The sequence below is a fragment of the Clostridia bacterium genome (genome assembly GCA_035628995.1).
Lineage (GTDB): Bacteria > Bacillota > Clostridia > Lutisporales > Lutisporaceae > BRH-c25.
On record DASPIR010000021.1, the window covers coordinates 57,672 to 115,010 of the forward strand.

At 40.2% G+C, this 57,339-nt stretch carries 64 protein-coding genes and 1 tRNA gene (2 of these 65 running past the window's edge); 52 read left to right on the forward strand and 13 right to left on the reverse strand.

The features are described 5' to 3' along the window. The 13 genes from VEB00_06110 to VEB00_06170 all read left to right on the forward strand — a co-directional run. Window positions 1–66: the 3' end of a TIGR03960 family B12-binding radical SAM protein gene (locus VEB00_06110; protein ID HYF82583.1), read on the forward strand. 1,791 nt of this gene lie to the left of the window's left edge; 66 of the gene's 1,857 nt are visible here — the last part of the coding sequence; the start codon falls outside the window, past its left edge; its stop codon occupies window positions 64–66. Then, window positions 66–767 (forward strand): TIGR03936 family radical SAM-associated protein, encoded by a 702-nt coding sequence (locus VEB00_06115; protein ID HYF82584.1) that lies wholly within the window; start codon window positions 66–68, stop codon window positions 765–767. The genes VEB00_06110 and VEB00_06115 overlap by 1 nt, the downstream gene beginning before the upstream one ends. A gap of 31 nt (window positions 768–798) precedes the next feature. Further along, complete coding sequence (locus tag VEB00_06120) at window positions 799–2,322, forward strand: Rne/Rng family ribonuclease (protein ID HYF82585.1); 1,524 nt, start codon at window positions 799–801, stop codon at window positions 2,320–2,322. Between the two features lie 193 nt (window positions 2,323–2,515). Further along, a complete protein-coding gene (rplU, locus tag VEB00_06125) occupies window positions 2,516–2,827 on the forward strand; it encodes a 50S ribosomal protein L21 (protein HYF82586.1) in 312 nt (103 codons plus the stop codon). An 11-nt stretch (window positions 2,828–2,838) separates the two neighbouring features. Then, the gene (locus VEB00_06130; protein HYF82587.1) at window positions 2,839–3,171 is read left to right on the forward strand and encodes a ribosomal-processing cysteine protease Prp; all 333 of its coding nucleotides are present in this window, start codon (window positions 2,839–2,841) and stop codon (window positions 3,169–3,171) included. 2 nt (window positions 3,172–3,173) lie between these two features. Beyond that, complete coding sequence (gene rpmA, locus VEB00_06135; protein HYF82588.1) at window positions 3,174–3,446, forward strand: 50S ribosomal protein L27; 273 nt, start codon at window positions 3,174–3,176, stop codon at window positions 3,444–3,446. 134 nt (window positions 3,447–3,580) lie between these two features. Further along, complete coding sequence (locus VEB00_06140; GenBank protein HYF82589.1) at window positions 3,581–4,294, forward strand: Spo0B domain-containing protein; 714 nt, start codon at window positions 3,581–3,583, stop codon at window positions 4,292–4,294. 29 nt (window positions 4,295–4,323) lie between these two features. Beyond that, complete coding sequence (obgE, locus tag VEB00_06145; protein ID HYF82590.1) at window positions 4,324–5,601, forward strand: GTPase ObgE; 1,278 nt, start codon at window positions 4,324–4,326, stop codon at window positions 5,599–5,601. 24 nt (window positions 5,602–5,625) lie between these two features. After that, window positions 5,626–5,811 carry a hypothetical protein gene (locus VEB00_06150; protein HYF82591.1) on the forward strand — a complete coding sequence of 62 codons (186 nt, stop codon included), beginning with the start codon at window positions 5,626–5,628 and terminating at the stop codon, window positions 5,809–5,811. 51 nt (window positions 5,812–5,862) lie between these two features. Further along, window positions 5,863–6,153: a ribosome assembly RNA-binding protein YhbY gene (gene yhbY / locus VEB00_06155; protein ID HYF82592.1), complete on the forward strand. Its 291-nt coding sequence runs from the start codon at window positions 5,863–5,865 to the stop codon at window positions 6,151–6,153. A 350-nt stretch (window positions 6,154–6,503) separates the two neighbouring features. Next, a complete protein-coding gene (locus tag VEB00_06160; GenBank protein ID HYF82593.1) occupies window positions 6,504–7,679 on the forward strand; it encodes a malic enzyme-like NAD(P)-binding protein in 1,176 nt (391 codons plus the stop codon). Between the two features lie 98 nt (window positions 7,680–7,777). Then, entirely contained in the window at window positions 7,778–8,602 is an 825-nt protein-coding gene (locus VEB00_06165; protein HYF82594.1) for a transketolase, read from the forward strand. Between the two features lie 13 nt (window positions 8,603–8,615). Further along, the gene (locus VEB00_06170) at window positions 8,616–9,557 is read left to right on the forward strand and encodes a transketolase C-terminal domain-containing protein (protein HYF82595.1); all 942 of its coding nucleotides are present in this window, start codon (window positions 8,616–8,618) and stop codon (window positions 9,555–9,557) included. Between the two features lie 168 nt (window positions 9,558–9,725). On the opposite strand, the gene VEB00_06175 is transcribed toward VEB00_06170, so the two are convergent. Then, the gene (locus VEB00_06175; protein HYF82596.1) at window positions 9,726–10,547 is read right to left on the reverse strand and encodes an MBL fold metallo-hydrolase; all 822 of its coding nucleotides are present in this window, start codon (window positions 10,545–10,547) and stop codon (window positions 9,726–9,728) included. A 302-nt stretch (window positions 10,548–10,849) separates the two neighbouring features. Between VEB00_06175 and VEB00_06180 the strand changes: the two genes are divergently transcribed. The 7 genes from VEB00_06180 to aroE all read left to right on the forward strand — a co-directional run bounded on the left by VEB00_06180 (window position 10,850) and on the right by aroE (window position 18,279). Beyond that, window positions 10,850–11,485, forward strand: a complete 636-nt coding sequence (locus VEB00_06180) for a chloramphenicol acetyltransferase (protein HYF82597.1) — start codon at window positions 10,850–10,852, stop codon at window positions 11,483–11,485. 441 nt (window positions 11,486–11,926) lie between these two features. Next, window positions 11,927–12,940 (forward strand): 3-deoxy-7-phosphoheptulonate synthase, encoded by a 1,014-nt coding sequence (gene aroF, locus VEB00_06185; protein ID HYF82598.1) that lies wholly within the window; start codon window positions 11,927–11,929, stop codon window positions 12,938–12,940. Between the two features lie 61 nt (window positions 12,941–13,001). After that, window positions 13,002–13,865, forward strand: a complete 864-nt coding sequence (locus VEB00_06190; protein HYF82599.1) for a prephenate dehydrogenase — start codon at window positions 13,002–13,004, stop codon at window positions 13,863–13,865. Between the two features lie 120 nt (window positions 13,866–13,985). After that, entirely contained in the window at window positions 13,986–15,263 is a 1,278-nt protein-coding gene (gene aroA / locus VEB00_06195; protein ID HYF82600.1) for a 3-phosphoshikimate 1-carboxyvinyltransferase, read from the forward strand. After that, window positions 15,244–16,332, forward strand: a complete 1,089-nt coding sequence (gene aroC / locus VEB00_06200; GenBank protein ID HYF82601.1) for a chorismate synthase — start codon at window positions 15,244–15,246, stop codon at window positions 16,330–16,332. Before aroA ends, aroC begins: the two co-directional genes overlap by 20 nt. Window positions 16,333–16,354: 22 nt before the next feature. Continuing rightward, window positions 16,355–17,491, forward strand: coding sequence for a prephenate dehydratase (gene pheA / locus VEB00_06205; GenBank protein HYF82602.1), 1,137 nt, complete (start codon window positions 16,355–16,357; stop codon window positions 17,489–17,491). Beyond that, on the forward strand, window positions 17,488–18,279 hold the full coding sequence (gene aroE / locus VEB00_06210; GenBank protein ID HYF82603.1) for a shikimate dehydrogenase: 792 nt from the start codon (window positions 17,488–17,490) through the stop codon (window positions 18,277–18,279). The genes pheA and aroE overlap by 4 nt, the downstream gene beginning before the upstream one ends. A 60-nt stretch (window positions 18,280–18,339) precedes the next feature. Here the strand turns inward: aroE and VEB00_06215 are convergent, their stop codons facing one another. After that, window positions 18,340–19,395, reverse strand: a complete 1,056-nt coding sequence (locus VEB00_06215; protein HYF82604.1) for a DUF5667 domain-containing protein — start codon at window positions 19,393–19,395, stop codon at window positions 18,340–18,342. 236 nt (window positions 19,396–19,631) lie between these two features. On the opposite strand from VEB00_06215, the gene nadD reads away from it, so the two are divergent. The 7 genes from nadD to VEB00_06250 all read left to right on the forward strand — a co-directional run bounded on the left by nadD (window position 19,632) and on the right by VEB00_06250 (window position 24,119). Then, window positions 19,632–20,267 carry a nicotinate-nucleotide adenylyltransferase gene (gene nadD / locus VEB00_06220; protein ID HYF82605.1) on the forward strand — a complete coding sequence of 212 codons (636 nt, stop codon included), beginning with the start codon at window positions 19,632–19,634 and terminating at the stop codon, window positions 20,265–20,267. A 5-nt stretch (window positions 20,268–20,272) separates the two neighbouring features. Next, on the forward strand, window positions 20,273–20,848 hold the full coding sequence (yqeK, locus tag VEB00_06225; GenBank protein ID HYF82606.1) for a bis(5'-nucleosyl)-tetraphosphatase (symmetrical) YqeK: 576 nt from the start codon (window positions 20,273–20,275) through the stop codon (window positions 20,846–20,848). 94 nt (window positions 20,849–20,942) lie between these two features. Then, window positions 20,943–22,202, forward strand: coding sequence for an LCP family protein (locus VEB00_06230; GenBank protein HYF82607.1), 1,260 nt, complete (start codon window positions 20,943–20,945; stop codon window positions 22,200–22,202). A 21-nt stretch (window positions 22,203–22,223) separates the two neighbouring features. After that, a complete protein-coding gene (rsfS, locus tag VEB00_06235) occupies window positions 22,224–22,556 on the forward strand; it encodes a ribosome silencing factor (GenBank protein HYF82608.1) in 333 nt (110 codons plus the stop codon). A gap of 31 nt (window positions 22,557–22,587) precedes the next feature. Continuing rightward, entirely contained in the window at window positions 22,588–23,241 is a 654-nt protein-coding gene (locus VEB00_06240) for a PAS domain-containing protein (GenBank protein ID HYF82609.1), read from the forward strand. A 165-nt stretch (window positions 23,242–23,406) separates the two neighbouring features. Further along, on the forward strand, window positions 23,407–23,652 hold the full coding sequence (locus VEB00_06245) for a hypothetical protein (protein HYF82610.1): 246 nt from the start codon (window positions 23,407–23,409) through the stop codon (window positions 23,650–23,652). An 83-nt stretch (window positions 23,653–23,735) separates the two neighbouring features. After that, window positions 23,736–24,119 carry a RidA family protein gene (locus tag VEB00_06250; protein HYF82611.1) on the forward strand — a complete coding sequence of 128 codons (384 nt, stop codon included), beginning with the start codon at window positions 23,736–23,738 and terminating at the stop codon, window positions 24,117–24,119. Window positions 24,120–24,149: 30 nt separating this feature from the next. On the opposite strand, the gene VEB00_06255 is transcribed toward VEB00_06250, so the two are convergent. After that, window positions 24,150–25,370, reverse strand: coding sequence for a D-alanyl-D-alanine carboxypeptidase family protein (locus VEB00_06255; GenBank protein ID HYF82612.1), 1,221 nt, complete (start codon window positions 25,368–25,370; stop codon window positions 24,150–24,152). Between the two features lie 229 nt (window positions 25,371–25,599). Between VEB00_06255 and VEB00_06260 the strand changes: the two genes are divergently transcribed. The 5 genes from VEB00_06260 to VEB00_06280 all read left to right on the forward strand — a co-directional run bounded on the left by VEB00_06260 (window position 25,600) and on the right by VEB00_06280 (window position 31,391). Beyond that, window positions 25,600–26,232, forward strand: coding sequence for a helix-hairpin-helix domain-containing protein (locus VEB00_06260; protein HYF82613.1), 633 nt, complete (start codon window positions 25,600–25,602; stop codon window positions 26,230–26,232). A gap of 166 nt (window positions 26,233–26,398) precedes the next feature. Further along, window positions 26,399–27,439: a selenide, water dikinase SelD gene (selD, locus tag VEB00_06265; GenBank protein ID HYF82614.1), complete on the forward strand. Its 1,041-nt coding sequence runs from the start codon at window positions 26,399–26,401 to the stop codon at window positions 27,437–27,439. A 128-nt stretch (window positions 27,440–27,567) separates the two neighbouring features. Then, complete coding sequence (gene selA / locus VEB00_06270; protein HYF82615.1) at window positions 27,568–29,016, forward strand: L-seryl-tRNA(Sec) selenium transferase; 1,449 nt, start codon at window positions 27,568–27,570, stop codon at window positions 29,014–29,016. Beyond that, the gene (gene selB / locus VEB00_06275; protein ID HYF82616.1) at window positions 29,013–30,923 is read left to right on the forward strand and encodes a selenocysteine-specific translation elongation factor; all 1,911 of its coding nucleotides are present in this window, start codon (window positions 29,013–29,015) and stop codon (window positions 30,921–30,923) included. The genes selA and selB overlap by 4 nt, the downstream gene beginning before the upstream one ends. Before the next feature lie 153 nt (window positions 30,924–31,076). Continuing rightward, window positions 31,077–31,391 carry a DUF5661 family protein gene (locus VEB00_06280; protein ID HYF82617.1) on the forward strand — a complete coding sequence of 105 codons (315 nt, stop codon included), beginning with the start codon at window positions 31,077–31,079 and terminating at the stop codon, window positions 31,389–31,391. On the opposite strand, the gene VEB00_06285 is transcribed toward VEB00_06280, so the two are convergent. Next, complete coding sequence (locus VEB00_06285; GenBank protein HYF82618.1) at window positions 31,370–32,410, reverse strand: serine hydrolase; 1,041 nt, start codon at window positions 32,408–32,410, stop codon at window positions 31,370–31,372. The two genes, VEB00_06280 and VEB00_06285, sit on opposite strands and share 22 nt — an antisense overlap. Window positions 32,411–32,688: 278 nt before the next feature. On the opposite strand from VEB00_06285, the gene VEB00_06290 reads away from it, so the two are divergent. Together VEB00_06290 and VEB00_06295 are read left to right on the forward strand one after the other, a co-directional pair. Further along, window positions 32,689–32,859: a zinc-ribbon domain-containing protein gene (locus VEB00_06290; protein HYF82619.1), complete on the forward strand. Its 171-nt coding sequence runs from the start codon at window positions 32,689–32,691 to the stop codon at window positions 32,857–32,859. Between the two features lie 738 nt (window positions 32,860–33,597). Continuing rightward, window positions 33,598–33,768: a zinc-ribbon domain-containing protein gene (locus VEB00_06295; protein HYF82620.1), complete on the forward strand. Its 171-nt coding sequence runs from the start codon at window positions 33,598–33,600 to the stop codon at window positions 33,766–33,768. Window positions 33,769–33,824: 56 nt separating this feature from the next. Here the strand turns inward: VEB00_06295 and VEB00_06300 are convergent, their stop codons facing one another. Further along, window positions 33,825–34,292, reverse strand: coding sequence for a hypothetical protein (locus VEB00_06300; protein ID HYF82621.1), 468 nt, complete (start codon window positions 34,290–34,292; stop codon window positions 33,825–33,827). 191 nt (window positions 34,293–34,483) lie between these two features. Between VEB00_06300 and VEB00_06305 the strand changes: the two genes are divergently transcribed. Next, window positions 34,484–35,431: an MBL fold metallo-hydrolase gene (locus VEB00_06305; protein HYF82622.1), complete on the forward strand. Its 948-nt coding sequence runs from the start codon at window positions 34,484–34,486 to the stop codon at window positions 35,429–35,431. A 101-nt stretch (window positions 35,432–35,532) separates the two neighbouring features. Here the strand turns inward: VEB00_06305 and VEB00_06310 are convergent, their stop codons facing one another. Beyond that, window positions 35,533–35,928, reverse strand: a complete 396-nt coding sequence (locus tag VEB00_06310) for a DUF1259 domain-containing protein (GenBank protein ID HYF82623.1) — start codon at window positions 35,926–35,928, stop codon at window positions 35,533–35,535. 147 nt (window positions 35,929–36,075) lie between these two features. Between VEB00_06310 and VEB00_06315 the strand changes: the two genes are divergently transcribed. From VEB00_06315 to VEB00_06350, 8 genes are all read left to right on the forward strand, one after another. Beyond that, window positions 36,076–36,993, forward strand: a complete 918-nt coding sequence (locus tag VEB00_06315) for a helix-turn-helix domain-containing GNAT family N-acetyltransferase (GenBank protein ID HYF82624.1) — start codon at window positions 36,076–36,078, stop codon at window positions 36,991–36,993. A gap of 100 nt (window positions 36,994–37,093) precedes the next feature. After that, a complete protein-coding gene (locus VEB00_06320; GenBank protein ID HYF82625.1) occupies window positions 37,094–37,876 on the forward strand; it encodes an IclR family transcriptional regulator in 783 nt (260 codons plus the stop codon). 201 nt (window positions 37,877–38,077) lie between these two features. Beyond that, complete coding sequence (locus VEB00_06325) at window positions 38,078–38,848, forward strand: 5-oxoprolinase subunit PxpA (protein ID HYF82626.1); 771 nt, start codon at window positions 38,078–38,080, stop codon at window positions 38,846–38,848. A gap of 15 nt (window positions 38,849–38,863) precedes the next feature. Continuing rightward, entirely contained in the window at window positions 38,864–40,078 is a 1,215-nt protein-coding gene (locus tag VEB00_06330; protein ID HYF82627.1) for an NRAMP family divalent metal transporter, read from the forward strand. Between the two features lie 68 nt (window positions 40,079–40,146). Then, complete coding sequence (gene pxpB / locus VEB00_06335; GenBank protein ID HYF82628.1) at window positions 40,147–40,872, forward strand: 5-oxoprolinase subunit PxpB; 726 nt, start codon at window positions 40,147–40,149, stop codon at window positions 40,870–40,872. A 126-nt stretch (window positions 40,873–40,998) separates the two neighbouring features. Next, a complete protein-coding gene (locus tag VEB00_06340) occupies window positions 40,999–42,036 on the forward strand; it encodes a biotin-dependent carboxyltransferase family protein (protein HYF82629.1) in 1,038 nt (345 codons plus the stop codon). Window positions 42,037–42,055: 19 nt separating this feature from the next. Then, window positions 42,056–42,211, forward strand: a complete 156-nt coding sequence (locus VEB00_06345; GenBank protein HYF82630.1) for a hypothetical protein — start codon at window positions 42,056–42,058, stop codon at window positions 42,209–42,211. 48 nt (window positions 42,212–42,259) lie between these two features. Then, complete coding sequence (locus VEB00_06350; protein ID HYF82631.1) at window positions 42,260–43,057, forward strand: putative hydro-lyase; 798 nt, start codon at window positions 42,260–42,262, stop codon at window positions 43,055–43,057. Between the two features lie 304 nt (window positions 43,058–43,361). On the opposite strand, the gene VEB00_06355 is transcribed toward VEB00_06350, so the two are convergent. Beyond that, window positions 43,362–44,444, reverse strand: coding sequence for a hypothetical protein (locus VEB00_06355; protein HYF82632.1), 1,083 nt, complete (start codon window positions 44,442–44,444; stop codon window positions 43,362–43,364). Between the two features lie 507 nt (window positions 44,445–44,951). Between VEB00_06355 and VEB00_06360 the strand changes: the two genes are divergently transcribed. Further along, complete coding sequence (locus tag VEB00_06360; protein HYF82633.1) at window positions 44,952–45,245, forward strand: tyrosine-type recombinase/integrase; 294 nt, start codon at window positions 44,952–44,954, stop codon at window positions 45,243–45,245. Between the two features lie 19 nt (window positions 45,246–45,264). Here the strand turns inward: VEB00_06360 and VEB00_06365 are convergent, their stop codons facing one another. The 4 genes from VEB00_06365 to VEB00_06380 all read right to left on the reverse strand — a co-directional run bounded on the left by VEB00_06365 (window position 45,265) and on the right by VEB00_06380 (window position 48,002). Continuing rightward, a complete protein-coding gene (locus VEB00_06365; protein HYF82634.1) occupies window positions 45,265–46,140 on the reverse strand; it encodes a hypothetical protein in 876 nt (291 codons plus the stop codon). A gap of 286 nt (window positions 46,141–46,426) precedes the next feature. Further along, window positions 46,427–46,523: transfer RNA gene (locus VEB00_06370), tRNA-Sec, on the reverse strand. A 194-nt stretch (window positions 46,524–46,717) separates the two neighbouring features. Continuing rightward, window positions 46,718–46,990 carry an alpha/beta-type small acid-soluble spore protein gene (locus VEB00_06375; GenBank protein HYF82635.1) on the reverse strand — a complete coding sequence of 91 codons (273 nt, stop codon included), beginning with the start codon at window positions 46,988–46,990 and terminating at the stop codon, window positions 46,718–46,720. Between the two features lie 88 nt (window positions 46,991–47,078). Continuing rightward, a complete protein-coding gene (locus VEB00_06380; protein HYF82636.1) occupies window positions 47,079–48,002 on the reverse strand; it encodes an AEC family transporter in 924 nt (307 codons plus the stop codon). 153 nt (window positions 48,003–48,155) lie between these two features. Here VEB00_06380 and VEB00_06385 point away from each other — a divergent pair, with 153 nt between their 5' ends. Then, window positions 48,156–48,506, forward strand: coding sequence for a hypothetical protein (locus VEB00_06385; GenBank protein ID HYF82637.1), 351 nt, complete (start codon window positions 48,156–48,158; stop codon window positions 48,504–48,506). Window positions 48,507–48,586: 80 nt separating this feature from the next. On the opposite strand, the gene VEB00_06390 is transcribed toward VEB00_06385, so the two are convergent. Then, entirely contained in the window at window positions 48,587–49,777 is a 1,191-nt protein-coding gene (locus VEB00_06390; protein ID HYF82638.1) for a DHHA1 domain-containing protein, read from the reverse strand. A 150-nt stretch (window positions 49,778–49,927) separates the two neighbouring features. Here VEB00_06390 and VEB00_06395 point away from each other — a divergent pair, with 150 nt between their 5' ends. The 7 genes from VEB00_06395 (at window position 49,928) to holA (ending at window position 57,033) form a co-directional block, all read left to right on the forward strand. After that, complete coding sequence (locus tag VEB00_06395) at window positions 49,928–50,191, forward strand: hypothetical protein (GenBank protein HYF82639.1); 264 nt, start codon at window positions 49,928–49,930, stop codon at window positions 50,189–50,191. Window positions 50,192–50,334: 143 nt separating this feature from the next. Further along, the gene (locus VEB00_06400; protein HYF82640.1) at window positions 50,335–50,994 is read left to right on the forward strand and encodes a TVP38/TMEM64 family protein; all 660 of its coding nucleotides are present in this window, start codon (window positions 50,335–50,337) and stop codon (window positions 50,992–50,994) included. A gap of 80 nt (window positions 50,995–51,074) precedes the next feature. After that, window positions 51,075–51,458, forward strand: a complete 384-nt coding sequence (locus VEB00_06405; protein ID HYF82641.1) for a phage holin family protein — start codon at window positions 51,075–51,077, stop codon at window positions 51,456–51,458. Between the two features lie 145 nt (window positions 51,459–51,603). Beyond that, window positions 51,604–52,341: an MBL fold metallo-hydrolase gene (locus VEB00_06410; protein ID HYF82642.1), complete on the forward strand. Its 738-nt coding sequence runs from the start codon at window positions 51,604–51,606 to the stop codon at window positions 52,339–52,341. 74 nt (window positions 52,342–52,415) lie between these two features. Continuing rightward, window positions 52,416–53,276, forward strand: coding sequence for an alpha/beta hydrolase (locus VEB00_06415; protein ID HYF82643.1), 861 nt, complete (start codon window positions 52,416–52,418; stop codon window positions 53,274–53,276). Between the two features lie 65 nt (window positions 53,277–53,341). Beyond that, window positions 53,342–55,702, forward strand: a complete 2,361-nt coding sequence (locus tag VEB00_06420; protein ID HYF82644.1) for a DNA internalization-related competence protein ComEC/Rec2 — start codon at window positions 53,342–53,344, stop codon at window positions 55,700–55,702. 287 nt (window positions 55,703–55,989) lie between these two features. Then, the gene (holA, locus tag VEB00_06425; GenBank protein ID HYF82645.1) at window positions 55,990–57,033 is read left to right on the forward strand and encodes a DNA polymerase III subunit delta; all 1,044 of its coding nucleotides are present in this window, start codon (window positions 55,990–55,992) and stop codon (window positions 57,031–57,033) included. 58 nt (window positions 57,034–57,091) lie between these two features. Here holA and rpsT read toward each other — a convergent pair whose 3' ends face one another. After that, window positions 57,092–57,339, reverse strand: the 3' portion of a protein-coding gene (gene rpsT, locus VEB00_06430) for a 30S ribosomal protein S20 (protein ID HYF82646.1). It continues 16 nt past the right edge of the window; the window shows 248 of its 264 coding nt (coding positions 17–264); the start codon falls outside the window, past its right edge; its stop codon occupies window positions 57,092–57,094.

Sequence of the window (57,339 nt, forward strand, 5' to 3'; positions counted from 1 at the left end):
GATTGCAGGACTGCCTGCACAGGCTGCGGTATAAATCTGCTTGAGGAAGGCGGTGTCTGCAAGTAATGAATATAAGATTGAAATTTACAAAAGGGAACGAAGTAAAATATATATCTCATCTGGATCTTATGAGAGTATTCCAGCGGGCTATAAGGCGCACAGGCATACCCATATCATACAGCATCGGCTTCAACCCGCATCAGGAGATATCTTTCGGTGCTCCTTTATCCCTTGGAGTTACAAGTAATGCGGAATATGTAGATTTTAAACTGTCTGGGACAATGGATGTCGAGGAGATAAAAGACCGATTGAATAGTTCTCTTCCTGAAGGAATAAAAATTCTTGGAGGCATGAAACTGCGGGAAAACTCTGAGAGTGCAATGTCTGTTGTCACCCATGCAAGATACAAGATTAGGATTAATATTGAAAATGTTGCTGCTGAAGCCCTGAATAAGAGCATTGAAGAGTTCATCGCACAGGACAGTATTAAAGTCATGAAGGAGCAGCCCAAGAAGGGCTTTGCGCTTAAAGAGGTTGATATAAGACCAATGATTGTAGGTATGAAGCTCTCTGAGGCAAGAGAGAATATGTATATTATAGACTGTCTTCTCTTGAGCGGCAGCAGGGGGAATCTCAAGCCGGAATTATTAATGATGGCTTTCAAGGAATTTACAGGTTATAATATTGTTGGAATTAGGATAAACAGGGAAGAAGTTTATGCTGAGAAGAATAATATACTTGTTGATTTGCTGGAATATGAAAGCTGATATCATTTGAAGGGCAAAGGAGTACATGTTGATGAAGGAAATAATCATTGATGTCGGTTCAAGGCAGACCAGGGTTGCTCTGCTGGAAAACAAGGAACTGACTGAAATATATATTGAAAGGCAGAGCAATGAAAGGATAACAGGCAATATATACAAGGGAAAGGTAGAAAATGTGCTGCCCGGGATGCAGGCAGCCTTTGTTGATATAGGCTTGGACAAGAATGCATTCTTATATGTGAAGGATGCACTGCCCAATACATATTCTGATGAAGATGATGAATGCATCGACCCCTCACAGTATAAGGATTATCAGATAGATGAGCTTCTGAAAGCAGGCCAGGAGATTATGGTGCAGGTTATGAAGGAGCCCATAGACACTAAAGGCGCAAGAGTAACCACTCACATCACGCTTCCCGGAAGGTTTGTAGTATTGATGCCAACAGTTGAATATATCGGGATATCCAGGCGTATAGAGAGCGATGCAGCTAGAGAAAAACTCAAAAAGACTGTTGAAGAATTGAAGCCAAAAGGAATGGGACTGATAGTCAGAACAGCTGCAGAAGACTGCACAGCTGAGGATATAGGCAATGATATAAATTTTTTACTGAAGCTTTGGGATAATATAAAACAAAAGCAAAAAACCGGAGTTACCCCGAGAATAGTGCATAAGGACATCAGCATCGTATACAGGACCATCAGGGACATGTTCACAAAGGGTATAGAACGGCTTGTGATTAACAACAAAGAGAACTACGAAAAGGTATGTGAACTTGTTGCGCTGATTTCATCCCATCTTAGAAGCAAGGTTGAATACTATAATAAAGGTTATGATATATTTGAGTTTTATCAGGTCGAACCTCAGATAAGCAAGATAATAAACCGGAAGGTATGGCTTAAATGCGGCGGCTATATAGTCATAGACCAGACTGAAGCACTTACCTCCATAGATGTGAATACCGGAAAATTCGTCGGCACGGTTGATTTAAAAGATACTGTACTGAAGACAAACACAGATGCTGCAAAAGAGATAGCGAAGCAGCTAAGACTAAGGGATATCGGGGGGATTATAATAATTGACTTTATAGATATGCCTGATATCGAACATGAAAGTGTAGTTCTTGAGGCTCTGAAGAATGCATTGAGAAAAGACAGAACGAGGACTAACGTACTTGGAATGACTCAGTTGGGTCTGGTAGAAATGACAAGGAAAAAGGTAAGACAGCGAATTGAGAATGTTCTGCTGGCGCCATGTCCATATTGCAAGGGAGAGGGAAGGATTCTCTCCAGTGAGACAATTGTCAAAAAAATAGAGAAGGAGGTAAACAGCCTGTTTTTTAATACCGGTGCCATGGCTGTTTATCTTGAGATACATCCCGACGTAGAGGAGCTTATAAACTATTACATAGCTGAAGATTTAATTGAACTTGGGAAAGACTATAAGAAACCTGTACTTATCAGGACTTCTGCTGAGCTTCATAGAGAGGGTTATTCCGTGAAGGGTATTGGTATGTCCGAGCTTACAGAGCTTCGCAAAGGTGGCTGCAGGGAGATATGAGCTCACTGGTTCGAGGTGCGGGAATCGTAGGGGCGAACAGTGTTCGCCAGTAATATGAAACAAAAGTTCAGGATAATTGACAAACAAGGTATGTTATGATAATATATATTGGCGTAGGCGTATCCGCTCGAATCGGGTTTTAAAAATTTTACCTAGTATTCGGCGAGACTTAATTATGAGGAGGTGTAGCCTAATGTATGCAATAATAAAGACTGGCGGCAAGCAGTATATGGTTAACGAAGGTGACGTGTTGATGGTAGAAAAGCTTGACGTAGAATCCGGTGCCAAGGTTGTGTTTGAAGAAGTACTTGCTGTAGGAAACAATGGTGAGCTGAACCTTGGTAGTCCTGTAGTTTCAGGTGCTAAAGTAGAAGCAACTGTAATTCAGAATGGCAAGGAAAAGAAGGTAATTGTTTTCAAATACAAGCCAAAGAAGGATTATAGAAAGAAACAAGGTCATAGACAGCCATTCACAAAGGTTAAAATCGAAAAAATAAACGCATAGAAGCGATTTTTATGATTAAGATTATAATCTATAAAGCCCGAGAGGGCGAAATAACAGGTTTCAAGGTAACAGGACATTCTGGCTATGCTGCGCATGGTAAGGATATCGTCTGCAGTGCAGTTTCAGCCCTTGCCCAAACGGCTCTGCTGGGACTTTTAAAGGTCGCAGAAGCAGACGTAGCTTATAAGATTGATGAGGGATACCTCACATGTAATCTTATGAACGCCGGCTCGGAAAGAAAGCGCATTATGTGTGAAGCAATACTTGGAACTATGTATGAAGGACTTAAGAATATTCAGGATAGCTATATAAAACACATTGATATAGTTGAAGAGGAGGTGTAGATATGTTCAAGATGAACCTTCAGTTATTTGCACATAAGAAAGGTGTAGGTAGCTCAAGAAACGGTAGAGACTCTCATTCACAGAGGCTTGGCACAAAGAGGGCTGACGGACAGCCAGTACTTGCTGGTAATATACTTGTAAGACAGAGAGGAACAAAGATCCATCCCGGCATAAACGTAGGGATAGGTAAAGACGATACTCTGTTTGCGCTTATAGAAGGTGTTGTAAAATTCGAGCGTAAAGGTAGAGACAAGAAGCAGGTAAGTGTATACTAGGCATAATAATAACGTAGAATCAATAAAGGTACGGCTAGACTGTACCTTTATTTTTAATCATTTTTATTAGAATAATTTTCCTTAATTGATAATGTATACATGGGTATATCCCGAAATACATGGGGGACTGATTAATGAAGAAAAATATAGAGGAATTCAAAACCGGCGTAATTACAAAAGGCAGAAGAGATGATGGAGTTGGAGGAGATTATGACATGCTTGAAGCTGAGAAGGAACGTTCTATAGAAAGCCTCAAAGCTCATTTGAGTGAGCAACGCCATGATTTTTTCAACCTATTGCAGGTGCTGTATGGTTACACACAGCTTAAAAAGCCGGACAAGGTGCTTTCGCACATAAAAGATTACTGCACACAAATGGAGAATATAGGAAGACTCTATAACTGCAAATGTATAAAATTGGCCGATTTACTTTACACTAAAGACAAAGAAGCAGGGAGTATTGATCTGAACTTGGAGGTCAATGTCGATGTAAGCTTTGAACCTGTTGTAAGAATGCTTGATGATGAAGCCGTTTTGCATGCTGTGGATCATGCTGTATCTATATTTTTGTATGTTCTTGATGATAAGGGCTTAAAAAATTCCCATATACAATTTGACTTGAGGGAAGGTGCAGATGACTTCCAAATGGAAATATACTGCAGGGAGCTTAGGGAAGGGCAACTCGAGCCTATAAGCTTTGTTATTCCTCTGCAGGAAATATATTGGAAAAAGATTGAAAGAAGTATAGTATGCATGGATAGAATTACAAAGCATTGCAATGACAAAGGCTTTGATGGAAGAATGCTTGAGGATGATTCAACTTTTGTATTAAGCATTCGCAAAAAATAAAATCGAACATAAAACGATGGGGTGTAAACATGTTTATTGATAAAGCTAAAATATTCATAAAATCAGGGGACGGCGGAGATGGCAGGGTGGCCTTCCGAAGAGAGAAATATGCTCCTAATGGCGGGCCTAATGGCGGAGACGGCGGAGACGGTGGAGACATTGTGTTCGTGGTTGATGAGAATATGAGGACGCTTATGGACTTCAGGTATAGGAGAAAACACGTTGCAGAAGATGGAGAAATGGGAGGCAACGTTAACTGCTCAGGCAGAAGTGCTGAGGATCTGCTTATTAAGGTACCTGCCGGTACATTGCTGAGAGATGTTGAGACTGGATCACTGATAGGGGATTTGAAGCACCCGGGAGATAGAGTTGTTGTTGCTCGCGGAGGTAAGGGCGGGAAAGGAAATCAGCATTTTGCCACTGCCACAAGACAGGCTCCCCATTTTGCACAGCCAGGGGAGAAGGGCATGGAAAGATGGATTGAAATGGAGCTTAAGCTTTTGGCTGATGTAGGACTGGTTGGTTTCCCCAATGTAGGGAAGTCCACCTTCTTATCCATTGTGACCTCTGCAACGCCTAAAATAGCAAATTACCACTTTACTACTCTTGTACCAAACTTGGGAGTAGTGGAGATGGAAGGTGGCAGAAGCTTTGTAATTGCAGATATACCGGGACTTATTGAAGGCGCATCAAGTGGTGTGGGACTTGGACATGATTTTTTACGGCATGTTGAAAGAACAAAAGTGCTGATTCATTTGTTAGATACCTCAGGACTTGAGGGAAGGGATCCCCTTGAAGATTTTTATAAAATAAATGATGAGCTTAAGATCTACAGCGAAAAGCTTGTGAACAAACCACAGGTGGTTGCCTGCAACAAAATGGACATTCCTGAATCTGAGGAGAATTACAGAATAGTAGCTGAGGAATTGGGCAAGAAGGGCTATGAGGTGTTTGCCATTTCAGCTGCGACTAGGGAAGGGATAGCGCCCCTGTTGGACAGAGTTTACAATCTGCTTGAAAAGGTAAAAGATGTTGAAGAACCAGTTGAAGAAATATTGGATTTAGTGTATCATAATAATACAAGTGATAAGCCATTTACTGTCAGAAAGGAAAATGGGGTATTTGTTGTTGAAGGAAGACTGGTTGAGCAGCTGCTTGCATCAGTTAACATGGAGGACAACGACTCTATAAAGTACTTTCAGAAGGTACTGAGAAAGAGGGGTATCGTTGATGAGTTGAGGCAGTTTGGTGTTAAAGACGGTGACACAGTAAAAATGCAAGAATTAGAATTCGAATATTTTGAATGATGAACTGGAGGTCAATTGTAGGAAATGAACTGCATGCATTGCGAAAATTGTAAACAGAACACCGCTACGTATTTCTGCTTGGCGAAGAACGAAATCATAATTAATGAGAATTTTGTGACCAATACTGAAAAAAGCAGAAGTGGATGGAAGAAGGGTGACCCTGGATACGAAACTCATCGACGCAAGCTCAAAAAAGAAGTAGAGGTATAAAACCTATGGCAGACGCGAGTCTGCCTTTTAAACATAACGGAGGAATATAATATGTTAACAAGCAAACAAAGAGCTTATTTAAGAGGACTTGCCAACACACTGGAACCTGCCTTCATTATAGGGAAGGGCGGCTTGAACGACAACATGATAGCAGATATTGACGCGGCTTTGGAGGCAAGAGAGCTTTTGAAGATAAAGGTATTGAACAACAGCATGGCAGAGCCCAAGGAAGCAAGCATAGAAATAGCCGATAGAATTGGTGCTGATGTGGTGCAGGTGATTGGCGGGAAATTTGTATTATACAAGCAGTCCAGGGAGAACCCGTCAATAGCATTACCATAATGTGCCCTGTAACAGAATTCGTTTTTAGAAGCAGGGCACAACATCAAGGAAGTGCGTTATTAACATTTTGAATGACTGGGAATCTGGGATGTTAATAAGCACTAGGGGGTGATTATGTGAAACGTAAAGCGGTCGCAGTAATCAGCATATTGATTATCATAGCCTTTATGCTGTCTATTATTGCTCCTATATTCCAGTAGCGGGTATTATGTGTAATATCATAAAACTGTAAAGAATGCCAATGACAGAGTTTTGAAGTGCCGTACTGGACAAGGGTTTAACCTCTTGGTTCAAGTACGGTTTTTTAATGTAGAGGACTATGCATCTGTAAATAAAAAGGAGGGCATTATATGTCAATATACGAGGATTCTGTTAACTTTCATGAGAAAGTGCGGGGTAAGATTGAAATAGTATCAAGGGTGGAGGTCAATACATCCAGGGATATGAGCCTTGCATATACTCCGGGAGTTGCGGAGCCTTGCCTAGAGATTCAGAAGGACCCTGACAAGGCATACATATATACAAGAAAATGGAATACAATAGCCGTAGTATCAGATGGAACAGCTGTATTGGGACTTGGAGATATCGGCCCATTGGCTTCGCTGCCGGTTATGGAAGGGAAGGCTGTGCTTTTTAAGAGCTTTGGAGATATCGACGCTTTTCCAATTATTATAGACACCAAGGATGTAGATGAAATAGTTGAAACGGTAGTAAGGATTTCCCCTTCCTTTGGCGGTATAAACCTTGAGGACATTTCTGCACCAAGGTGCTTTGAGGTTGAACGAAAGCTCAAGGAACGATGTGATATACCGGTATTTCATGATGATCAGCACGGGACTGCAATAGTAACCCTTGCAGGGCTGTTGAATGCTTTGAAGCTGGTGGGTAAAGAGCTTAAGGATATTAAGGTGGTTGTTAATGGAGCAGGTGCGGCAGGAAATTCAGTAACCAAGCTGCTCTTATCTTCAGGAGTGAGGAATATTATAATGTGCGACAGGACGGGAGCTCTATATGACGGTATGGATAGAGGGGATGCTGAGAAAAAGAAAATTGCAGCGTTAACCAATCCGAAGAAGCTTAAGGGGACACTAGCGGATGTAATAAAGGGAGCGGATGTATTCATAGGAGTATCCGCACCGGACGTATTGACGAGCGAAATGGCGGGCACAATGAATAAGGATTCCATTGTATTTGCAATGGCCAATCCCACGCCTGAGATATTTCCGGAGACCGCAAAAAAGGCAGGAGTACGTATAATCGGAACAGGAAGGTCTGACTATCCCAATCAGGTAAATAATGTTCTGGCTTTTCCGGGCATATTCAGAGGAGCCCTTGATGCAAGAGCCAGTGATATAAATGAGGATATGAAGGTCGCTGCTGCCTATGCAATTGCAAGCGCGATACCTGAAAATGAATTGAATGATGAGTATATAATCCCAAAGGCTTTCAACAGAGAGGTGCAGAGGAAGGTTGCTGAAGCTGTAAAGGAAGCGGCAATAAAAAGCGGAGTGGCAAGAGTAAAATAATGGTTAACTCAGATATGAATGTCTGATATAATATTCCTTAGACAAATTTATAGAAAACTATATAATATAAGGATTTATTAAAAGGAGGAGAACGAATAATGCAGGACAAGGACACAATATTTCTAAAAGACAAAAGCAGACATATACGACGTTTGATTGTTGATGAAATCGGAAGGCTTGGTGTAGGACATATTGGAGGATGCCTTTCTCCGGTTGAGGCGCTGGTTGTTTTATATTATAAACAGATGAATATTGACCCTTCCAATCCCAAAATGGAGGGCAGAGACAGGTTCATAATGTCCAAAGGGCATGCCGGACCGGCAGTTTACGCTGTGCTTGCCGACAAGGGATATTTTGATGTTTGTGAGCTGAATACGCTGAATAAACCCGAGACTAACCTTCCAAGCCATTGTGATATGCTGAAAACCAGAGGTATCGATATGACGGCAGGCTCCTTGGGGCAGGGGATATCCTGTGCGGTAGGTATGGCAAAGGCGTCTAAGATAATGAAGGATAGTGCATATATATATTGCATGGTTGGAGATGGTGAAAGCCAGGAGGGTGAAGTATGGGAGGCAGCCATGTGTGCTGCTCAGTTCAAACTGAATAACCTTATAGGCTTCACTGATTACAACAAGTATCAGATAGATGGATCAGTTCAGGAAATAATGAGCGTTGATCCTTTGGACAAAAAGTGGGATGCCTTTGGCTGGAATGTCATATATGTAGCCGATGGGCATGATGTTACTCAAATAGATGATGCTGTAGAAAAAGCAAAAAAATCAACTGATAAGCCTAGTATGATAATACTTAATACTGTAAAGGGCAAGGGAGTATCCTTTGTAGAAGCCATGGGAGTTAAGAACCACAACATGCCTGTTACAGAAGAGCAGAGGCTTCAGGCACTGAAGGAATTGGAATAAGGGAGGCAGAAAGATGTACGAGAAAATGGAAATGAGACAGGTATTGGCTGAAGTACTTGACAAGTTGATGGAAAAGAATGAAAAGATAGTTGTAATAGATGCAGACCTTGCAAGGGCAAACGGGACACTTCCGCTAAAGGAAAAATATCCTGAAAGGGCCTTTGATGTGGGAATAGCGGAGCAGAACATGGCGGCTGTGGCGGCTGGTATGGCTGCATATGGGTTCGTACCCTTTATAGGCTCCTTCACGCCTTTTGCCACAAGAAGGATATGTGACCAAATAACAATATCAATAGCCTATGCGAAAAGAAACGTTAAGATAATTGGTACAGATCCAGGCATTTCTGCAGAGCTTAATGGCGGAACACACATGAGCATGGAGGATATCGGGGTAATCAGAAGTATTTCAGGGATAGTGATATTCGAGCCTGTTGATGCAGTTCAGCTTGCAAAGGCACTTCCCGTTATAGTTGAATATGATGGTCCTGTATATATAAGGATGTTTAGAAAGGCTTCACCAATAGTATTTAAGGACGATTACGTATTTGACCTATTCAAGGCAGATTTAATAAGAGAAGGCAAGGATGTAACTCTGTTCGCAACTGGAATAATGGTGGATGAGGCTTTGAAGGCTGCTGAAATGCTTAAGATTGAAGGCATAGCTGCTGAAATAATAAACATACATACTATGAAGCCAATAGATAGGGAAGCTGTAGTAAAGTCAGCCAGGAAGACAGGCGCAGTAGTAACCTGTGAAAACCACAATGTCATCGGCGGCCTCAAGAGTGCAGTGGCTGAGGTACTAGTAGAGGAGTATCCTGTACCAATTAAGGCAATAGGTGTCCAGGACCACTTCGGTGAGGTTGCGAAGATGGAGTACCTGAAAAAGAAGTACCATATGACAGCAGAAGATATAGTAAAAGCAGCAAAAGAAGCAATAGCAATGAAGAGGTAGCATTGCAAATAGCCATTCCAAACAAGAGCAGCCCAGTGATAGCTTCGTATAAGTATACTTAGCTATTCACAGGGCTGCTTTGCTATACATACAATTTGCTTAAAGGTGCTATACATGGCTACTCTATTAGTGCTGCATTATCATTAGCCATAACAGAGAAGCCTACTATTACCTATCCACATAGCGTCCGTGTTCTGGCACGGCCATTTCTTTGAAGTTATTCACCAGCAAATCCAGGTGGCGTGAAAGCTCTTCGCCCTTCATTGGCTGTCCGTGGCTCGGGATAATAAGCGATGGTTTTAGGTCATGGATTTTTCTTACTGACTCTTCTGCTGCCTTCCAATCGGTGGTAAGATATTTTGGTGGTCCACTTATGTGCTCTTTTTGGAATAGTACCGATATTAGAGATTCCTGTTTTACTGTGGTAAGGGCATCTGCAGCAATAAGTATTCTATCCTTTTCTTTGAAAAGGCAGATATGCCCCTCGGTATGTCCCGGGGTATGTACCCACTTCCAATTAGGTAGGCCGGGAACGCTTCCGTCCTTGGGAAGCTCTACGGCATGATAGCCTAAATCGATGCTGTGATGAGGGAAGGCCGGGGATATCTTTGCTATCATGCCTTCGTCCACTGTAGGGTCTGCCAGCGGATAGTCCTTCTTGCCTATTAAATAAGGCAGCTCAAGACTATGGGCATATACTGGCACCTCCCATTTGGCTGCCAGCTCAATAGCTGAGCCTACATGGTCGAAGTGGCCGTGAGTGAGTATGACGGCGCTTGGACGAGCGTTTCTGCCATAGAATTCTTCTGCGGTTTTCACAATAAAGTCTGCTGAGTTAGTCAAGCCAGTATCTACAAGCACCCATTCATCACGGGTTTTTAAATTAGTGCTGGCTACTATACAGGCATTTGCAACCGTGAATTGCAGCAGTATAATATCCTTCGTCACCTGCTTTGACTGCATGGTAAGGTTGGACAGCATATTAAGCATTTCATCTACTGTAGATATAATAAACACCTCCTATACTTTTTGCGAAATATCCTTTGTATTGTTCATTCAGATTTCACAAAAAGTTTCCTTAGTTGTTATTGAATTCGCACTATACCCAATGTAAATACTTTTGTGCGCTCAATATAATATATCATAGGGTTATTTTGCTCAAATGCAAAACATATTATAAATATGCATGCTGTCCTAAATATATAGAGATATATGACATTTGTCCTTTATTGGTTGAAGTTTTTGACTTATACTTTACTTATTAACAGAAGATAATGTAAAGGATGATGCAAATGAGATATTTGGATATTGAAAACTGGAATAGAAAAGAGCATTACAACTATTTTAAGGAGTTCGATTATCCGCATTTCAGCATATGCGGCAATGTTGACATCACTGAATTCAGCCGGTTTGTGAAGGATAGCGGAAGTTCATTTTTTTTAGCCTTACTGTTTGCTTCGGTAAAGGCAGCCAACAATATCGAGGAATTTCGCTATAGAATAAGACAGGATAAAGTGGTGGTACATGATAAGGTAAGTCCCTCCTTTACAATGATGACCTCAAAAGAAGTATTCAGCTTTTGTACTGTGGAGTTTGAAGAGAATTACAATGAGTTTTATAGGAGCGCTTCCCGGGAAATAGAGAAAGCCAAAGACCAGATAAGTATCAAGGACGAGCCGGGACGGGATGATCTGCTGTATATCACAAGCATCCCATGGGTTTCTTTTACCAATATAACTCACCCGATTCAGATGAGACCCGTGGATAGCATTCCGAGAATATCCTGGGGGAAGTACTTTGAGGAGAACACAAAAGTGAAGCTGCCATTATCGGTTCAGGCACATCATGCATTAGTTGATGGCGCCCATGTAGGGCAGTATTTTATGAGGCTTCAAGAAATACTTGATAGTCCAATGGCGCATTTTTAAATTAAGCAATTCACAATATAACTTGGCACACATTCTGTTTTATTACAATAAAATAGTAGCAAATAAACAAAATAGCAGTTGACATCTTAGGTCTATGTGCTATAATCGATAGAAATACCTTGATTCAGAATATTTAAAGTTTGGAGATTTGTGCAATGAATAATTTATTGGGAAAGGGAATAAGCGGAATATATTACTTTAGCTTTAGCCTGTGCTTTTATTTTAGCATCGGTTATTTTGCTTGCAAAAAAGAATATGTTCCTTTTCTTAATGAGTTTATAAAAGCCAAGCACATTATATATAGAAAACCTCTGTATATATGAAAAAGCGACCGTTGCAAATAAGGCTCATTAGAGCCTTATTTTTTTTATACTTCTGACGGCACAAGGCTATTTTTACAAAATGCTTTGATGTTACATACTAATTTAAAGGAGGGTTATCATGGTGATAGTAATGAGAGCAGATGCTCCAGTAAAAGAAATCGAAAAGATAAAGGAAAGGCTGGAAGCGGGGAACCACAAGGTAAGTGTAATAGAGGGCACAGATTATTGCGTGCTCGGTATTATAGGAGACACGACAGAAATAGATACAAATGAAATCGAAGCAAATGAATATGTAGAAAAGGTCATGAAGGTTCAGCAGAGCTACAAGCTTGCAAACAGAATGTTCCACAGAGACAACTCAGTGATAAGGGTAGGGGATAGGACTATTGGCGGTCAGGATCTGGCCGTAATAGCAGGTCCTTGCTCAGTAGAGAGTGAAGATCAGATATTGGAGCTGGCAAAAAGAGTGAAAGAGTGCGGAGCAGGATTTTTAAGAGGAGGTGCATTCAAACCCCGTACATCTCCTTACAGCTTCCAAGGCATGAAACTTGAAGGACTTGAGCTTTTGAAGCTTGCCAGGGAGGAAACCGGCCTTCTGATTGTAACAGAGATTATGTCTGCGGATATGATAGATAAATTCGTAGAAGATGTGGATGTAATACAGGTAGGCGCAAGGAATATGCAGAATTATGAGCTTCTGAAGGAGCTTGGAAGGACCACAAAGCCTATACTTTTAAAACGAGGACTGTCTGCAACAATAGAAGAGCTGCTTATGTCAGCGGAGTATATAATGTCTGAGGGAAACGGCAATGTAATACTTTGTGAAAGAGGTATAAGAACCTTTGAGACCTATACAAGGAACACTTTGGATATTAGTGCGGTTCTGGCAATCAAAAAACTCAGCCATTTACCTGTTATAGTTGATCCAAGCCATGCGGCAGGCTTGTGGTGGATGGTTGAAGCCCTTGCAAAAGCATCGGTAGCAGTGGGCGCAGATGGAATTATGATAGAAGTCCATAATGATCCTGCAAATGCTAAGTGTGATGGACAACAATCCATTAAACCGGAAAGGTTCAGAGCATTGATGGAGGATATAACCGCTATGGCAGGCTCGCTGAGAAGAATTATTTAGCGGTAGGCTGCAAATATAGAAATTGAAATATTATAAGTAAATTTTATCTCAGTTTGGGGGAATGAAATTGGAAGAAGGCAGCTTTAGAAGAAATATCGCGGTAGTAGGCTTAGGGTTGATAGGCGGGTCCTATGCCATGGCTTTGAGACAGCATAAGGCAGGAAGAATATTCGGAATCGATATAGACGAGAGAGTGCTGGATAAAGCAGTCAACTGTGGAATTATAGACGAGGGTGCAATTGATTGTGAAGCAATATTATACAAGTCGGATATCGTAATAATTGCTCTCTATCCCCGAGATACAATTGAATTTATTGAGAAAAGTGCCAAGTATCTCAAACCTGGAACAATAATTACCGATACCTGTGGTATCAAGCAGCCAATAATTGATGCTGCAAAGAAAAGCTTGCCGGGAAATGTGGAGTTTGTGGGCGGACATCCAATGGCGGGCAATGAGTTTCAGGGCTTTGATGCTGCGTCGCGGGAGCTCTTTTTTAACACTAACTATATTATCACACCCCATGAAAGTAATACTGAAGAGGGAATAATGGCTGTCGAAGGGCTGGCTGCTGCAATAGGCTGCAAGTGTGTGACCAGAATAGACCCAGAGGCCCATGACCAGATGATATCTTTTACAAGCCAGCTTCCGCACGCTGTTGCCATATCATTTGCAAACCTTATAACCGGCAAGAAGGACATGAGTGCTTTTACCGGACGCAGCTTCAATGATGCCACCAGGGTTGCAGCCTTGAACAAGGAGCTCTGGACTCAAATATTCATGATGAATAAAACGAATATTATAGATAGAATAGGGGATATGGAAAAAATGCTGCAGGAATTGAAGAATGCTATAAATGAAAAGGATGAAAGCAGCCTTCATATATTATTCGACAATGCCATCAGAGAAAAAAAGGAGATAGGATAGATGAGAGCTTTTGCAGGAATATTTGAGGCTTTTGTCAAATTCAACATGAAAGGTGAGTTATGCATTTATAAAAGGAATAAGGGCGAAGAGCTGGAAAGCTTTATATAGGAGGATGCGGCAATGAAGGAAGTTACTATTTATCCGGGCAGTCTTGCCGGTGAGGTTTTGATACCACCGTCAAAAAGTATGAGCCATAGAGCGATAATATGTGCCGGGCTCTCAGAAGGAGTAAGCACTATAAATAATGCAGGAGTGTCTCAAGATATTGAAGCGACCTGCGAAGCTATGAAGGGTTTCGGTATAATAGTTGATAAAGAAGCCTCCTCGCTGAGGATAAAGGGGAATGCTGCTCTTGAGCTTAACAACTCCCGGATAGACTGCCGTGAGTCGGGATCTACCTTGAGATTTATTATACCAATTGCAGCTTTGACTGGTAAACCTGTGACTTTCTGCGGAGAGGGGAAGCTAATTGAAAGGTCTTTGATGCCTTACTACAAAATTTTTGAGAAACAGGGGATAAAATATGAGACTGACTGTGGAAAACTGCCTCTCTGCATCAATGGCAGGCTGACCTCCGGAGAATTTCAGCTGGAGGGAAATATCAGCTCTCAGTTCATTAGCGGCTTGATGTTTGCGCTTCCACTGCTGGAGGGCGATTCACAGATAATGATAACCAATGAATTGGAGTCAAAATCATATATAGACCTGACAATAAAGGCTTTAAAAGGGTTTTCAATTTACATAGAGAATCATGATTATAAAACTTTTATTGTAAAAGGAAAGCAAAAATATAGAGCAATGAACTATTCTGTTGAGGGAGATTTTTCCCAAGCTGCTTTTTGGCTGGCAGCAGGAGCACTAGGGTCGGAGCTGGTATGCAAGGGGCTTGATATGGAATCGCTGCAGGGTGATAAGTCGGTGTTGGATATAATAGGTGAAATGGGAGGCCGAATAGTTGTAGACGGGGATACTGCAAGGTCACTGACCGCTGATACGAAAGGAACAGTTATTGATGCCTCACAGTGTCCGGATTTGGTTCCGATATTGGCTGTGCTGGGAGCACTGAGTGAGGGAAGGACAGAAATAGTAAATGCGCAGAGACTGCGATTGAAGGAATCCGATAGGCTGAGGGCTATAAGCAGCGAGCTTGGCAAGCTGGGAGCCTGCATTATGGAAAAGTCGGATGGCTTGATAATTGAAGGTAGGAAGGGCCTCTGCGGTGGAAGTGTTGACAGCTGGAATGACCATAGAATTGCAATGGCTTTGGCTGTAGCAGCTACAAGGTGCGAAGAGCCGGTAATAATAAGCAATGCTTCCTGCGTGAAAAAGTCCTATCCTGATTTCTGGGAGCATTATAAAGCATTAGGAGGAAGAATCAATGAGCGGAATATGGGGTAACAGCATCAAAATATCAATATTCGGAGAGTCCCATGGTAAAGCGATAGGAATAACTATTGACGGCTTAAAGGCTGGAATCCTTCTGGACTTTGATTATATAAAGAAGGAAATGCAGAGGAGAGCCCCCGGGAATAATGAGTATTCCACTCCTCGTACGGAAGAGGACGAGTATGAGGTAATAAGCGGCTGCTTTGAAGGTAGAACTACAGGGACTCCTTTATGCGCAATGATTTATAATACAAATAAGAAATCCGAAGACTACGCGAAGCTTAAGAATATAATGAGGCCTTCTCACGGTGACTACACAGGATATGTGAAATACAGCGGCTTCAATGACTATAGAGGCGGAGGCCACTTTTCGGGGAGGCTCACTGCACCGTTGGTTTTTGCGGGGGCAATATGCAGACAGCTTCTGGAAAGCAGGGGAATAACCATAGGCAGTCACATAAAGAGTATAGGTGAAGAGCAAGATGAGAGTTTTGATGCTGTCAGTGTTGAAGCAAGTACATTAAAGATACTGGGAAGCAAAGCTTTTCCGGTGTTGAATGCAAAAAGTGAAGCTCTCATGAAAGCGGTTATTGCCCGAGCTATGGAGCAAAGAGACTCAGTGGGTGGTGTTGTAGAAGCTGCAGTACTGGGTCTGGAACCTGGTATAGGAGAACCCTTCTTTGATTCGGCAGAAAGTACTTTAGCTCACCTTATATTTTCCATTCCGGGGGTAAAGGGTCTTGAGTTTGGAGCAGGCTTTGATATATCAAGTATGAACGGTTCAAAAGCGAATGATGAATATTATATGGATGGAGAGAAAATAAGAACATACAGCAACAACAACGGGGGAATACTTGGGGGGATTACCGATGGAATGCCTTTAATATTCAGGGCTGCCTTCAAGCCTACACCCTCGATTGGCAGATTGCAAAGAACAATTGATATAGAGAAAAGAGAAAATACTGAAATAGAAGTGCAGGGAAGGCATGATCCGTGCATTGTACCAAGGGCAATACCTGTAGTGGAGGCTGTTGCTGCTATTGCGCTGTTTGATCTTATAATGCAGTTTGAGCGAAAATGAATGTAAAGAGGATGTGTTTTTGTTGGGTGAACTTGGAATATTGAGACAGAAGCTAAATGAAGTTGATGAAAAGCTTGTGGGCTTGTTTATAGAAAGAATGGAGCTTGTCACTAAGGTTGGCGAGTATAAAGCAGAGAAAAATCTGAAGGTATATGATCCAGTGAGAGAAAAAGAGATTATTGAAAGGTTTGCCAACGGAGTTAAAGTAGATTTTGATATAAAATATGTGGAGCAATTTCTGGAGAATCTTATGTTCTTAAGCAGGAAAGCCCAAGTAGATATAATAGGCAGGAAAAAGGAGCCTATTAAGTTTGAAAGCCCCAATGCAGCCATAACAATAGGCTATCAGGGAATGCCGGGCTGCTACAGTCAGCAGACAGGGCTTGAATACTTCGGGGAAGAGATTGGGACCGTGAGCTGTCACAGCTTCAGAGATGTTTTTGAAGCACTTGCAAAAGGGACGGTGCAATACGGTATTCTTCCAATAGAAAATTCTACTTCCGGTAGTATCAATGATGTCTACGACTTGCTTAGAGAGTATGAATTTTATATCATAGGTGAAAAATGTCTGAATGTGGAGCACTGCCTTTTGGCAGTGGAAGGTGCAGACTTGGCCGATATAAGGGAGGTTTACAGTCACCAGCAGGGGCTGATACAGTGCAGCCGCTACCTTTCGGAGCGGCCTGAATGGAAGCAGGTACCCTATTTTGATACTGCAGGAAGTGCAGAGTATGTTGCTAAGGAAGGTTTGAAATCCAAAGCATGTATTGCAGGTGATAAGGCGGCTTCAGTATACGGTCTCAGTGTAATCAGTCAGAATATCCAGGATAACAGAAACAACAGCACCAGATTTGTGATTATAAGCAAAGAGATGCTTGAAGATGAAAAGGCCGATAAAATAAGCGTGGTACTCAGCGTGCCGCATAGACCGGGAACTCTTTACGGAATACTAAGGCATTTTGCAAAGGGCAATTGCAATCTGATGAAGATTGAGTCCAGGCCTTTGGAGGGTAAAGCATGGGAGTATTTCTTCTATATAGATTTTAGCGGAAATGTAAATGAAGAAAGCACCAGAAGTATTCTGGCTGATATAGAAAAAGAAAGTTCATTTTTTAGATTGCTTGGCAATTATAGAAGTGAGGATGGCTGCAGATTATGAAGAATGTTTATGGGTTGATCGGAGAGAAGCTTGGGCATAGCTTTTCTCCGCAAATACACGGTGAGATATTCAAAAAACTAGGAATAAAAGGAGAATACAAGCTTTTTGAACTAAAGGAGGAAGAACTTAAGTCGGCGGTTCTGGAGCATAAGAATCAGGGCATCAAGGGCTTGAATGTCACGGTGCCATATAAAATAAGAATTATGGCTTGTCTTGATGTGATTTCAACTGAAGCGGAAAAAATCGGTGCAGTAAATACAATATCACTGAACAATGGTGTACTCACAGGGTATAACACAGATTACAACGGGTTTGGGATGTCACTTGCACGGAGTCGGGTAGAGATAAATGGTAAAAGTGCAGTCATCTTGGGCACTGGTGGAGCTTCTAAGGCAGTAGCGCACTATCTTATAGATAATGGTGCAAAAAGCATCACATATGTCAGTAGAAATCCCGGTGCTGGAGCTAAAAGCTATGATGAAGCAGCAAGTTTGAAGGGGGATATGATAATAAACTGCACCCCCTGTGGAATGTATCCCAGAGTGGATGTGTCACCGATTCCTTATGAAATATTCAAGGGGTTTGGTACCGCAGTAGATTTAATTTATAACCCTGAGGAAACGGTATTTTTGAAGCAGGCTAAGGAAAATGGGCTGAAGACGGTAAACGGACTTTATATGCTTGTAGGTCAGGCTGTTGCAGCTCAGGAAATTTGGAATGGAATCAGGCTTTCTGAAGCACAGGTAGATGAGATATATCAATGCGTAAAGCATCTTACAGGGAAATAAAGAATTATAACAAAGCAACCCCGCAGAGGTTATTTCATCTGCGGGGTTGTTTATTTAAGGTTAGTCTTGTTTATCACCCTTATCATCGTCATGGTCAGCTTTACCTGACTTACTATCAAATTTTTGCTCGTATTTTTTCTCTGTCTGCTCTATTTTCTTTTCCAGCTTTTCAACGGACTTCTCAAGCTTCTTCTCTAATTTTGCTGCCTCTTTATTTTCTTTGCTTCTGTCATCGTTTTTATCTTCATCATCCTTATCTTCCTCTACAGTGCTGTCCTTTTCTTCTGTATCTTTATCAAGCTCTTCGGATTCCACAAGCCCGGTCTTGATTTCCTTCTTTAATTCCTTGAAGGTTTTGTTGATATCCTTCATAGCATCCTTAGGAGCAAGGTTAAGTTCCATTATTGTCTTGCCGATACCCTTTGAATTGACAAGGAATAGGTCCACTACGACCTTCAGGTCTTTTTCTGACTGCTCTGACAGTGATACAAGAGCTGCAACCTGCCTGTTGTTAAGTTTCGCACTTTGGATTTTTTCGAGCAGAGCCTTATCTTGGATTTTTCCTGTAAGTATAGCGTTTGCGGCGCTGGCCTTTTCAGCCTGCTCTTCTTTTTCCTTATTGACTTCCAGCTTTACTGCCACTTTCTCAGGAAGTGCCTCAATTGCTGCTTTAAGCTCTTCTTTATATTCCGCAGGTACTTTGTCCATCAACTTTTCAAGTATTGCTTCATCTTCTATGTCATATTTTACTATCATATCTATGGTTTTGGTTACTGCTTTACCATCCTTAGCAGCTGCATCTATCACATCGATTGCATTGTCCATAAGTACCTTGTATTCATTAATAGCTGTTGTTGCTTTCTCTACATTGTTTGCTTCTATCATAGCCTTGCTCTCAGCAAGTCTTTCCTGCGCCATTCCAGCCAAAGCTTCAGCTTCCTTAACTGCATCTGTTATTATTGCTATTTGAATTTTTTCTGCAAGCCTGTCAAGAATATAAAGAGGACTGTCAGGCTTTATCCCTGGATCTGTTGTATTTGCTGATTCATCTGCAAATACCGGAATTGAGACTGCGAGTATTATTGCCATCATTAGAATTAATATTTTTCTGTTCATTCAATTCACTCTCCTTTTAATAATTGCTTTTTAGTGCATCATGATGCTATGACGGTTTTATGCAGCTTTTGGAATACATTATACTATTCGCCGCCGGTTAAGATTTTTCCGAGGTATTATATATGGTAAATCATGCCGCCATACCATGATATTTTTTAGAAGTTGCTGGAAGAACTTTAAAAATTCTGCATATTATTGTATAATGGACATAATTCATTAAAATCAGAGGTATTTGTATGAGTGAGCAGAGGGAAGGCAATAAGTCGAAAAGGATAGGAATTATGGGCGGCACTTTTGACCCTATTCATTATGGGCACCTTGTTGCGGCTGAAGTAGCAAGAGCGGAATTTGGCCTTGACAAGGTGATATTTATACCTGCGGGAAGACCTCCCCATAAGCAGCTGCAAAGCATAACCGACGCTGAACACAGATATCTTATGAGTGTCCTCGCAACTTCCACAAACCCCAATTTCGAGGTATCGCGTATAGAAGTGGATAAGAATGAGCTTACATATACTATCGGTACTGTGAAGGATATGCGAAGGATATACGGTGAAGATGCAGCAATATACTTCATAACTGGAGCCGATGCAGTGCTGGAACTGCTGACCTGGTATAAGATTCAGGAGCTTTTGACACTATGCACATTTATTGCTGCTACCCGGCCGGGATTTGACAAGCGGGATTTGGAACAAAAGATAGGGGAAATTACGTCTAAGTATGGTGGAGAAATTATATGCATTGAAGTTCCTTTACTGGCAATATCGTCAACAGATATCAGAGAAAGAGCCAGAAGCGGGAAATCAATCAAATATCTGCTGCCTGAGGCAGTAGAGGAGTATATCGAAAAAAATGGGCTGTATAAGGAGTGAATACTTTGCAGGATTTGGACACAATAATGCACTGGTTAAAAAATAACATTTCTTCAAAGAGATATAGTCACTCTATTAATGTTAGCTCAACTGCCGCAAAGCTGGCAGAGTTTTATGACTGCGATGTTCAAAAGACAAGCATTGCCGGCTTGGTGCATGACTGCGCAAGGGAGCTTGATATGGAAGAGCTGCTGAATTGCCTCGCTGCAGAGGATATTGCAGCAGATTCTCTGACATTAAGCGTGAAGGAGCTTCTGCATGGTCCGGCAGCAGTACATATATGCAGGAAGGTGTTTTGCATAGAGGATGAGGAAATACTAAGCGCTGTAAGATATCACACCACCGGAAAGGAAAACATGTCTCTCCTTGAGAAGATAATATACTTGTCGGACTTTATTGAGCCATCAAGAAGCTTCGACGGGGTGGAAAAACTGCGAGAACTTGCCTTTGGGAAGCTGGATGAAGCTCTTCTGCTGGCATTTAACTCCTCTATTCAATACATAATGTCAAAGAACGGACTTATACATGTTGATACCATACTATCTAGAAATCATATATTGAAAGAGCTGCAAAAGCTATAAGCAGCAGTAACGAGTGATTATATTTAGTAAACCTGAAATATGGAATAATCCAAAATGTTTTTTGAAAAACATATTAGAAATGGGGTTTTAGATTTTGAAAAAGTATATGGCTATTTTTCTGGCTTCGTTTTTGATTTTTTTTATTATACTCGGAGGAGTATATTATTTATATAAATCAAATATGACTGATGAGCATTTTGTCAAGACTATAGAGGAAAACCCTGAGCTTAAACCCGAAGACCCCAAGGATGACGTAATAATAAACACCTTGGTGATGGGCATTGATGAAGCAAGGTCAGACACTATGATTGTGGTGAGCTATAACAAAGAGAACCATAAGATCACATTGCTCTCGATACCAAGAGACACAAGAGTGAATATACCAGGTTACGGCTTTGATAAGATAAACTCTGCAGCAGCCAGAAAAGAAGGCACTGCTTTAGCAATGGAAACAGTGGGCGATATGCTGGGAATTCCTATACACCATTATGTGAAGGTGAACTTCAAGGGAGCAGAAAAGATAGTGGATATATTGGGTGGAGTAAAGGTAAATGTACCCCCGAATATGGACTATGAGGACCCTGTTCAGGATTTATATATCCATCTGAAACCGGGTTTGCAAGTGCTCAATGGTAAGGACGCAGTAAAGTTCGCGAGGTTCAGAAAGGGCTATGCTGATCAGGACTTGGGCAGAATAAAAGCCCAGCAGGAGCTTATCAAGGCTTTCATCGACAAGCTCACAAGTCCCAAGGTGATACCGAAAGCACTCAGCATAGTTGATGCAATGTCCAAGTGTGTTAAGACCAATATGGATAATGCGACTATTGCAGGTTATGCAGTGAATATAAAAGATATTAAAATGGAGAATATCAAGTTCTATACCCTGCCTGGAGATGATGAGTATAAGAATAAGGTCTCATATTTCTTGTGTGATGAGGTTAAACTCAAAGAAATGCTTGAGCAAATCAAGGCTGATCTTGGAGTAGCAACAGCTCAAACCAATGATATAACGCCATCCCAGGCAGAAAGTGGTCAAACTGCTGCGGATACTGTACAGGCAATCAGTAGGGAAGATATTAAGGTGCAGGTGCTGAATGGTTCAAAGAAAAGCGGACTGGCCTCTCAGCTAAAAAAGGAGCTGGAGGATAAAGGATATTCAAATGTTAAAATTGGAGATACTAAGGATATGACATATGGATACTCTAGAGTCATCGACAGGAGTGGGAATAAAGATAAACTTCAGGTGGTATCTCAGGATTCAAATATAAATATTGTCGAAAGTGATATTGACAATACTTGTGGTTATGATATAACAATTATTATAGGTAAAGACAGAATTAACGGAGGGATGTAATTGTACTCAATATCGACGGAAATGGCTAACAATGCTATCGAAAGTTTAAAAGACAAGAAGGCGACAGATATAAAGCTGTTGGATATACATGAGCTTTCAACAATAGCAGATTACTTTATTATCGCCACAGGGAACTCTACAACACAGGTTCAGGCAATGAGCGATGAATTGGAAGAGAAAATGGAATTGGCAGGATATAAGATGCACCATAAGGAAGGCTTTAGAAACGGTCGATGGATATTGCTTGATTTTGGCCATATTATAGTGCACCTTTTCCATGATGAGGAAAGAAAGTTCTATAACCTGGAAAGGCTTTGGGTGGATGCAAAGTCGATTCTTGTAGAAAATCAATAGATATAAATTTTGATTGTTTAGGGGTGTTGGTATGAGTGAGAATTTGCATCCTATACTGAAAAGTATGATGACACTGGTCGAGGGAATAGCGAATACATTTGGGAGGAATTGTGAAGTTATTCTTCACGATATAAGAAACCCACAAAGTTCAATAATTGCAATAGCCAATGGACACGTTACCGGAAGAACTGTAGGAAGTCCTATGAGTGAATACGGACTGGCCACTCTCCGCAGGGGACAGTTTGACAAGCCTATAGTAAACTATAGAAAAAAGACTAAGGAAGGAAAGCTTCTGAAGTCTACATCGCTTTTTGTTAAGGATGAAAAGGGGAAGCTCATAGGCTTTTTATGCATTAACTATGATATTTCAGAGCTTACAATAGCAAAGAATATCATTAATGAATTGACAAATATTGTTGATGATACAGATTTCTCCGAAGACAGTGAAGAAAGCTACGGAAGCACAGTAAATGAGATGCTTAGCAGCATAGTGAACAAGACTTTGGAATCGGTAGGGAAGCCTGTAGCCTTCATATCCAAGGAGGAAAAGGTCAATATAGTCCAACTGCTGGATGAAAAAGGGGTATTCCTGATAAAAGGTGCGATTGACTATGTTGCAAAGGTATTATGTGTTTCCAGATATACGGTGTACAACTATTTGGATGAGATTAGAGTGAATGATTAAGTATAAAAGGTACATATCGCAACATGCGTTATGTACCTTTTGTGTATTATTGATGATATTTGTGTGAAATATGAGTAATAGTGGTAATATGTATGAGCTGTTTGCATATTGTATTTATGGTGTATCGATAAATTTTAACTATAAATATAATATGGAGGAATGTAAATGACTGTACTTAGAGAAAGGCATGGCCAGGCACTTATAAGGTATGAGGAACAGGGGGCCGGAGAGAAAAGACGTGATGTGCACTTTGAGTGGTGGTTCAATACTGAAAAGATGAAAGAAGGAGTACGGCTGGAGGAGAAAAACGGAAAAACTCATATATATTGTTATAAATTCAAAGGAAGTTATAGGGAACGCTGGCTTATGGAGGAATTTGACCGAAGAGTTCCAAAGTATAAGGTTGTATAGCGGAATCATATATTATAATATTATATTGATTGCAGATATATATAACAAAGGAAAAATATCGAATTGATAAGGGAGGAATAAGAATGACAAAAGAAATAATAATGACTGAAAATGCTCCTGCTGCTATAGGACCCTATTCCCAAGCGGTAAAGTACGGAAATCTCATATTTACATCAGGTGCTCTCGGAGTTGATCCAAAGACAGGAGCATTCGCTGATGGAGGGATTCAGGCTCAGACAAAACAGTGCCTGGAGAATCTTAAGGCTGTTCTTCAAGCATCCGGCAGCAGCCTGGAAAACGTGCTGAAAGCTACAGTTTTTATTAAAGATATGAATGATTTTCCTAAGATTAACGAAATCTATGGGCAGTATTTTACTAAGGAGCAGCCGGGCAGATCCTGTGTAGAGGTTGCCAGACTGCCAAAGGATGCATTGATTGAGATTGAAGCTATAGCATTTGTAGGATAAAAAGATAACGCCGATGTCGGCGTTATCTTTTTATCTTCTTATATATACATCTTTAAACTTTCTTCGTCTGATTTTATATATTGTGACTGCGCTTCGATAAAGCAGGAACACTACTACTAATACTATCAAAAGCCACCAGTAATTGAATATCTTTGGAGCGGCTATTTCGACTGATGAGAGGAGCTTTATCCTTTTTACCTCCTTGCCATCTACTGAAACAATCATTTCTCCAAGTGCTTCACCCTTTTTAATGGGTTCCTTAATAACGTCATTTGTTTTAATATCAGTTTTTACTTTGTCCCTCTCGGCTTGAGAAAGAGTGAGAGAGAAATCCTCAGCTGCCAGAAGGTTGATTTTTTCCTGACCATCTTTTATAGATACTGTTGTCACTACCTGATCCTTTTTCAGTACTTCTACATTCTGATAATTTGCAAAGCCATATTCGAAGAGGGCTACGGTATCGCTGTATACATTCTGTCCTTCAGCGCTCATAACCACTGATATGAGCTCCAAATCACCTTTTTTTGCACCGCCTACAAGACACTGATTCGCTTTAACTGTATAACCTGTCTTGATACCTGTGGCGTATTCATATCTGAACTTATCATAGGTCTTCCAAATTAGCTTGTTGCTGTTTGTTATGTAGTTTCTTTCATCCTGCTTGTTTGTCTTAGGTATGGTGTATTTAACTTCCTTCACCACACTTCTGAACTTATCCAAGGTCATCGCATACTTGGCAATCATAGCCAAGTCCCTTGCAGTTGTATAGTGATTATCATTGTGAAGTCCGTTTGGATTTACAAAGTTTGTGTTTGCTGCGCCCAGCTCCTTGGCTTTGCTGTTCATAAGCTTCGCAAACTCTTCGACAGTGCCTGAGATATGCTCCGCTATTGCTACTGCAGCATCGTTTGCGGATTCCAGCATTAGTGCGTGAAGCAGCTGCTCCATAGTAAGCTGCTCACCGGTGATGAGATAAATCTGGCTGCTCCCTTTTTCTATGAGCGGAGGGTTCTTGCCTATTGTAATTAGATCTTCCATCTTTCCATGCTCTACTGCTAAAAGACCTGTCATTACTTTTGTGGTGCTTGCAGGATAATGTCTATCATCTGCGTTCTTCTCGTAAAGTACCTTTCCTGTTTTGGCATCTATTAAAATGGCTGATGGAGCAGTAACTAGAGGTGCATCTCCAAAAACCGGCATAAAAGACATGACCATGCTCAATAGTGTTATATATAAAATGAATTTTTTCATAATTTCCTCCGAATGTTATTGAATTGCTTGCCTTTAAGCCGCTATTTCGTCAACCATTTCAGTATAACAAAAAAGGTTAGCAATAGCACCCCTTTATTAGAAATTTGTAGATATTTTTGAGTGGTAATATATGATTCGTATATTAATACATGTAAAAGAAGGAAATATATTACAAATGTCGAATCATATATTATTAAAACAAGGCGGCTACTGTCTGAAGGAGGTAAAGATGATTTACATTACTAGAACTCAGAAATCTATATTTGCAGTTATCTTGCTTGTGTTGGTCATTATAAGCGGTACTATATATACCAGACAGGAAAAGTCTACAGAAATAAGTCTTGGTGAGGCCATTGAGGTTAAAGAAGCTGTACCCACTCCTGTAGCAGCAGCAATTGAAGCAGAGCCTGAGGAGATATCGGTATATATATGCGGTAATGTAAAGAATCCCAGTGTGATAAAGGTAAAGGAAGGAACCCGCCTTGATGAGGCTATTGCGATGGTGGGAGGGGCAAATGTGGAGGCTGACTTGAATATTGTGAATCTGGCGTATAGGCTGGAGGATGAGGATATGATATATATTCCCAAGAAGGGAGAAAAGCTGCAAGGCACAAGCAAGACCATACCGGGTGTGAATACGATTAAGAGTGTAGGTGTTAACAAGTCGGGAAAGGTGAATATCAACACTGCCGGCGAAAGTGAGCTTGATACACTGTCCGGCGTGGGGCCGGCAACTGCAAAGGCAATAATACAATACAGGAACCAAACAGGGCCCTTTAAGTCCATTGAGGATATAAAAAAGGTAAAAGGCATAGGCGACAGCAAATACAATGACCTCAAGGACGGTATAACGGTTGAGTAGAGCAGTAGACCAAATCACATTTTAGATAGTGGTTTGGTTTATTTTTTTCTATGTTTGCCGATACTGAGGTATGTTATAATATTAGAGAATATGAAGATATTTAGTGAGAACTGTAAAATATATTTTTACATTTTCCAAATGATATAGGAAGCGGGGTGGTGGCACAATGGACAAGAGAATCAGACTTACGCAAATGACCAGAAGCTCTGGGTGAGCCGCAAAAATTGGTCCGGATACCCTGGCACAGGTTCTGTGTCAGCTGCCAAAATTTAAAGATGAAAATCTGCTAGTAGGCATTGAAACATCCGATGATGCTGCCGTATATAAGATAGATGAAGACAAAGCTGTGATTCTGACAACGGACTTTTTTACTCCTGTTGTAGATGATCCCTATACCTTTGGGCAAATAGCTGCAGCAAACTCTTTGAGTGATGTGTATGCAATGGGGGGCAAGCCTGTAACTGCAATGAACATAGTGTGCTTCCCCACCTGTGAGTCAATGGATATTTTAAAGGAAATTCTTAGAGGCGGAGCGGACAAGGTTGCGGAAGCGGGTGCAATAGTTGTCGGAGGGCATACGGTAGATGACAATGAGCCAAAATTCGGTCTCTCCGTGATGGGTATGGTGCATCCCCAAAAGGTTGCTGCCAATTCAGGAGCGAAGCCCGGGGATATGCTTATACTTACGAAGCCTCTTGGGATTGGCATATTAAATACTGCAATAAAGGCAGATATTGTTGATGAAGGCGTAATTAAAAAAGCTGTAGATATCATGGCATATCTCAATAAGGATGCTTGTGAAGCAATGACAGCAGTGGGAATCAACGGCTGCACAGATATAACAGGCTTCGGCTTTTTAGGTCACTCTTATGAAATGGCTGCGGCAAGCAAAGTTTCTCTGGAAATATGGTCGGATACTCTTCCTATAATAAAGGAAAGCGTTGAGTTTGCAAGAATGGGAATAATTCCGGCAGGTAAATATAATAATGAAGGTTATCTCAGAGAGCATGTCAGTTTTGCTGGCAGCGTAAAGCAGGAAATAAAAGACATAATGTATGACCCTCAGACTTCAGGAGGACTTCTTATATCTGTACCTGAGGAGCATTTCGAGATGCTGATGGATGAGCTGAGAAAAAGGAACAAGACGGATTTCAGCGTTGTTGGAAAGGTAATATCAAAAGAAGAGTATTCGATAAAGGTAGTATAAATCAAAAGAACAACTGACATTAGTTAATATTTGGTGCGAGGTACGAGGTGCGAGGTGCGAGGAGAACCGAAGGAATTCCCCGAACCACGAACCGCGAACCGCGAACCTGCAAGTAGTGGAGGTAGAGCATGAAGGATAAAAAGCAAATATTGAGCAGTATACCCTCAGTTGATGAACTTTTGAGGGAAAAGGAGCTTGAAAAGCTTACTTTTGTATATCCAAGAACTACAGTAGTAGAGGGCATAAGGGAATATCTGAAAGATTACAGGAAAGCAATAATGTCTTTGGAGGATGAGAAAGACCTGAACGCAATCGATAACTGCTGCATGATAAATGGCATAGTTGAAAAAGTACATGAAATAATGAGGAACAATCTCGTAAATGTAGTTAATGCAACAGGAGTAGTGCTGCATACAAACCTTGGAAGATCTCCATTAAGCAACAGACTTAAGGATACTTTATGGGATATCGCGTCAAAGTATTCCAATCTGGAAATGGACCTTGCATCCGGGGAGCGGGGCTCAAGATACTCCCATGTTGAAGAATTGATATGCAAGCTTACCGGAGCCCAGGCGGCAATGGTGGTGAACAATAATGCTGCAGCGGTGATGCTGGTACTTGCTACCATGGCTAAAGGCCGGGAGGTAGTGGTGTCCAGGGGGCAGCTTGTTGAGATAGGAGGTTCCTTCAGGGTGCCTGATGTAATGGAGCAAAGCGGTGCTGCATTAGTTGAGGTAGGAACCACTAACAAAACACATGTGTCAGATTATGAGAGGGCTGTCAATGAGAATACGGCAGCATTTATGAAGGTGCATACCAGCAACTACAGAATACTGGGTTTTACAAGTGAGGTGGAGTCGGAGGAAATGGTCGCGCTGGGTAGGACACTGGGGCTTCCTGTAATAGAGGATCTGGGAAGTGGAATGCTTTTGGAGCTTACTGACTATGGACTGCCTTACGAGCCTACTGTGCAGCAGGCTGTCAAAGCAGGTATGGATGTAATAACCTTCAGCGGGGATAAAATGCTTGGAGGCCCTCAGGCTGGTATTATTATCGGCAGCAAGGAATACATAGATAAAATGAAGAAAAATCCTCTCACAAGAGCAATAAGAATAGATAAGCTGACTTTGGCAGCCCTTGAAGGGACGCTGAGGCTATACACGGATAAGGAGCTTGCACTAAAGGAAATTCCGGTGCTTAGAATGCTTACCTACAGTGATGAGGAGCTTGATAAGCGGGCAAGACGTCTTTATACGCGATTAAAAAAGTCTTTAGGTGCTGTTGGCATTATTAGTATAGAGGCTGACTACTCTGAGGTGGGTGGAGGCTCCATGCCTCTGCATAAAATGCCTACCAAGACTATTGCATTGAAGCCTAACGGTATATCTCTAGTGGAGCTTGAGGAGAAGCTGAGGACATATAAAACTCCTATTGTAGCAAGGATAAACAAGGATAGGCTTATGCTGGATGTCAGGACAATTATGGATGATGAGTTTGAAGTTATAGAAGGTGCCTTGCTGTGGGCTTTTTCGGCACTTTCAAAAGGCAATGCGGGAGAAGGCGAGGGTCAAGCTTGAAGAACGTTATAATCGGAACAGCAGGACACATAGATCATGGGAAGACAACCCTTATAAAGGCTCTGACGGGAAGGGATACAGACAGGCTCAAAGAGGAAAAGAAAAGAGGAATATCCATTGAGCTTGGTTTCACATATTTTGACCTTCCAAGCGGAAGAAGAGCTGGAATAATCGATGTGCCCGGACACGAGAAATTTATTAAAAACATGCTTGCTGGAGCAGGAGGCATTGATGTTGTAGTGCTTGTAATAGCTGCTGACGAGGGTGTAATGCCCCAGACCAGGGAGCATCTTAATATACTTTCGCTGCTGCAGGTGAAGAAGGGTATAATAGCCCTGACCAAGAAGGATATGGTGGATCAGGAATGGCTTGAAATGATAACCGAACAGGTCAGAGATGAAGTAAAGGGCTCCTTCCTAAAGGAAGCAAGCATAATGCCGGTTTCATCGGTCACGGGAGAGGGGCTTAAGGAGCTTATTGCTGAAATAGATAAAGTTACTGAGGTGGTAGAGGAGAAGGATACTAATGAGGTATTCAGGCTTCCTGTGGATAGATCCTTCACTATAACTGGCTTTGGCACAGTGGTTACGGGTACGCTTATCTCGGGCAGCATCAGCGAAGGGGACAGGATAGAGATATATCCACGCAAAATTGATACGAGAGTACGCTCAATACAGGTTCATGAAAAGAATGTCAAGACTGCCTATGCAGGTCAGCGCGTGGCAATCAACATCGCCAATGTGAAGCTTGATGAGATTCAACGGGGGGATGTGCTGACACAGCTAGAACGAATGGAGCCTTCAATGATGCTGGATGCAAGGCTGGAGATGTTGCCTGGTGCAGACAAATCCATTGACAATAGGGACAGATTAAGGCTTTATCATGGAACTTCAGAAATAATGTGCAGGGTGGTACTTCTGGATAGAGAAGAGCTTAAGCCTGGGGAAAGTGCATTTGTGCAGCTGAGGCTGGAGGAAGAGACAGCCTGCATGAAAGGGGATCGTTTTGTAATAAGGACATATTCCCCCATGTTGACCATAGGCGGGGGAACCATTTTGGAGCCTAACCCTCCTAAGAGAAAGCGCTTTAAAGAGGATGTAATAGAAGAGCTTAAGATAAAAGAGCAGGGCAATCCAACCGAGGTGGTTGAGAGGTATTTGATACAGAACAGTGATAAATATCCCGAGAAGAAGTCAATACTCAAAGGTGTAGGGAATATAAGTGCTGAGCTGTATGAAAAAATAGCCGCTGAGCTGTCGGAGAAGAAGCTTATTCACCAATTCAAGCTCGGGGATGAGACTTATTTGCTGCATATCAGGTATTTGAAGGATGTTGAAACCAAGCTTACAGAAATACTTGAGGCATATCATAAGAAGAATCCGTTAAAAATCGGAATATCCAAGGAAGAGCTTCGAACAAGAATTTTCGAAGGGATAAAGCCGAGACTGGCAGATCTGGTCTTTGGATATTTGGAGGCTAATGGCACCATAAAGATTGAGAACCAATATATAGCTCAAGGTAGTTTTAAGGTGCAGTTCAATAAAGTACAAGAAAAGATTAGGGATGTAATAGAAAAGAACTACAGCGAGAACCGGTTCAACCCGCCCAAGCTTATGGAGCTGGCTGAAGCGAACCCTTTGGATAAAAACCAGTACCAGTTGGTATATGCTGCTTTGATTGAAATGGGAGAGCTTATAAAACTGGATGAGGATATTGCCTTTTCAAGAGCTGCATACAACGAAGCAGCAGAGCTTTTACGGAGGCATTTAAAAGTGAATGGATCAATACAGTTGGGGCAGTTCAGGGATATTCTCGGGACCAGCAGGAAATATGCAATGGCTCTACTGGATCATTTTGATCAAAACAAGATTACTAAGCGTGTTGGAGACAACAGAGTACTGTTCTAAAAGGAAGAATAAAGTTGTTTATCTGGATTTGTATATATTCTGGATAAACAGCTTTTTAATTTAGCAAAACCTTTTAGACTAGAATATAATGTTATAAATTAAAGCGCGGGAGGTTATTGTATGTATCCGTACATTTGTCCATATTGGAAGAAAATGAAATCGACTTATGATCATTCTGAAGAACCCTCCATTATAAATAGACAAAAGAAATTTACCAAAGAGGAAGCAATAGATATTGGTAAAAATATAGGTATAGATTTTAGCAAGATTGACATTGAACAGTTCAGGACGGGCTTGGATGTGGAATTGGAGCATGGCACCAGGTTCCCCAAGGCCAATGTAACAAATGACGATCCTGTGCTTACTGGCAAAATTGCTTATGCCCATCTACTGGAAATCCCTGATTATTATACGAGATTGGCTGAAATTGAAAAAGAAGCAAGGCTTCACTGTGGGATTGAGGACTGACTTATAGTCCTTTTTTTCATGTAATTGTACACGGCACCTGTAATACTTCTGTAAAGAGGCTGCACATTTGAGCTGCTGCCCTTGCTCATTACAACCATTATATAAGGATTATCCTCCAAAAGTATTATGCCGGCGTCATTATAAACCCCTTCGCCTGCACTTGTACCTGTTTTGTGGGCTACTGGGGACTTATAGCCTATACCCGCAGGAAGTCTGTTAGAGTATATATTGTTTTTAAGAGATTCCATAAATAGCTTATCATTCTCTGCCCCGAAGGTTTTTTCGCAATATAGCAGGTCAAGTACGTATCCCAGGTCCTTGGGAGTGGTTCTAGGAGATCGGGATATTCCATATCTTGCAATATTGTTCTTGACAGAGGCGCGTTGGGCAGGCATTATCTCACTATATACCAGGCTGTTTTTCACACCCAGCTTCAGAAGGGTTTCGTTTATCTTTTTGGAACCTAAATGGCGAAGGGTAATGTTAAAGTAATCATTGACTGAGTGGCTGATCATTTTTGGCAGCATCCTCTTGAGATTGTACTTGCTGTTTGTTATCTTGTCTGTATAAGCCTTATCCAGCTCCAGCTCGCCGCAATTGTTCATATAATACATTACAGCTGCGGACAAAAGCTTGCAGGTGGAGGCTGAATTGAAATATCCCTCCCTAGGGTTATCGGGGTTTGTTTTTTCGGCATTATAAGCATATTCGTAGCCGCTGCTTAACTCTTTGATATAGATTCCGATAATGCCCTTGCCGCCATTTTTATAGAAAGAGTTAACCTTCTTCATTACAATTGCGTCTACTTCATTGTTAAAGTCAGAAGCAGCTTGTTGGACTGCATCTGGCGCCTCAGCAGCGGGCTGCTCTGACACAGGAGCCGGAGTGGGCGTTATGTCCACTGCCGACTGATTTGGAGGTTGGGGTGTTAAATCGTCTGGTACAGCACTATATGTGATATATGTGCACATAAATGAAATAATAGCAACCAAAGTGAATGATTTCAAGCGTTCATGCATTGTACATCCCCCAATTATGCATCATCATAATCAATTATATATATGCTGCAGTCCTTTCAAAATCAAGTTATCCTAAAAAAAACTGCAGATAAAATCAAATTGATAAATTTAGCACAATTTACAAAATATAACATAAAATAGTGTTGACAACACAATAGTCTAGTGCTATTCTGATTTCAAAGCGGAGATTTAACAAACAGAACCATTTTTCCTATTATTTGTTAGGCGGCAATGGACGTTATTTGTTAAATCCCTAATAAATAATAGGAGGTAAGGAAATGGCAGACAAGAACCTCATCTGCAAGGACTGCAGCAAGCCTTTTGTATTCACAGAGGGGGAGCAGGCTTTCTACAAGGAAAAGGGTTTTGAAAACGAACCACAGAGATGTCCTGATTGCAGAAAAGCTAAAAAGGCACAGAACAACAGAAGCAGAGACTTCAGAAGATAAGAGCTTATATAAAGGTCATTGAATTTTCAATGGCCTTTAATTTTTTGCATGCACAAAAAAGTTAGTAGTATAAATTATCTTGTTTTACAAATAATAGCTACTATAAAAGCTCTTAGGGAGAAGTGTTATGCCTTGGGTCATCAGCTTTATAGCATCATGGATATTGTTTTTTTTATTGACTGACAATAAGAGTTTGAAAAAGAATATATGGGGTGGGGTACTGGCGTTGGTGCTTGCGAGTTTTGTTGATTATGGGGGGCAAAAGCTAGAGCTATACACCTTTTACGATATAATCATACCGTGGGCGACTTGTTCTGCATTCTATAAATTTGGTCCCATATTCACCATGGGCATACTTTTTTGCCAATATGTGCCCAATAATAAGTGGTTGCAGGCAGCGCACATACTACTGTGCTCAATATTTTACATACTGCTTGAATTAACAATAATAAGCACTGGGGTAGCCGAATATATCCACTGGAATATACTCGCCAGTTTTGTGATAAACATAGTAACTTTCGGTTCTCTCACCTGGTTCACACTAGCATTTATACGAGAGAAATAATTTTTAGAAATTTTAAAAAACTTTATTGAATTTATTGACATTGAATGGGAGCAGTGCTATACTAATCAAGAATATGAGATTTAACAAACAAAAACCATTTCCTACTATCTATTAGGACAATGCATAATGTTTGAAAGTTGTTAAATCCTAATAAATAATAGGAGGTATGAAAAATGGCTGATAAGAATTTAACTTGCAAAGACTGTGGATCAGAATTTGTATTCACAGAAGGCGAGCAGGCTTTCTACAAGGAAAAGGGTTTTGAAAACGAACCACAGAGATGTCCTGACTGCAGAAAAGCTAAAAAGGCACAGAACAACAGAAGCAGAGACTTCAGAAGATAATATTGCCTAATGAAAGACCATTGAATAATTCAATGGTCTTTGTTTATTTTTGCAGCTCAAATTTTATTATAGATTTTGTATTTATACAAGCTTTCGGACAGCAATAAGATAGTAGTCAGTGAAGCAAAAGTTATCATAAAATCATAATAGTAATTATAACTGCCTATCCGTTCAAATGCACCTGCCAGTTCAGAAATAAAAGCCAACACTTCAACAATTGCTGTGGCGTAGACCAGCATCAGCAGGTTATGGCTGAAACGAGGCTTCATATATTCAATGAGTACTATTCCTGCAACTCCTGTCCAGAGCAAATGAAATAACGGTATTCCAAATACATCAAGGAAAGGCTTGTTATAACGGAATAATCCCAGGTTAATTCCCATCACATTAATAATACCAACAACGATAATAGAGATTAGTGAAACTGACATAAGCTCTTTAATGCGTTGCCGGCCTATAACAACCAGCGCATAAAGTAAGGTGAGCGCGAAGTAGTAGACATCAACATACCTAGCATAATCCATAAGAACACCTCTTAAACATATTTGCTAATATTATGTTCAGTTGAGCTTTTTTTATCAAAAATTATCTAGGTGCATAGAAAATCGGGAAATTTCCAGATGACTTTAGTGCATGGTCGATTATTTACTAGAAGTATATGGAAATGATATACTTATATTAGTGGTTATAATGAGTTGTGACTGGGGGTTAAAGAATGAGTGGGATTATAAAGAAACAATTTGATTCAAGGTACTTTACACTACGGGAGCTGGCGGAAGGGGTATATGCGGCTATAGAGAAGAAAGAAGCTGATACCGGAAGCAATGCCGGCTTTGTCGATATGGGAGACTATACTGTTGCGTTCGATGCTCTCCTCAATATTGATGCAGCAAAGGACTTAATAGCCGCTTCGGAGGCATTAACCTGTAAAGCACCTTCAATACTTGTAAACAGCCACTTTCATGCAGATCATGTAGTTGGGAACTGCATGTTCGGGAAAGATGCAAGGATATTTACCTCAAAGGCTGCTAAAGAAAAAATGCTGACAGATAGCACTAAAATGATGCAGGAGATTCAGGGACTTGAACCTAAAGTGTTGGATGAATTAAAGGCGCAGATATCCTCCGAAAAGGACACTGCCAAGCTGTTGGATTTAGAAAATGAATATAAGTTTTTAAGTAATATTATGAAGCCTGGAGTACAACTAAGACTGCCGGATGTTACTTTTGAGAGGACTCTTACTCTCCATGGAAAGAATAGGCGGGCTGAGTTGATTACCTTCGGCACTGCTCATTCTCCTGGGGATGTTATAATGTACCTGCCTGAAGAAAAGGTTTGTTTCGTGGGTGACTTGCTGTTCAAGGATTCTCATCCATGGTTGGGAACGGGTGACCCGGAGAATTTCATCAGAGTCCTTGGGGAATTGCTAAAGCTCGATGCTGAGATATTTATCCCTGGACATGGGGAGCTAGCAGCAAAGAGTGATATCGAGCTGGAGATAAAATACATTAATGAGCTCCTTGCACTTATGGATGCAAAAAAGGCCAAAGGGGAAGCTGCTGATACAGTAACCCTGAGTGATATATCACCGGAGTTCAGGGATTGGGACGGCTTGTGCTTTATGTGGAATGTTGATTTCTTGTTTAAGAGATCCGAAGAGTAAGCAGCATTGTATGAATTTGCTGCTAGCCACTGACTTAAAAAGAAAGGACTTGCATTGGCAAGTCCGGATGACACTAAGTCATGAAAAAAGATTAAACACTACTATCTTTCAAGCAGTTGAAAAGCTTCGGCTACTTTTTCTGCAAATACCAGAGGTTCTTCAACTGAGAGGAAGTGGATATAGAATAACCTCGGTCTATCAAACAGCCAGTGATTGTGTAGAGCAGTAACAAATATGTCTCGTTCACGAAGCGCCGTTATGAATGGGTTAATCTCGTTCTGCAGGATTACTGTCTCACCTAAATTGAGAGTGTTTCCTTCGCGGTCCATATCCTCAAATGAGAATAAGGCGTTTAGAACAAGAGGGCTGTGCGTTTCCCTATCGGCAATCTCAACGTCAATATTTCTTACGCGTGTTACAGCACACAATTCTTCAGTAGATTCGAGTATTGTGCTTTCGAGTATATCAGCAAATTCTTGACATAATTCAGTGTTCATATAGTCACCTCCTTTCCATTAGCATAGTATGCTTGTCTGCAAAATGTGTGCACTGTTTAAGTTGGTATAATACAATGTATAGTTGACTGAGTCAACTATACATTGTATTATAAAGACAGATACATTATAAAGGAAGGGAGTGATACTATGGAAAACAAAGAGAATTCCTTGGTCTCAGAAATAAGGAGCTTCAACAGGTTCTATACGAATATCCTAGGCTTGCTGGATCAGCATATACTTGCCAGTCCATACTCTCTGACGGAGGTTCGCATTCTTCTGGAAATCAATAAAATGAAAGATTGTACTGCCAATAAGCTGATCAGCAAACTAGCCATAGACAGGGGTTATATGAGCAGAGTTCTGAAGCGCTTTGAGGTTAATGAATTGATTGCAAAAGTAAACTCCACAGCTGATAGGCGCATAACCATATTGTGCCTGACGGCGAAGGGCAAGCAAATACTATTCGAGCTTGAAGACAGGTCGGGCAAGCAGGTGGAAAACCTGATAAGCCATTTGTCAGACAATGAGCAGCAAAAGCTGGTTGACTCGATGCAGGACATTAAGAGCGCACTGCTGGATGGAATCTACCCCGTTATTATTAGGACTTATCAACCAAAGGATCTGGAGTACATAATCAACAGGCATAGGGAGCTATATGATATGGAGTATGGTTTCGGCTCCGAGTTCAGCGACTATGTAGAAAAATATGTACTTAAGTTTAATGAGCACCATGATGAAAGTAAAGAGAACATTTGGATAGCAGAAGCAGATGGGAAGCCAATAGGCATGATTGCTATTGTGAGGGCGGATGAATCAACAGCGCAGCTTCGCTGGTTCCTGATAGAACCACACATGCGCGGCATAGGACTTGGCTATAAGCTAATGAAAACAGCTATAGATTTTTGTAAAGAAAAGAAATACAAGCATGTTTTCCTTTGGACAGTAAGCATCCTGGAAGCAGCCCGCAGTCTTTACAAACGATTTGGTTTTGAGTTGACCGAAAGCAAGGCTAACGAAAGCTGGGGCGAGCACCTGATGGAAGAACGATGGGATCTGGATTTATAAGAGGGGTGCATATTCTTATCAGTAATAAGCAATGTGAGCGTAGCTAAGTATTGATAGACAAATAATTGTCTATAGATTAGAATAATATAGGGTGATGATTATGGAGAACGAAAATAAAGCTTTAAACAATAGTCTTGATAAAGCATTAAAGCTTTTGACTTATTTTAATGCTGACAGACGAATAATAGGTTTAAGTGAACTCTCAAGACTTTCAAATATACCTAAAGCAACAGTATACAGATTGATTTCCACTCTTCAAGCCCATGGTTTTATTAGTAAGGTGAGTATATTGGGCAAGGATAATCAATATAAGCTGGGACTTCGGTTTCTGGAATATGGGAAATTAGTTAGTGAAGATCTGGAAATCAGAAAGATTGCACTGCCTTATATGGAAAGGTTCAGGGACAAAGTAAATGAATGTGTGCAGCTTATAATAAGGGATAATGATGAGGCTATGTACATAGAAAAGCTTGAGTGCACGCGGGATATAAGGTTATATACCAGGACGGGCAGACGTGCTCCATTATTTGGAGGTGCCTGTCCTCGGGCTATATTAACATTTTTACCTGATGATGAAATAGATAGAATTCTCGAGTCCAGACCTTTAGTTAAAGTTACAGAAGGAACTATTGTGAATAAGATAAAGCTTATAGAGCTCATAAAACAAGATCGGCAAAGAGGTTATACTATAAGCTACGGGGAGCTGGAGCCGGAAACTGTAGCTATCGGTGCACCTATTTTTGACCATATGGGTAGTGTGATTGCTTCTGTTAGCGTTGCAGGACCAGATAGCCGTTTTACTGAAAAGGAAATTCCTTATCTTTTGGATGAATTGCTCAGAACAACAAAGGACATTTCAACGGCATTGGGTTATATCAAATAAATTGAGATGGGCTAAATAGAATAAAGCTATAAATTCAATTATGAGTTTATGGCTTTATTTTATTATGCATAAAAATTCAAATAATTTAGAAAATATTAAAAATATTCAAAAAACATATTGCAGAAAAATAAAATTAAAAATATAATGAAACTAATAATATTAAACCACTGGTTCACTAAATGAAACATAAGGAGGGATAAAATGAGAAATATCGTTGATTTGAACAGCGATGTAGGGGAAAGTTATGGAACCTATAAGCTAGGGCTAGATGAAGATGTGCTTAAGTATGTATCTTCTGTCAACATTGCATGTGGCTGGCATGCGGGAGACCCAATGGTTATGGAAAAAACCATTGCTTTAGCTAAAGAGAACAACCTAGGGATAGGTGCGCACCCCGGGTACCCTGACCTAATTGGGTTTGGAAGAAGAAACATGGATGTTACACCAAAGGAAGCAAGAAACTATTTGATTTATCAAATCGGTGCTTTGGCTGCGTTTGCCCAAGCAGCAGGAACTTCCTTACAGCACATAAAGCTTCATGGCGCATTCTATAACATGGTTTCAGCGGACGCTGTACTGGCAAAGGAGGTAGCCAAGGCTATATATGATGTGAATAAGAATTTAATAGTTCTGGCATTAGCTGGCAGCGAGCTGGTGAAGTCAGCAAAGGAACTGGGTCTTAAGGTTGCTGAAGAAGTTTTTGCTGATAGAGCCTATAATTCAAATGGTTCTTTGGTTTCAAGGAAGCTCCCGGGATCGGTAATACATGATAAAAATCTAGCTATTGAAAGAGTAAAAAGAATGGTCACTGAAGGAAAGGTCACCGCTATAGATGGAACGAATATAGATATAAATGCCGACTCAATTTGTGTTCATGGTGATAATCCTGAGGCAGTAGCTTTTGTAAAGCTTATTAGAGAAAGATTGGAGGTTGATGGAATACAAATCAAATCTATTAAAGAATTTATTTAAAAGGGGGAAAACACAATGACAACACCAAAAGTAGAGGCAAAGATAGGCGATAAAAAGAGCAAAATGTCAGCGCTCATAGGAGCAGCATTTATTATGGCTACTTCAGCAATTGGACCGGGATTCTTAACACAAACTGCGGTTTTCACAGCACAATATAAAGCTTCCTTTGGATTCGTTATCCTACTATCTATTCTCATTGATATCGGGGCTCAGATGAATGTATGGAGAGTTATAGGGATATCCGGGCTAAGAGGTCAGGATATCGCCAATAAGGTATTACCGGGACTGGGATATTTTGTAGCTGCATGTGTGGCATTAGGAGGACTTGCATTTAACATAGGAAATATAGCAGGTTCTGCTCTGGGTATAAATGTTCTGTTTGGTATGGATGTAAAGATAGCAGCTATAGTATCTTGTGTAATAGCAATTGTAGTATTTATGTCAAAGCAAATAGGTAATGCTATGGACACTTTCGCAAAGGTACTGGGCTTACTAATGATTGTAGTAGTTTCATATGTTGCATTTGTCACTCAGCCTCCTGTAGGTGAAGCGATTGTAAGAACTTTTGTACCCTTGGAATTTTCTTTCTTAACGTTGATAACATTAGTTGGTGGTACCGTGGGCGGTTACATTACCTTTGCAGGTGGCCACAGATTAATAGATGCAGGAATCACCGGAGAGGAAAATGTAAAGGAAATAACAAAAGCATCAGTAACAGGTATTATAATAGCATCAGTAATGAGAATTCTTTTATTCTTAGCTGTTTTGGGTGTTGTAGCTAAAGGTTTACAATTGGATCCTGCTAATCCTCCAGCCTCTGCTTTTAAGCTTGGTGCAGGCATGATAGGATATAAGTTCTTCGGTGTAGTTCTTTGGGCAGCTGCCATAACTTCTGTTGTAGGTGCGGCTTATACTTCGGTATCCTTCCTGAGATCCTTCTCAAAGAATATAGAAAATTACTACAGATACTGGATTATTGGCTTTATAGTTGTATCAACACTTATTTTCGTCACAGTAGGACAGCCGATAAAGCTCTTAATCCTTGCCGGTTCACTTAATGGTCTTATCCTCCCCATAACTCTTGGTACTATGCTTTTGGCATCTGGAAACAAGAATATAGTAGGTGACTACAAGCATCCCAAGTGGTTATTATGGATTGGTATTTTAGTTGTTTTAATAGCAGTATTTGCTGGCTATAAGTCAATACTCGGAATAGGTAAATTGTTCTAAGGCTTGTTTTATGAGAGGGTGCCCTTTGGCACCTTCTCTAAATTATGAATCAAGGGTGTGGTAATAATATGTACGAAAAAGGGCACTACTTAATGTCAGGTGATAAAGGCCTGGTAGTTGAATTTGGAAATGAAATAAGTGAAGCAGTAAACAAAAAAGTAAGGAATTTATATTTAGCGATTAAAAAGAGTCAAATGCCAGGGATATATGAAATGATTCCCACATACAGATCACTTTTAATACAATACAATCCTATAGAAATAGAAGTAAATAAGTTGATAGAGAAGCTTATGGAAATCGAAATGTCTCTTGACAGCATTGACCTTCCAAAGCCAAGAATAATTGAGATACCAACCATATACGGCGGTGAATTCGGAGAAGATTTAAAATTTGTGTCAGAACATAATGGGATGAGTGAAGATGAAGTAATCAAGATTCATTCATCTGTTGATTATCGTATATACATGCTTGGCTTTAGTCCCGGTTTTCCTTATTTGGGAGGAATGTCTGAAAAGATAGAGACACCCAGACTAAAAATCCCAAGAACAAAGATACCTGCAGGATCTGTAGGTATAGCAGGCAAGCAGACTGGTATATATCCCATGGAAAGTCCCGGTGGATGGCAGCTTATTGGAAAAACTCCTCTCAAGCTGTACGATCCCAAGAGTGAAACACCTATAATATTACAGGCTGGGGATTATATCAGGTTTGTACCGATAAAGAAAGACGAGTATGTCAGTATATGCAGTTTGGTAGAGAAAAATCAGTATGAGATCAAAATAGTAATGGAATAGGTATATTGAACGCACAATAGGAATTATATCAGGTATGGTGCGAATTCAATAACAACCAAGGAAACTTTTTGCGAAACTTGAATAGTAATGCAAAGGATGTTTCGCAAAACGTATAGGGAGGAAGATATGAAAGATATAGCAATTGTCAATCCCGGCCTTTATACGACTGTGCAGGACAGAGGAAGATGGGGATATCAAGAGTTTGGGATGCCTGTTACTGGAGCTATGGATGACTATTCCTTAAGGGCAGCCAACATACTTGTAGGCAATGATGAATATGATGCGGCTTTGGAAACTACCTTGAATGGACCTGAAATATCCTTTAATATTGATGCGGTTGTTGCAATTACCGGCGCAAATATGGTGCCTAGGGTAAATGGTAATATTGTACCAATGTGGAGATCTCTTATACTATCAAAAGGTGATGTGCTTTCCTTCTCCATGGTAAATGAAGGAACAAGAGGTTATATTGCTTTTGCCGGTGGCTTGGATATCCCAATTGTTATGGGCAGCTGTTCAACCTTTGTCAGGGGTGGAATAGGCGGTTATGAAGGCAGAAAGCTTAAAAGCGGCGATGAAATAAATCTAAGGAACAGCAATGTTTCTATACAGAAGCTGGCAAACAGGGTTATACCATTGCAATATATACCTGAATATAAGCAGAACTGCCGTATAAGAGCTATTCTAGGCCCTCAGGATGACTGTTTTACTGAAGAAAGTGTAGAGAAGTTTTTCAATTCTGAGTATGAGGTAACAAATGAAGCGGATAGAATGGGCTATAGACTATCAGGTCCTGCTTTGGAGCATAAAGCCGGAGCTGATATAATTTCTGACGGTATAAATTTAGGATCTATTCAGATACCCGGACATGGTACTCCTATAGTAATGATGGCTGATAGACAGACTACCGGGGGATATACAAAAATAGCTACGATAATTTCGACAGATGTGTCCTTGATGGCACAGTTAAAGCCTGGCAACAAGGTAAGCTTTGAAAAAACTGATGTCCAGGAAGCCCATAGAATCCTAAGTGAGTATGAGGACAAAATCAGTGCAATAAAAAGCTATGTGAACAGCAGCCAGCTAAAGCTTGGAAGACCGAAACGCTATAGCCTCAGAATTGAAGGTGTCAGCTACGAAGTGATGGTAGAAGAGATTGATTAACAATCAGAAAGTGAGAAATATGAATATTTCTAAAGATATAATTACCGTCATTACTGCTGCTATTATGGCAATGACCGGGGGCAAGACGAAAATTGTGATAAAGTCCATAAGGAGGACATCGAACAGGCAGAGCGATTGGGTACTTTCGGGATGGCTTAAGAAAAAAACATATTGAGTCAATTATTATTGATAATTCGAAAATCAATGTAAAGGAGACTTAAAATTGAGCAATTACCATGATTTATCGCCAAAGGAAGTAAGACAGCTGATAAGGGAAGGGAAAATCACTATACCCACATCAGGGATGTGTGGGGGTTATGCCCAGGCAAATCTTGTGATACTTCCCAGGAAAAACGCAGAGGATTTCAAGTGGTTCGCAAAAAACAATCCCAAACCCTGTCCGGTACTTGAGATCACAGAGCCGGGAAGCTACATGACAAAAAGGACTGCGGACAATGCAAATATCATTACTGATATACCGAAATACTTCATTTATAAAAACGGCGTAAAGATTGATGAATGCACCAATGCTGAAAAGTATTGGAGGGAAGATATGGTCTGCTTCCTGATCGGCTGCAGCTTTTCATTTGAAGAAGCGCTGATAAGGGCCGGAATAGAAGTAAGGCATATAACCATGGGCTGCAATGTGCCGATGTTCAAGACAAACATCCCTTGCAAGCCTGCAGGAATATTCAACGGGCCATTTGTAGTAAGCATGAGGCCAATAAAAGCCGACCATGTAGAAAAAGTATTTGAAATAACAGAAAAATTCCCCAATGTGCATGGAGCGCCGATTCATGCAGGAAACCCTGAAGAAATCGGTATAAAGGATATCAACAAACCTGATTACGGTGACGCTGTAACAATAAACGAAGGTGAAGTACCTGTGTTCTGGGCTTGCGGAGTTACACCACAAGCTGCTGTGGAAAATGCAAAGCCGGAAATCGTAATCACGCACGCACCGGGACATATGTTCATTACAGACATTTTAAATGAAGAGATAGAAGAAAAGCTGTTTTAATTTGAATACAAAATAAAAAAGGACTCCGCTCTATGAGCGTCAGCCCTTTTTTTTATATCGAAATTTTAGAAATATGCTATTTGGCGGGAGTATGTGGGAATCGAACCCACCCATGAGGCTACCAACCCCAAACACTGGTTTTGAAGCTCTGTAGGTGTAGAATTTAATAAAAGTGAAAACTGTTAGAATGTAGGGAATGTCTATATTAGAATAGCCACCAACTTTATTAGTTGATGGCTACTTTTATTAAAAATTATTTATGAAGTTAGAAAAATGTTAGAAAACTATACTGGCTAGTTATGAGTTATAATTCAATTTTATTGTTCTCAATACTTTTGTTTGTAAAACCAAGCCAATTATACTTGTTCTCGAAGTAATTCACGGTTTCTTTGACTATAGTTGAAGCTCCAACAATGCTTGCCCCGCTTACGGTTAATAAATTATTACCTGTTATTAATCCGCCTAATGTAATAGGTATAGATATAATGGTAGACATGCTTGTCCATCTTTTTATTTTTGGGAAAATACGTTTAATTCTTTTGTTAATTTTCATCTTTTCATTACTAAATTCATTTTTAATTATAGCTGGGTCTAGTATGCCATCATAAGAATTTTTTGCATTAATTATTCTTTGAGTAATATTTTTTACTTGTAGTATCTCATCATAATTTCTCCAGGACATCATTTTATAAGTATTTTTCTCAATATCGGTAAGATAGTTATCCTTACATGGTATTAAACTCTTACATATGTTACACTGTAAATCGTCGGCATAAGCATAATTATGCAATGTTAATTCGTTAGGAATGACAACATCAAAAACGTTGCTAAAAGAATTAATATAATTAGGATTTATGCTAGTGGGTAAGCCATCTAACCCAAATTTCAAATTTAAGTATTTTAAAGCTTTATTATTAAATAAACAATTTGCATCAAAATGTTTTGTTAAAAACAGACTAGCATAAATAGACCATAAATATGCACCACAATACTCCTCGTCATCAATACATATTGCATTAGGTACACCCTCTTCGCCCTTTTTAACATGTTGGGGGAATATCTCAAGTAACTTTTTTGAATCATGTTCGACAAGCTTGTCGATATAATCTTTATAATGGTTAGAAATTATATCGTTTGGGTTAACAATATCTAGCACACCCTCAGAATTAATTATATCAAAAATTAGTTTAACTGCAGGTGCTGCCTTATCTGTTTTTAATAATTCTTTATCATTTATAGATTCCCATATTGCAGGTGTAATAATGATTTTATCAGCCCATAGCAATGTTGAAGGGTTTGAAAAAAGCCAATCCAAGTCAAAACTGCAATTAACACAAGTACCTAAGTCCTTTCCTATAGCTAATCCTGTTACTAATACCTTATTCAATATATCACCTCATATTAAAAAATAATGATACAGATAAAATTAACTATTTCATAATACTTCTAATTCAAAAGATTTATGTTGCATGTCAATTCCTATAATGTATCCTATTCTGGGCATATCAGTGATGATGTGCTTTATTTCATGCAAAAAAACCTTGCATTGAGTCTCGTAGTTTATATTTCCATTAAGCACCAGGAGATATCCCTTCCGATTGCTTCGATAAACAAATCCATAAACAGACTGAGAAAGATTGAAAGCTATAGAAACCTTTATGTCAAATGCATTCATTACTTCATGGAGTGGGATAGACTCATCCAGTAGTGCTTTCAATAAAGGTGTCTCTAGTACATTAAGTATCAGGCACAGAGGTTGCAAAGGTATTAGTTAACTAAACCATTAACTATTATTATTCTACCATATTTCTACATATTAAGAAACGTATCTCAAACGGCTTGTTTGCAGAATAGCTCTAATGCCTGACATTTACCTTATTAAGACAATGACCTTGTGAGTTGCTATGATGATGGGCATCCATTTAACCCTAGTACATTCAGTGGATTATTCGGGGATATATTAAAAAGGAATAAACTGCCTCAGATAAGATTCCATGACCTGAGACATACAAATGCAACCTTAATGCTTAAGAATAATATCCCTGCAAAAGTAGCTTCTGAAAGATTGGGACACTCAACTATAGGAATTACCCTTGACCTATATAGCCATGTATTAAAGGAAATGCAGGAGGAAGCTGCAAACAAAATTGCTAATGCTATATTCAAACATGAAAAAGGCACTATTTGAATATAGTGCCTTACTTTTATTATATGTTTATGTAGGGAGGCTTATTTATAACTCCTGAGTATACTATTTCAAAGTAGGATTTATCATTAATATAAACAAAGTAAGGGTTAGTAACTGTGATACGTACTCTATCATTTTTATCTTCTATTAGGCCCACACAGAGGAAGTTAAGAGTTCTCTTTTTAATTTCATTATTTATAATGCTGATGAATCTTCTCACATCATCTACATTAGTTCTTTCAGCATAGAATGCTTGGGGTAAATATAGATAAGTATCTTTATCCTCAACTTTTAAATTAATAAAACCATATTGCCCATCATTTATAAATTTAGCACTTTCAATAATACCATATAGCATTTTATTTTGTCCTAAGAAAGCACTCGCATAATTAGCATCAATACTATTTAATCTAAACCGCTGTTTTTTATCATCTAGCACATTGTCTGCTCCAGGTAAATATCTATAACCTGCAGCAGTCTTAATTCCACCCTTCTTTACTTTGCGAGTAGTCTTTTTCTTAGAGTTTGTGTTTACTTTACTATGGTCTGTGTTCAGGTCTTTACTTTTTCTTTTTAACGATTCTAATATCCTATCCTCTGAAATATCAACATTTACATAACTGCCATAAACACTATTTCTTGTAACACTGCCCTTATAGACAACAAATAAGGGACAATCATCTTTATGAGCACTGCCTTCTTTATTCCAAGTACTAAAGAACTTTTTTCCATCTGTTCTTTCGGTGAACTTAATGTGAGCCTCACATCCAGGGGTAATACAGAATAGATTGTACTTATACTTAGTATCATAATCATCCTGGTCTAAATCTTCGTAGTAGATGTTTCTTTCCTCAGTATCTGTTTTATAAAGAGCATACGCTATCTTGGTCGCCATGTTTATATCCCCCCATAAATATTTATATTATAAGAATATGATATAATACATAGGAATATTTATAAAATTCTGAAAATAAGCATAATATGTAATAATTGCTCAAAAATGGTCAATATATGTAAGAGTAAGGATGTTATGCAAGTATAAGCGGAAAAGCTTTGAATATCTGGCAACACATGGAGTTTACTGTACGTTAGAAAAATGTTAGAAAAACAAATAAAAAAGGACCTCACTCTATGAGTGTCGATCCTTTTTCTTATCTATATAAATTTAGGAAAACGCAATTTGGCGGGAGTATGTGGGAATCGAACCCACCTATGAGGCTACCAACCCCAAACACTGGTTTTGAAGACCAGAGGGCACACCAGCACCCATCTACCCCCATAATATCAATATTATCGGCAGTTTCTTGGGAATTTATTTGCCTCACACATTTAAAGATGATATCATAATCCATTTTAAAAAGCAATGGCGGGCAATAGCAGAAAAGCACGTAAAAAAACCGAAACTTCTATGCTTATGGCAGATAGCCTCTTTGAAGCTGAGTCCACCTTGCTAGAGCTTCGGTTTGTTTCTATCATTGACGAAACCTATCAGGAGAATGGGTAATTTCATGCTTCATCTGCTCGATGATTCTTCTTACCATCTCGCCGCCTACCTTGCCGCACTGCTTTGCTGACAAGTTGCCCTTATAATCCTCGGTAAAATCTATTCCAAACTCAGAGGCGATGGACTTTTTCAGGTTATCCATTGCACCCTCGGCTTCAGGTATGAGAATCCTTGTGCTTCGCCTGCCAGTTCTTTTTCCGGTAATAGTCTTATATGTTATCTCTGTGTTTTTTGCCACCATAAAACACCACCTTTCAATATTAGTATTCTATGGATTTTACTTTTACATGAGTTGAAAATTTAGGATAAAGAAAAAGAAAATTGAAAAGCTACAATATAAAATTAGTAAGCACATATACAGTGAGTGGTAATGTAAGAATGCTTAGCAGCGTGGTAATAAATACTCCAACTGAAGCAAACAATGGTTCTGAATCAAATTGGCTTGCAAAAATTGCATTTGTTGCGCCTGAAGGCATTGAAGCCATTATAGTGCAGATTGATATTACCATGGCATTAAAACCCATGAATTTTAAAGAATAGGCTGTTGCCAAAGGGATAATGACAAGCTTGATGGAGGATACCAGATAAACTTTTTTGTTTGAGACAAGCTTTGAAATATCTATTTCAGCAATCAATGCTCCTATAAGAAGCATTGAAAGGGGAGCAGTCATTTTTCCGGTCAAGTCCATTGCGGTTTGAAGGGGATAAGGAAGCTTAAGCTGGAACGCGAACATTAAAAGTGCAATGAAAGATGAAATTGAGCCTAAGTTAAAGAGCTTTTTCAAGTCTATCTTTTCCTGCCTGTCGAAAAGCAATATGCCATAAGTCCAGAGAAAGGTTGTAAATACAAGGTTTACAACAGTTGCATAAAAGACACCTATCTCTGCAAAAAAAGCCCTGGCTACGGGATAACCCATAAAGCCGACATTTCCAAATACGATAAGGGAAATGAACACATTAGCAGTCTTTTTATCAAAGTGCAGCCACTTGGCTGTGATAATACAAAAAATTATAACCAACAAATAGGATACTATTGTAATTACCAATATGCTGATCATGTTCGGGAGCACTTCGCTGGTTCTCTCAAAATTGGTTGATGAGACTATAAGGGCAGGGAGCGCAATTTTCATCAGTAATACTGAAATAGAATCCTGAACGCCAATATCAATAATCCTTTTCCTTTTTGCTGCAACTCCTATGAACATGATAATGAATAATATTAGTATCTGACTTATAGCGGTATTAAAATCCATATATACACCCCGGATATTATTCTATGCAAAATATTGTAATAAAGTTGCATTATAAAAATAAATATATCATAGATTTATATTGATGTACATAAACAGGCCCTGGAAATCTTGAGTTGAGGCAAATAATTAAGCAGTTTTGGGGGATGGAGAAAAATGGTTGATCACAGTAAGGACGATGGTTTTCTCAAGGAAGTATGTAATCTGAATGAAATTCTGGTACCGCTTGTAAGCTCTTACAGGCTATCAGTCGGTGCTGCAGAGGAGTTCAACAGGATTTCACTGGCTCACCGCAAGGATGTTGAAGATGCAATAGATCGTGCGGATGATTTGGGGCATTTGATAGATGAGGTGCAGAGAAAGCTTAAGAAGTATATGAGAAGGTATTTTGTGGAGCTTGACTACAAGCTGGAATATATGGAGGAAATCCGTGAAAAGGCAGAAATGCGTGAAAAACTGGGGTCTAAGCTGAATAAGCTGTCAGATGGGAAAAAAGGGGATGTTTGAAGTAATTCAAACATCCGCTTATGCATAAAACCACTCCGTTCTAAATAGTTTCCTGAAGCCTTGCAAAATCTACAGAAATTCTATATATTAAGCATATTTGCAGCCGCACTAAGAAAATCATCAAGCTTATCCACTTTGTCACCGCCCCCTTGGGCTGTCCTGGCGTTCCCGCCGCCTTTTCCGTCAATAATGGGGAATACCTTTTTTAAAAGGTTATTCATGTCTATGCTTGCGTCCTCGGAGCGGGTGAACAAGACTTGAGCGGTTTCGTTCCTGCATGCCAATAACACTATAGTGCCAGGTGATTGTGTCAAATACTGCGCAAGCAGCTTAGCATCATTCATGCTCCTGCCTTCTAGAATCTTACTGATTAATTTTAAGCCGCCCACCTGATTGCTTTCTGCCAATAGCTGTTCGGCTTCGTATTTTATAAGCTCCTGTGTTGCAGCCGATAGCTGCTTTACTGCAATTCTGTAATCTGCCTGCAGCTTGCCGACAGCTTCTACAATGTCAAAATCCCGCACTGATAGTTTTTCTCCGAGAGCTCTTGTGATGGAATTCTGCAGGCTGTAGTCTTTCAATGCTCTATAACCGCATACAAAAGTGAATCTGAAGCCGCCTTTACATTTTTCCCAATTTATAATCTTTATCATACCGACCTCTCCGGTCGCACCCACATGGGTCCCGCCGCATGGAGAGTAGTCGAATTCCTTCACTTCAACTATCCTGATATTCTCAGAAACCTTTGGTTTCTTTCTCAAGGGTATGCTCTGCAGTTCCTCGTCAGTCACTATTTTTGCTGTTACAGGAAGGTTGCTGTAAATTATAGCATTTGCCATATTCTCAATTTGTGGCATATCACTGTCGTTGAAATTCTCTATGTTGATTTCTATACTTACAATATCCTTGCCCAAGTGGAAGCTGTCGGTACTGCCGTTCAGCAATTTTTCAAAGCACTCAGACAATATATGCTGTCCGGTATGCTGCTGCATGTGGTCAAAGCGCCTGGGCCAATTGATCAAGCCCTTAACCGTTTCCGATTCCAGCGGCTTATCAACTATATGAAGCAGCTGTCCATCCTTATCAATGACCTGTAGTACATTTACATCATTTAAATGTCCGGTATCAGAAGGCTGCCCTCCTCCCTCGGGGTAAAAGGCAGTCTTGTCCAGCACAACTCCATATTTATCATTAAAGGGTATTACTTCAACAACTTTAGCATTGAACTCTTCTAGGTAAGGATTATCATTAAACAATCGCTCAGTTTTCATATGTACCTCCAATATAATTTGTCTTTAGTCTATCACTACGTATCCTAGTATTCAACTTTTACTCATAATTATTAACATGCATGACAAGCTGGGTCAATTTCTGGTACAAAGCATACTATGTAATAGAAAGGAGCAAAGGGGGGTAGGTTTATGAATCTAAATGAAACGGTGGTAATACCTATAATAATGTCTTTAGTAGAGATGGCAAAGGGGCTTGGGCTTCCCGGCAAGTTCTCGGCATTAGTAGCTGTAATTGTAGGGGCGATTATTGGGGTTTTCTTTGTGGAACCTGGTTGCCTCAGCGCGGGGCTATTTAAGGGCATTGTGTATGGGCTTTCAGCATCGGGACTTTATTCCGGCACAAAGAACACTTTTCAACAGGTAAATCAGAGAAAAAAAAGGAAAAGTAAATAAAGTATCAGCTCTTAAAGTTAAAGAGCAATTTCCTAAATGGTGAGTATAAAGCGGGCTCCTAAGCAATAATATAAAAGGAAAATATGGATAGTATAAGTACTAATATTAGCTTTATATGCCATATATGGACAGGAAATAATAAAATGAATAAGAAGAGGGTTTATTTAGGAGGCTTTGCCTTTTCGCTGCTGTTGGTGCTTTTAGCAGTATCAGTATTTACATTTAGATACATGAAGGGTTTTTCATTGCAGCAGTTGAAGGCAGCAATAGAAAGTTTGGGAGGCATGGCCTCTGTGGTTTTTATAGTGATGTGCACAGCGCGGGGGTTGGTTTTTATACCCTGTGGAGTGCTGTCCGCCCTGGGTGGCCTGCTTTTTGGGCCGCTGATGGGCACTGCTTTTACACTTATTGGACTAACTGCTGGCGCTGCCATCACTTTCTATCTGGCCAGAAGCCTCGGAAAAAGCTGGGCAGAGCGGACCTTGGGGCACAAATATGACAGGTATGAGGGTTATATATCAAAGGATTCCTTTTACAGCATATTTCTAATGAGGGTCGTGCCTATCCTGCCCTTTGATGTTGTGTCCATCATAGCAGGAATGTCGAGGGCCAGAGCGGACAAATACATATTGGCCACCTTGGTTGGCTCTTTACCGGGTATATTTGTTTACGTTTTTTTTGGCGATTCTGTCAGGAGCCTGTCCGTAAGAAGAGTTGCTTTCTCTGCTGCCTTTATTGCGGTTTTTGCGCTTATGCCCTTTTTCTATAAATATTTAATGAAATTAATAAAAAAAATTGCTTAATATGATCGATGCTTATGCTCAAATTCTGGTAGTATATATTTATCCTCCTGAGGTTAAATTAAACTTAGGAGGTGAACTGCATGGGAAATAATACATCCAACAATGGTCAAGAAAGAAGAACGACAGGTACTGGAGTGTTAGGTTTTGTTATCAGATTTGCAGTTGCTGCAATAGTACTTATGGTTACTGCTTATTTTGTTCCGGGATTCAGAATACGTGGAGGCTTTACAACAGCGCTTATTGGTGCTCTTGTGATAGCAGCAGCTGATTTCCTCATCGAAAAACTGTTTAGATTTGATACATCTCCTATAGGCAGGGGTATCTCAGGCTTCCTTGTATCGGCTGCGGTTATATATTTCGCACAATATTTAGTGCCTGGTATGGAGGTAAGCCTGTTGGGAGCTGTAATAGGAGCGCTGGTAATTGGTCTTATTGACACTATATTGCCAACAAGATTTATGTAGTATTCAAATAGCTGCTTTATGCAGCTATTTCTTTTAGAAAAACTTTTGTGGTGGTAAATTGCAAATATATGGTATATAATCTAGTTTGTAGAATTACTAAATGGAATATAATGTATCTAACATAGGTCTTAATGGAGGGATTGAATTGAAACTGACTGTATTAGGCAATTACGGACCTTATCCAAAAGCTGGAGGCGCTTGTTCGGGTTTTCTGATAGACAGCGGCAGTACAAAGGTGGTATTGGATTTTGGGAACGGGGTTCTAAGCAGGCTGCAGCAGTACATAGATATTGAAGAAATATCGGCTATTATACTTTCGCATCTTCACAGTGATCATATGAGTGATGTAATGATACTTCGCTACGCTGCAGATATTAAGCTAATGAGGGGTGAAATGGAAAAACCGATAAAAATCTATGCCCCAGCAGAGCCCATTGAGGAATTCAACAGGCTAAAATATAAGCAAGCCTTGGAGGTTATTGCGATTGACCCTGCAGAAAAGCTGGAGATTGGTGATCTTCAGATAAGCTTCAGAGAAATGGTTCATGGCTACAAGAACTATGCTATATGCATAGAAAAGGACTCGAAAAAGTTCGTATATTCAGGGGATACCAGCAAAAATGATGGACTTGTTGAATTTGCTAAAAACGCTGACTTGTTCATTTGCGAAGCAGGCCTGCTGGAAAGGGACGAAAAGTTCATAAGAGTTATGCATCTTACGGCAAGAGAGGCGGCACAGATTGCAGAAGATGCAGGGGTAAAGAGGCTGCTGCTTACGCATTTTCTGCCGGACGTGCAGATTGGAAAATATGTTCAGGAAGCGACTCAGGTATATAACGGGATTCTGGAAATAGCAGGAGATAATAAGAGTTATTTTATTTAGCTGTCAAAACAGGCATAAATGAAGCGTTCCGTGCTTTATTTATGCCTGTTTGTTATAGGAGAAGGGATGATCACATGAATACATGGATATTCGAAGAATATCTAAGTCTTCCGTTAATATTGTGCAGCATGTATAGAGCGAATACAAAGAAAATACCGCAAATATCAAGAAAGAAAATACAATTTGGAAACGATGAGTATCAGTATGCTATAGTTATTAATGCATTGAAAACGGCTGAGCCCAAGAAAAATATCATCTTTTTCATCCATGGAGGCGGATGGGCTGCGGGGAGTGCTGAAAGCTTTACCTTTGTAGGCAGCTTCTTTGCAAAATTAGGCTTTAACGTTATATTGGGCGGTTATAGGCATACTCCCAAATACAAGTACCCTGCACAGCTTGAGGATATTTGTGAAGGTCTCGCAGCAGGTATAAGGACATTAAAAGAACAGGGCGTAGCAGTTGACCGGGTCATAGCGGCTGGTCAGTCTGCCGGTGCTCAACTTGCCGGGCTGCTTGTTCTTGATGAAGGGAATCTCAGAGACTATGGTTTAGATCCAAGGATTTTTTCTGCAATGATACTAATAAGCGGCCCAATGAATTTTGCCGGTTGTGATGCAAAACAGATAAAACTGGGTCTGCATGGATTTCTAAGAAATGAAGAGGATTATGCTGACGCCGATCCTATAAGACGGGTGAGAGAGGATAATAAGCAGCCTGTTCTTTGCATTCACGGTAGAAGGGATCCAATAGTGGATATAAAGAACTCTATTAGTTTTTACAATAGCATTAAGGGCGGCTTTGAGGAAATTTCAAGACTGATAATTGCAGAAGATAAACATCATATTGACCTGTTAAGGATGTTTATGAGAAATACTGATGAGACAAAAGCATTAGTGGATTTCCTGTATAAAATTGAGAAAAATGTAATTAAATAGAAGGATATTGAAAGTTTTGGTAGAAACCATATTAGAGGTCACAAACAAAGATATGGATGTGGAATATGGTGGAAATTAACCAAAGCATTGATAATAAGCCGGTCGGATATGATATGGCGGCCTTCGCCTTCTCCTTCTTTTGCGGCATATTGGCTGCGAGCATTATATTACCTGGTATGCTGATTATACTGGGTAGTTTTTTATTGTCTGCAGCTGTTTTGTTTCTGAACAGGAGAAACAGGACAAACCTTAAGGCTGCTTTTATGCTTGTGGTTTTTTTGGGAGGAATGCTAGACTATAGTTTGTCTATTGGATTGGGCAGCAAGCTTGGTGTATTGGATGGAAAGACAGCGGTTTATGAATGTGTGATTACTGGAAATGCAGCAGAAAAAGGAGATTACTTGCAGTATCCGGCTAAATGTTTGACAGTTATCCATGAAGGGAAGCATTACAACTTTAGCGAGAAGGTCTTTTTAAAGATAAGCAAAGAAAACTCATTTAAATTCGGGGATCAAATAACCTTGAAGGGCAAATGCTCGGATATGAAAGGAAAGAGGAACCCGGGTGACTTCGACTATAGGCTGTATTATAAAAGCAAGGGTATAAGCAAGTTAATAATTGCAGATAGTGCCTCTCTATTGAGAAAGGACAGCATAGGAATTTTTGCGAAGCTGCTGTACCTGTCCAAGGAGAAGGTCAGGAACACTATTAATGAAGCTTTACCTGAAGAAGAGGCAGCAATACTTGTCGGTATAATAACCGGAGACAAGGCTGATATTGATGAGGACACCAGGGATGCCTATATGAGAACAGGACTTTCACACATTCTCTCAGTCTCAGGTCTCCACGTAGGGTTTCTCATGCTGATGCTTACATACGCAATGATGCCCTTCAAATTGGAGAAGAAGCTTCAAGGACTTATTATTTTTTTAATAATAACTTATTATGTACTGTTGATTGGTGCCCCACTGCCCTCTGTAAGGGCTCTGCTGATGCTTGCGGTGCTTTTGGCTGGCAAGGCTGCAGGGCGTAATTATGATCTTTTGGCGTCGGTGTCCTTTGCCGGCATGCTGATGCTTGTGATAAAGCCTCTGGCGGTGTATGACCCGGGCTTTATGATATCCTTTGGAGCAATGTACTCTATTGCACTTCTATATCAGCCTTTTTACGGCATGCTCCGCTGCATACCATCGGCACTTAGAAGTACTGTGGCACTCTCTCTTTCTGTATGGTTAGGCCTTGCGCCTGTATTAGCATATTATTTCAACTATATTTCTGTTATCAGTATAATAATAAACATTATTGCAGTTCCTTTATCTATGGTAATTACTATCGCTGGATTCGTGGGGGTGTTCGTAGGAATAGCATCCAAGGCTCTGGCACTTTATATATTTTCTGTGGATTACTACCTTATAAGCCTGCTGACATACATAATCAAGACGGCTTCTGAGCTTCCGATAGCAGGCTTTCACATCCCAAGCCTACCTATATATATCTATGCTTTGTATTATGGAGGTATTTGTATAGGGCTTGGTTACACAAAGTCAGCATTTTTCAGGACTTATATAAGTCGGATTACAATAGCATATCTGCTTACAGTTGTTATTGCACTGTCGTTCTATAGCCTGCCGTCAAGAAACCTGAAGCTGGTATTCTTTGATGTAGGACAGGGGGATAGCTGCTGCATCAGCATTCCTGGGAAAAAGGTGGTGCTGGTTGATGGAGGAGGCTCATCACAGAAGGTCGATTACTACTACGATGTGGGAGGCAAGATAACGCTTCCTGCGCTTCTGCATCAGGGAATATGGAGGATAGATACAGTAATAGTCTCCCATTTGCATGATGATCATATGGAGGGTCTCTTGAAGGTAATGGAGGTGTATCCTGTGAAAAACCTCATACTGCCAAAGGTTTCTGCCGGTAAGGATAGTATTTCCAAGAATAGCGGTGCATTATTGGAGCTGTGCAATAGAAAAGGAATAAGAATTTATAGGCTTGGAAAGGGAGATTATATAAGCTTGGGAGGAGGAGTCAGGATGGACTTTTTGCTTCCGGGAGATGAGGCTAAGTCAGACGAAAATGAAAACTCATTGGTAGGCAGGTTGACATATGGGGGTTTTCATGCGCTGCTTACGGGAGATATAGGGAAGGAAACGGAGGCTGAACTCCCTGCTGGGGTTATTGAGTCAAGCGTGCTGAAGGTGCCTCATCATGGCAGCGGACGCTCTTCTTCTGAAGAATTTCTTGAAACAGTCAAGCCTAATATCAGTGTGGTTTCTGTTGGAACGAACAACTTTGGGCACCCTTCAGCAGAGGCACTGAAGAGGCTAAGCGACAGCGGCAGCCTTGTATTCAGGACAGATGAGTCAGGTGCTGTTATAGTTACTACAGACGGAAATAGTGTAAAGGTAAAGACGGTAAGATGATAAATAATTAGTTGCGTGTTACGCGTTTCGAGTTGCGCGATTTTTTGATACGTGGCTTGTGCGTTGAAGGGGTACTCTTGTCGTTATGGGTCATTCTGAGCGCAGCGAAGAATCTTATCTCGGTGAGTATAACCCAAACAAATACTCTCAAGTATTCCTTGATGGTCTTAGATCCTTCACTATGTTCAGGATGACATTCCTGAAAACCAGATATCTATTGCCCAGAGTCCAAGTTATATATTATAATTTAAAAGGAAGCAATAAAAAACAGGTAGGGTGATGAAGTTATGAGCTATAGGCAGCTAATGAGTGATATTAAGAACAACAGCATCAAATCAGTTTACCTTATATACGGCAGCGAGACTTATCTTATAGACAAAGGCTTGGAAGCACTGAGAAATGCAGTGGTTACTTCTTTCCCCGAGCTTAACTATACACAGCTGGAAGGAGAAAAACTGGATGCCTCTGAGTTTTTGGCAGCTTGTGAGACCTTTCCCTTCGGTTCTGATAGAAGGCTGGTGGTGGTCAGGGATTTGGGAGTATTGAAAAGCAAGGGTGATGGGGAGGAAGCAACAGCTCCTGGAAAGGACGCGCAGCCTTTTATAGATGTGGTAGGAAATATTAGTGATACCACATGCCTTGCTCTTATTTCCTATGGAGGTATTGATAAAAGAAAAAAGCTGGTCAATGAGCTGAAAAAGCATGGAGCGGTATATGAATTTGATAGGATAGACAGGGATGAACTTGCCCAGTGGATAAGGAAAGGCCTTGGCAAGAGTGGTAAAAGCATTGGTTCCAGGGAGCTGGACCATTTTATAAATAGTATAGGCTATTTAGATAAAAACGGAAGCAAGACTATGTACGATGTTGAGAATGAAATAAAAAAGCTGGTAGGCTTTGTTGGCAATTCAACTGACATTCTGATGACACATATTGAGGCTGTTGTTCCACGAAATATTGAGAATGATATATTCAAGCTTATAAATGCCTGTTCTGAAAAGGATGTTGACCGCAGCCTCAGGCTGTATGGTGATATGCTCTTAGAGGGGGAGAACAGCTTTGGGATACTGGGTCTGCTTTCCAGACAAATAAAGAATATGCTTGAGGTATCTGAGCTATACAGCAAAAGGTTTGATGCGGTCAGCATATCTGCAAAGCTCAAGCTGCATGAGTATACAGTAAAGCTTTGTATAAAGTACAGTTCATCAATAAAAAGACAGGTTCTTCAGTCTGCGTTTAGAAAATGCCTGGATACAGAGCTCAGCATTAAGTCAGGCAGGATGGGGGAGCGGCTGGCTATGGAAATGCTGCTTGTAGGGCTATTTGAATAATATATGCAAAAAAGTGAAAAACCCTGAATAATCAGGGTTTAAATTTTACATTCAATTATTAAGCTGTAGCTTTCAACTTCTTGGACAATCTGGATTTCTTCCTTGAGGCTGTATTCTTATGGAGAGTACCCTTAGCGACTGCTTTGTCTATTTGACTAACAACCTTCTGGTATTCTTCCTGAGCGTCATTCATATTGCCGGTCTTTACGGAAGCTTCAAACCTTTTTATTGAAGTTTTCAAGGAGGAAACAATCATTTTATTTCTTCTTGTCTTGAATTCAGTAACTTTAATTCTTTTTATAGCTG

Bases quoted from the DNA above. Each gene is read 5' to 3' on its own strand.
- VEB00_06115 (HYF82584.1), top strand. From the start codon at position 66: ATGAATATAAGATTGAAATTTACAAAAGGGAACGAAGTAAAATATATA.
- VEB00_06120 (HYF82585.1), top strand. From the start codon at position 799: ATGAAGGAAATAATCATTGATGTCGGTTCAAGGCAGACCAGGGTTGCT.
- rplU (HYF82586.1), top strand. From the start codon at position 2,516: ATGTATGCAATAATAAAGACTGGCGGCAAGCAGTATATGGTTAACGAA.
- VEB00_06130 (HYF82587.1), top strand. From the start codon at position 2,839: ATGATTAAGATTATAATCTATAAAGCCCGAGAGGGCGAAATAACAGGT.
- rpmA (HYF82588.1), top strand. From the start codon at position 3,174: ATGTTCAAGATGAACCTTCAGTTATTTGCACATAAGAAAGGTGTAGGT.
- VEB00_06140 (HYF82589.1), top strand. From the start codon at position 3,581: ATGAAGAAAAATATAGAGGAATTCAAAACCGGCGTAATTACAAAAGGC.
- obgE (HYF82590.1), top strand. From the start codon at position 4,324: ATGTTTATTGATAAAGCTAAAATATTCATAAAATCAGGGGACGGCGGA.
- VEB00_06150 (HYF82591.1), top strand. From the start codon at position 5,626: ATGAACTGCATGCATTGCGAAAATTGTAAACAGAACACCGCTACGTAT.
- yhbY (HYF82592.1), top strand. From the start codon at position 5,863: ATGTTAACAAGCAAACAAAGAGCTTATTTAAGAGGACTTGCCAACACA.
- VEB00_06160 (HYF82593.1), top strand. From the start codon at position 6,504: ATGTCAATATACGAGGATTCTGTTAACTTTCATGAGAAAGTGCGGGGT.
- VEB00_06165 (HYF82594.1), top strand. From the start codon at position 7,778: ATGCAGGACAAGGACACAATATTTCTAAAAGACAAAAGCAGACATATA.
- VEB00_06170 (HYF82595.1), top strand. From the start codon at position 8,616: ATGTACGAGAAAATGGAAATGAGACAGGTATTGGCTGAAGTACTTGAC.
- VEB00_06175 (HYF82596.1), bottom strand. From the start codon at position 10,547: ATGCTTAATATGCTGTCCAACCTTACCATGCAGTCAAAGCAGGTGACG.
- VEB00_06180 (HYF82597.1), top strand. From the start codon at position 10,850: ATGAGATATTTGGATATTGAAAACTGGAATAGAAAAGAGCATTACAAC.
- aroF (HYF82598.1), top strand. From the start codon at position 11,927: ATGGTGATAGTAATGAGAGCAGATGCTCCAGTAAAAGAAATCGAAAAG.
- VEB00_06190 (HYF82599.1), top strand. From the start codon at position 13,002: ATGAAATTGGAAGAAGGCAGCTTTAGAAGAAATATCGCGGTAGTAGGC.
- aroA (HYF82600.1), top strand. From the start codon at position 13,986: ATGAAGGAAGTTACTATTTATCCGGGCAGTCTTGCCGGTGAGGTTTTG.
- aroC (HYF82601.1), top strand. From the start codon at position 15,244: ATGAGCGGAATATGGGGTAACAGCATCAAAATATCAATATTCGGAGAG.
- aroE (HYF82603.1), top strand. From the start codon at position 17,488: ATGAAGAATGTTTATGGGTTGATCGGAGAGAAGCTTGGGCATAGCTTT.
- VEB00_06215 (HYF82604.1), bottom strand. From the start codon at position 19,395: ATGAACAGAAAAATATTAATTCTAATGATGGCAATAATACTCGCAGTC.
- nadD (HYF82605.1), top strand. From the start codon at position 19,632: ATGAGTGAGCAGAGGGAAGGCAATAAGTCGAAAAGGATAGGAATTATG.
- rsfS (HYF82608.1), top strand. From the start codon at position 22,224: ATGGCTAACAATGCTATCGAAAGTTTAAAAGACAAGAAGGCGACAGAT.
- VEB00_06240 (HYF82609.1), top strand. From the start codon at position 22,588: ATGAGTGAGAATTTGCATCCTATACTGAAAAGTATGATGACACTGGTC.
- VEB00_06245 (HYF82610.1), top strand. From the start codon at position 23,407: ATGACTGTACTTAGAGAAAGGCATGGCCAGGCACTTATAAGGTATGAG.
- VEB00_06250 (HYF82611.1), top strand. From the start codon at position 23,736: ATGACAAAAGAAATAATAATGACTGAAAATGCTCCTGCTGCTATAGGA.
- VEB00_06255 (HYF82612.1), bottom strand. From the start codon at position 25,370: ATGAAAAAATTCATTTTATATATAACACTATTGAGCATGGTCATGTCT.
- VEB00_06260 (HYF82613.1), top strand. From the start codon at position 25,600: ATGATTTACATTACTAGAACTCAGAAATCTATATTTGCAGTTATCTTG.
- selA (HYF82615.1), top strand. From the start codon at position 27,568: ATGAAGGATAAAAAGCAAATATTGAGCAGTATACCCTCAGTTGATGAA.
- VEB00_06280 (HYF82617.1), top strand. From the start codon at position 31,077: ATGAAATCGACTTATGATCATTCTGAAGAACCCTCCATTATAAATAGA.
- VEB00_06285 (HYF82618.1), bottom strand. From the start codon at position 32,410: ATGCATGAACGCTTGAAATCATTCACTTTGGTTGCTATTATTTCATTT.
- VEB00_06290 (HYF82619.1), top strand. From the start codon at position 32,689: ATGGCAGACAAGAACCTCATCTGCAAGGACTGCAGCAAGCCTTTTGTA.
- VEB00_06295 (HYF82620.1), top strand. From the start codon at position 33,598: ATGGCTGATAAGAATTTAACTTGCAAAGACTGTGGATCAGAATTTGTA.
- VEB00_06300 (HYF82621.1), bottom strand. From the start codon at position 34,292: ATGGATTATGCTAGGTATGTTGATGTCTACTACTTCGCGCTCACCTTA.
- VEB00_06305 (HYF82622.1), top strand. From the start codon at position 34,484: ATGAGTGGGATTATAAAGAAACAATTTGATTCAAGGTACTTTACACTA.
- VEB00_06310 (HYF82623.1), bottom strand. From the start codon at position 35,928: ATGAACACTGAATTATGTCAAGAATTTGCTGATATACTCGAAAGCACA.
- VEB00_06315 (HYF82624.1), top strand. From the start codon at position 36,076: ATGGAAAACAAAGAGAATTCCTTGGTCTCAGAAATAAGGAGCTTCAAC.
- VEB00_06320 (HYF82625.1), top strand. From the start codon at position 37,094: ATGGAGAACGAAAATAAAGCTTTAAACAATAGTCTTGATAAAGCATTA.
- VEB00_06325 (HYF82626.1), top strand. From the start codon at position 38,078: ATGAGAAATATCGTTGATTTGAACAGCGATGTAGGGGAAAGTTATGGA.
- VEB00_06330 (HYF82627.1), top strand. From the start codon at position 38,864: ATGACAACACCAAAAGTAGAGGCAAAGATAGGCGATAAAAAGAGCAAA.
- pxpB (HYF82628.1), top strand. From the start codon at position 40,147: ATGTACGAAAAAGGGCACTACTTAATGTCAGGTGATAAAGGCCTGGTA.
- VEB00_06340 (HYF82629.1), top strand. From the start codon at position 40,999: ATGAAAGATATAGCAATTGTCAATCCCGGCCTTTATACGACTGTGCAG.
- VEB00_06345 (HYF82630.1), top strand. From the start codon at position 42,056: ATGAATATTTCTAAAGATATAATTACCGTCATTACTGCTGCTATTATG.
- VEB00_06365 (HYF82634.1), bottom strand. From the start codon at position 46,140: ATGGCGACCAAGATAGCGTATGCTCTTTATAAAACAGATACTGAGGAA.
- VEB00_06375 (HYF82635.1), bottom strand. From the start codon at position 46,990: ATGGTGGCAAAAAACACAGAGATAACATATAAGACTATTACCGGAAAA.
- VEB00_06380 (HYF82636.1), bottom strand. From the start codon at position 48,002: ATGGATTTTAATACCGCTATAAGTCAGATACTAATATTATTCATTATC.
- VEB00_06385 (HYF82637.1), top strand. From the start codon at position 48,156: ATGGTTGATCACAGTAAGGACGATGGTTTTCTCAAGGAAGTATGTAAT.
- VEB00_06390 (HYF82638.1), bottom strand. From the start codon at position 49,777: ATGAAAACTGAGCGATTGTTTAATGATAATCCTTACCTAGAAGAGTTC.
- VEB00_06395 (HYF82639.1), top strand. From the start codon at position 49,928: ATGAATCTAAATGAAACGGTGGTAATACCTATAATAATGTCTTTAGTA.
- VEB00_06400 (HYF82640.1), top strand. From the start codon at position 50,335: ATGAATAAGAAGAGGGTTTATTTAGGAGGCTTTGCCTTTTCGCTGCTG.
- VEB00_06405 (HYF82641.1), top strand. From the start codon at position 51,075: ATGGGAAATAATACATCCAACAATGGTCAAGAAAGAAGAACGACAGGT.
- VEB00_06415 (HYF82643.1), top strand. From the start codon at position 52,416: ATGAATACATGGATATTCGAAGAATATCTAAGTCTTCCGTTAATATTG.
- VEB00_06420 (HYF82644.1), top strand. From the start codon at position 53,342: ATGGTGGAAATTAACCAAAGCATTGATAATAAGCCGGTCGGATATGAT.
- holA (HYF82645.1), top strand. From the start codon at position 55,990: ATGAGCTATAGGCAGCTAATGAGTGATATTAAGAACAACAGCATCAAA.